At 65.3% G+C, this 55,056-nt stretch carries 53 protein-coding genes (2 of these 53 only partly in view); 24 read left to right on the plus strand and 29 right to left on the minus strand.

What is annotated here, in order from left to right; genetic code table 11:
- The 3 genes from proS to HNQ66_RS17265 form a co-directional block, all read left to right on the plus strand.
- Nucleotides 1-1,141: the 3' portion of a proline--tRNA ligase gene (gene proS / locus HNQ66_RS17255; RefSeq protein WP_184145414.1), read on the plus strand. It extends 188 nt beyond the left edge of the window; only the last 1,141 of its 1,329 coding nucleotides appear in the window; its start codon lies off the left edge, out of view; its stop codon occupies nucleotides 1,139-1,141.
- A gap of 254 nt (nucleotides 1,142-1,395) precedes the next feature.
- Nucleotides 1,396-2,691: a lipoprotein-releasing ABC transporter permease subunit gene (locus HNQ66_RS17260; protein WP_184145415.1), complete on the plus strand. Its 1,296-nt coding sequence runs from the start codon at nucleotides 1,396-1,398 to the stop codon at nucleotides 2,689-2,691.
- A gap of 13 nt (nucleotides 2,692-2,704) precedes the next feature.
- Nucleotides 2,705-3,391: an ABC transporter ATP-binding protein gene (locus HNQ66_RS17265; protein ID WP_184145416.1), complete on the plus strand. Its 687-nt coding sequence runs from the start codon at nucleotides 2,705-2,707 to the stop codon at nucleotides 3,389-3,391.
- A gap of 9 nt (nucleotides 3,392-3,400) precedes the next feature.
- On the opposite strand, the gene HNQ66_RS17270 is transcribed toward HNQ66_RS17265, so the two are convergent.
- Complete coding sequence (locus HNQ66_RS17270) at nucleotides 3,401-3,973, minus strand: hypothetical protein (RefSeq protein ID WP_184145417.1); 573 nt, start codon at nucleotides 3,971-3,973, stop codon at nucleotides 3,401-3,403.
- 355 nt (nucleotides 3,974-4,328) lie between these two features.
- Here HNQ66_RS17270 and dnaE point away from each other — a divergent pair, with 355 nt between their 5' ends.
- Nucleotides 4,329-7,823 (plus strand): DNA polymerase III subunit alpha, encoded by a 3,495-nt coding sequence (gene dnaE / locus HNQ66_RS17275; RefSeq protein WP_184145418.1) that lies wholly within the window; start codon nucleotides 4,329-4,331, stop codon nucleotides 7,821-7,823.
- 3 nt (nucleotides 7,824-7,826) lie between these two features.
- On the opposite strand, the gene HNQ66_RS17280 is transcribed toward dnaE, so the two are convergent.
- Nucleotides 7,827-8,225, minus strand: coding sequence for a RidA family protein (locus HNQ66_RS17280; protein WP_184145419.1), 399 nt, complete (start codon nucleotides 8,223-8,225; stop codon nucleotides 7,827-7,829).
- Between the two features lie 178 nt (nucleotides 8,226-8,403).
- Between HNQ66_RS17280 and HNQ66_RS17285 the strand changes: the two genes are divergently transcribed.
- The gene (locus HNQ66_RS17285; protein ID WP_184145475.1) at nucleotides 8,404-8,973 is read left to right on the plus strand and encodes a TetR/AcrR family transcriptional regulator; all 570 of its coding nucleotides are present in this window, start codon (nucleotides 8,404-8,406) and stop codon (nucleotides 8,971-8,973) included.
- A gap of 106 nt (nucleotides 8,974-9,079) precedes the next feature.
- On the opposite strand, the gene HNQ66_RS17290 is transcribed toward HNQ66_RS17285, so the two are convergent.
- From HNQ66_RS17290 to HNQ66_RS17300, 3 genes are all read right to left on the minus strand, one after another.
- Entirely contained in the window at nucleotides 9,080-10,396 is a 1,317-nt protein-coding gene (locus HNQ66_RS17290; protein ID WP_184145420.1) for a L,D-transpeptidase family protein, read from the minus strand.
- Nucleotides 10,397-10,528: 132 nt separating this feature from the next.
- Complete coding sequence (locus tag HNQ66_RS17295) at nucleotides 10,529-11,875, minus strand: DNA polymerase IV (RefSeq protein WP_184145421.1); 1,347 nt, start codon at nucleotides 11,873-11,875, stop codon at nucleotides 10,529-10,531.
- Between the two features lie 127 nt (nucleotides 11,876-12,002).
- Nucleotides 12,003-12,302, minus strand: a complete 300-nt coding sequence (locus HNQ66_RS17300; protein WP_184145422.1) for a DUF3572 domain-containing protein — start codon at nucleotides 12,300-12,302, stop codon at nucleotides 12,003-12,005.
- 141 nt (nucleotides 12,303-12,443) lie between these two features.
- Between HNQ66_RS17300 and HNQ66_RS17305 the strand changes: the two genes are divergently transcribed.
- On the plus strand, nucleotides 12,444-12,815 hold the full coding sequence (locus HNQ66_RS17305) for a response regulator (RefSeq protein ID WP_184145423.1): 372 nt from the start codon (nucleotides 12,444-12,446) through the stop codon (nucleotides 12,813-12,815).
- Nucleotides 12,816-12,830: 15 nt separating this feature from the next.
- Entirely contained in the window at nucleotides 12,831-14,198 is a 1,368-nt protein-coding gene (locus HNQ66_RS17310; RefSeq protein WP_184145424.1) for a PleD family two-component system response regulator, read from the plus strand.
- Nucleotides 14,199-14,887: 689 nt separating this feature from the next.
- On the opposite strand, the gene rpmG is transcribed toward HNQ66_RS17310, so the two are convergent.
- The 6 genes from rpmG to topA all read right to left on the minus strand — a co-directional run bounded on the left by rpmG (nucleotide 14,888) and on the right by topA (nucleotide 22,517).
- Nucleotides 14,888-15,055, minus strand: a complete 168-nt coding sequence (rpmG, locus tag HNQ66_RS17315; protein ID WP_034795357.1) for a 50S ribosomal protein L33 — start codon at nucleotides 15,053-15,055, stop codon at nucleotides 14,888-14,890.
- Between the two features lie 87 nt (nucleotides 15,056-15,142).
- Nucleotides 15,143-16,327 (minus strand): MFS transporter, encoded by a 1,185-nt coding sequence (locus HNQ66_RS17320; RefSeq protein WP_184145425.1) that lies wholly within the window; start codon nucleotides 16,325-16,327, stop codon nucleotides 15,143-15,145.
- Between the two features lie 13 nt (nucleotides 16,328-16,340).
- Nucleotides 16,341-17,003 (minus strand): NUDIX hydrolase, encoded by a 663-nt coding sequence (locus tag HNQ66_RS17325; RefSeq protein ID WP_210308804.1) that lies wholly within the window; start codon nucleotides 17,001-17,003, stop codon nucleotides 16,341-16,343.
- Nucleotides 17,000-17,479, minus strand: coding sequence for a DUF983 domain-containing protein (locus HNQ66_RS17330; protein ID WP_184145426.1), 480 nt, complete (start codon nucleotides 17,477-17,479; stop codon nucleotides 17,000-17,002). The genes HNQ66_RS17325 and HNQ66_RS17330 overlap by 4 nt, the downstream gene beginning before the upstream one ends.
- A gap of 31 nt (nucleotides 17,480-17,510) precedes the next feature.
- Nucleotides 17,511-19,865: a ribonuclease R gene (gene rnr / locus HNQ66_RS17335; protein ID WP_184145427.1), complete on the minus strand. Its 2,355-nt coding sequence runs from the start codon at nucleotides 19,863-19,865 to the stop codon at nucleotides 17,511-17,513.
- A 3-nt stretch (nucleotides 19,866-19,868) separates the two neighbouring features.
- Nucleotides 19,869-22,517, minus strand: coding sequence for a type I DNA topoisomerase (topA, locus tag HNQ66_RS17340; protein WP_184145428.1), 2,649 nt, complete (start codon nucleotides 22,515-22,517; stop codon nucleotides 19,869-19,871).
- 258 nt (nucleotides 22,518-22,775) lie between these two features.
- Between topA and HNQ66_RS17345 the strand changes: the two genes are divergently transcribed.
- The gene (locus HNQ66_RS17345; RefSeq protein WP_184145429.1) at nucleotides 22,776-23,027 is read left to right on the plus strand and encodes a hypothetical protein; all 252 of its coding nucleotides are present in this window, start codon (nucleotides 22,776-22,778) and stop codon (nucleotides 23,025-23,027) included.
- On the opposite strand, the gene dprA is transcribed toward HNQ66_RS17345, so the two are convergent.
- The 4 genes from dprA to HNQ66_RS17365 all read right to left on the minus strand — a co-directional run bounded on the left by dprA (nucleotide 22,959) and on the right by HNQ66_RS17365 (nucleotide 27,126).
- A complete protein-coding gene (dprA, locus tag HNQ66_RS17350) occupies nucleotides 22,959-24,113 on the minus strand; it encodes a DNA-processing protein DprA (protein ID WP_184145430.1) in 1,155 nt (384 codons plus the stop codon). The genes HNQ66_RS17345 and dprA overlap by 69 nt on opposite strands.
- 2 nt (nucleotides 24,114-24,115) lie before the next feature.
- Entirely contained in the window at nucleotides 24,116-24,730 is a 615-nt protein-coding gene (gene plsY, locus HNQ66_RS17355) for a glycerol-3-phosphate 1-O-acyltransferase PlsY (RefSeq protein WP_184145431.1), read from the minus strand.
- A 165-nt stretch (nucleotides 24,731-24,895) separates the two neighbouring features.
- Entirely contained in the window at nucleotides 24,896-26,188 is a 1,293-nt protein-coding gene (locus HNQ66_RS17360) for a dihydroorotase (RefSeq protein ID WP_184145432.1), read from the minus strand.
- Nucleotides 26,185-27,126, minus strand: a complete 942-nt coding sequence (locus HNQ66_RS17365; RefSeq protein ID WP_184145433.1) for an aspartate carbamoyltransferase catalytic subunit — start codon at nucleotides 27,124-27,126, stop codon at nucleotides 26,185-26,187. The genes HNQ66_RS17360 and HNQ66_RS17365 overlap by 4 nt, the downstream gene beginning before the upstream one ends.
- 171 nt (nucleotides 27,127-27,297) lie before the next feature.
- Between HNQ66_RS17365 and HNQ66_RS17370 the strand changes: the two genes are divergently transcribed.
- Complete coding sequence (locus HNQ66_RS17370) at nucleotides 27,298-28,944, plus strand: acyl-CoA dehydrogenase family protein (RefSeq protein WP_184145434.1); 1,647 nt, start codon at nucleotides 27,298-27,300, stop codon at nucleotides 28,942-28,944.
- Here the strand turns inward: HNQ66_RS17370 and HNQ66_RS17375 are convergent.
- Nucleotides 28,926-29,861 (minus strand): AEC family transporter, encoded by a 936-nt coding sequence (locus HNQ66_RS17375; RefSeq protein ID WP_184145435.1) that lies wholly within the window; start codon nucleotides 29,859-29,861, stop codon nucleotides 28,926-28,928. The two genes, HNQ66_RS17370 and HNQ66_RS17375, sit on opposite strands and share 19 nt — an antisense overlap.
- A gap of 208 nt (nucleotides 29,862-30,069) precedes the next feature.
- Here HNQ66_RS17375 and HNQ66_RS23725 point away from each other — a divergent pair, with 208 nt between their 5' ends.
- The gene (locus HNQ66_RS23725; protein ID WP_281396990.1) at nucleotides 30,070-30,201 is read left to right on the plus strand and encodes a hypothetical protein; all 132 of its coding nucleotides are present in this window, start codon (nucleotides 30,070-30,072) and stop codon (nucleotides 30,199-30,201) included.
- A complete protein-coding gene (locus HNQ66_RS17380) occupies nucleotides 30,198-30,524 on the plus strand; it encodes a DUF6105 family protein (RefSeq protein WP_184145436.1) in 327 nt (108 codons plus the stop codon). The genes HNQ66_RS23725 and HNQ66_RS17380 overlap by 4 nt, the downstream gene beginning before the upstream one ends.
- On the opposite strand, the gene ruvX is transcribed toward HNQ66_RS17380, so the two are convergent.
- Nucleotides 30,470-30,955 carry a Holliday junction resolvase RuvX gene (ruvX, locus tag HNQ66_RS17385; protein ID WP_184145437.1) on the minus strand — a complete coding sequence of 162 codons (486 nt, stop codon included), beginning with the start codon at nucleotides 30,953-30,955 and terminating at the stop codon, nucleotides 30,470-30,472. The two genes, HNQ66_RS17380 and ruvX, sit on opposite strands and share 55 nt — an antisense overlap.
- A 10-nt stretch (nucleotides 30,956-30,965) precedes the next feature.
- Nucleotides 30,966-31,262, minus strand: a complete 297-nt coding sequence (locus HNQ66_RS17390; protein ID WP_184145438.1) for an alkylphosphonate utilization protein — start codon at nucleotides 31,260-31,262, stop codon at nucleotides 30,966-30,968.
- A 111-nt stretch (nucleotides 31,263-31,373) separates the two neighbouring features.
- Here HNQ66_RS17390 and HNQ66_RS17395 point away from each other — a divergent pair, with 111 nt between their 5' ends.
- The 6 genes from HNQ66_RS17395 to HNQ66_RS17420 all read left to right on the plus strand — a co-directional run bounded on the left by HNQ66_RS17395 (nucleotide 31,374) and on the right by HNQ66_RS17420 (nucleotide 37,399).
- On the plus strand, nucleotides 31,374-32,078 hold the full coding sequence (locus HNQ66_RS17395; RefSeq protein WP_184145439.1) for a metal-dependent hydrolase: 705 nt from the start codon (nucleotides 31,374-31,376) through the stop codon (nucleotides 32,076-32,078).
- 226 nt (nucleotides 32,079-32,304) lie between these two features.
- Complete coding sequence (gatC, locus tag HNQ66_RS17400; protein WP_184145440.1) at nucleotides 32,305-32,592, plus strand: Asp-tRNA(Asn)/Glu-tRNA(Gln) amidotransferase subunit GatC; 288 nt, start codon at nucleotides 32,305-32,307, stop codon at nucleotides 32,590-32,592.
- Between the two features lie 45 nt (nucleotides 32,593-32,637).
- Entirely contained in the window at nucleotides 32,638-34,119 is a 1,482-nt protein-coding gene (gatA, locus tag HNQ66_RS17405) for an Asp-tRNA(Asn)/Glu-tRNA(Gln) amidotransferase subunit GatA (RefSeq protein WP_184145441.1), read from the plus strand.
- A gap of 124 nt (nucleotides 34,120-34,243) precedes the next feature.
- Nucleotides 34,244-35,311: a glycosyltransferase gene (locus tag HNQ66_RS17410; protein WP_246434336.1), complete on the plus strand. Its 1,068-nt coding sequence runs from the start codon at nucleotides 34,244-34,246 to the stop codon at nucleotides 35,309-35,311.
- Nucleotides 35,272-36,801 carry an ArnT family glycosyltransferase gene (locus HNQ66_RS17415; RefSeq protein ID WP_184145443.1) on the plus strand — a complete coding sequence of 510 codons (1,530 nt, stop codon included), beginning with the start codon at nucleotides 35,272-35,274 and terminating at the stop codon, nucleotides 36,799-36,801. The genes HNQ66_RS17410 and HNQ66_RS17415 overlap by 40 nt, the downstream gene beginning before the upstream one ends.
- Nucleotides 36,802-36,886: 85 nt before the next feature.
- Nucleotides 36,887-37,399: a GNAT family N-acetyltransferase gene (locus HNQ66_RS17420; protein WP_184145444.1), complete on the plus strand. Its 513-nt coding sequence runs from the start codon at nucleotides 36,887-36,889 to the stop codon at nucleotides 37,397-37,399.
- A 33-nt stretch (nucleotides 37,400-37,432) separates the two neighbouring features.
- Here the strand turns inward: HNQ66_RS17420 and HNQ66_RS17425 are convergent, their stop codons facing one another.
- The 4 genes from HNQ66_RS17425 to HNQ66_RS17440 form a co-directional block, all read right to left on the minus strand.
- Nucleotides 37,433-37,690 carry a YjhX family toxin gene (locus HNQ66_RS17425; RefSeq protein WP_184145445.1) on the minus strand — a complete coding sequence of 86 codons (258 nt, stop codon included), beginning with the start codon at nucleotides 37,688-37,690 and terminating at the stop codon, nucleotides 37,433-37,435.
- 191 nt (nucleotides 37,691-37,881) lie between these two features.
- Nucleotides 37,882-38,784: an NAD(P)/FAD-dependent oxidoreductase gene (locus tag HNQ66_RS17430; protein WP_184145446.1), complete on the minus strand. Its 903-nt coding sequence runs from the start codon at nucleotides 38,782-38,784 to the stop codon at nucleotides 37,882-37,884.
- Nucleotides 38,785-38,868: 84 nt separating this feature from the next.
- On the minus strand, nucleotides 38,869-39,312 hold the full coding sequence (locus tag HNQ66_RS17435) for an Rrf2 family transcriptional regulator (protein WP_184145447.1): 444 nt from the start codon (nucleotides 39,310-39,312) through the stop codon (nucleotides 38,869-38,871).
- 57 nt (nucleotides 39,313-39,369) lie between these two features.
- Nucleotides 39,370-39,675, minus strand: a complete 306-nt coding sequence (locus tag HNQ66_RS17440) for a DUF1294 domain-containing protein (protein WP_184145448.1) — start codon at nucleotides 39,673-39,675, stop codon at nucleotides 39,370-39,372.
- 130 nt (nucleotides 39,676-39,805) lie between these two features.
- On the opposite strand from HNQ66_RS17440, the gene gatB reads away from it, so the two are divergent.
- The 4 genes from gatB (at nucleotide 39,806) to HNQ66_RS17460 (ending at nucleotide 42,871) form a co-directional block, all read left to right on the plus strand.
- Nucleotides 39,806-41,308: an Asp-tRNA(Asn)/Glu-tRNA(Gln) amidotransferase subunit GatB gene (gene gatB / locus HNQ66_RS17445; RefSeq protein WP_184145449.1), complete on the plus strand. Its 1,503-nt coding sequence runs from the start codon at nucleotides 39,806-39,808 to the stop codon at nucleotides 41,306-41,308.
- A gap of 4 nt (nucleotides 41,309-41,312) precedes the next feature.
- Complete coding sequence (locus HNQ66_RS17450) at nucleotides 41,313-41,813, plus strand: GNAT family N-acetyltransferase (protein WP_184145450.1); 501 nt, start codon at nucleotides 41,313-41,315, stop codon at nucleotides 41,811-41,813.
- Nucleotides 41,814-41,942: 129 nt separating this feature from the next.
- Nucleotides 41,943-42,338: an NADH:ubiquinone oxidoreductase subunit NDUFA12 gene (locus tag HNQ66_RS17455; RefSeq protein WP_184145451.1), complete on the plus strand. Its 396-nt coding sequence runs from the start codon at nucleotides 41,943-41,945 to the stop codon at nucleotides 42,336-42,338.
- Nucleotides 42,339-42,475: 137 nt separating this feature from the next.
- On the plus strand, nucleotides 42,476-42,871 hold the full coding sequence (locus HNQ66_RS17460; protein WP_246434339.1) for a DUF2155 domain-containing protein: 396 nt from the start codon (nucleotides 42,476-42,478) through the stop codon (nucleotides 42,869-42,871).
- A 159-nt stretch (nucleotides 42,872-43,030) separates the two neighbouring features.
- On the opposite strand, the gene aat is transcribed toward HNQ66_RS17460, so the two are convergent.
- The 5 genes from aat to HNQ66_RS17485 form a co-directional block, all read right to left on the minus strand.
- Entirely contained in the window at nucleotides 43,031-43,645 is a 615-nt protein-coding gene (aat, locus tag HNQ66_RS17465; RefSeq protein WP_184145453.1) for a leucyl/phenylalanyl-tRNA--protein transferase, read from the minus strand.
- 13 nt (nucleotides 43,646-43,658) lie between these two features.
- Nucleotides 43,659-45,005: an acetyl-CoA carboxylase biotin carboxylase subunit gene (accC, locus tag HNQ66_RS17470; RefSeq protein WP_184145454.1), complete on the minus strand. Its 1,347-nt coding sequence runs from the start codon at nucleotides 45,003-45,005 to the stop codon at nucleotides 43,659-43,661.
- Between the two features lie 10 nt (nucleotides 45,006-45,015).
- Nucleotides 45,016-45,480 carry an acetyl-CoA carboxylase biotin carboxyl carrier protein gene (accB, locus tag HNQ66_RS17475; RefSeq protein WP_184145455.1) on the minus strand — a complete coding sequence of 155 codons (465 nt, stop codon included), beginning with the start codon at nucleotides 45,478-45,480 and terminating at the stop codon, nucleotides 45,016-45,018.
- Nucleotides 45,481-45,502: 22 nt separating this feature from the next.
- Nucleotides 45,503-45,940, minus strand: coding sequence for a type II 3-dehydroquinate dehydratase (gene aroQ, locus HNQ66_RS17480; RefSeq protein ID WP_184145456.1), 438 nt, complete (start codon nucleotides 45,938-45,940; stop codon nucleotides 45,503-45,505).
- A 149-nt stretch (nucleotides 45,941-46,089) separates the two neighbouring features.
- Nucleotides 46,090-46,848 (minus strand): DsbA family protein, encoded by a 759-nt coding sequence (locus HNQ66_RS17485; RefSeq protein WP_184145457.1) that lies wholly within the window; start codon nucleotides 46,846-46,848, stop codon nucleotides 46,090-46,092.
- Nucleotides 46,849-47,055: 207 nt separating this feature from the next.
- Between HNQ66_RS17485 and HNQ66_RS17490 the strand changes: the two genes are divergently transcribed.
- Entirely contained in the window at nucleotides 47,056-48,195 is a 1,140-nt protein-coding gene (locus HNQ66_RS17490) for a pyridoxal phosphate-dependent aminotransferase (protein ID WP_184145458.1), read from the plus strand.
- 68 nt (nucleotides 48,196-48,263) lie between these two features.
- Here the strand turns inward: HNQ66_RS17490 and HNQ66_RS17495 are convergent, their stop codons facing one another.
- Together HNQ66_RS17495 and HNQ66_RS17500 are read right to left on the minus strand one after the other, a co-directional pair.
- Complete coding sequence (locus HNQ66_RS17495; protein WP_184145459.1) at nucleotides 48,264-49,028, minus strand: SDR family oxidoreductase; 765 nt, start codon at nucleotides 49,026-49,028, stop codon at nucleotides 48,264-48,266.
- A 134-nt stretch (nucleotides 49,029-49,162) separates the two neighbouring features.
- The gene (locus HNQ66_RS17500) at nucleotides 49,163-51,994 is read right to left on the minus strand and encodes an Rne/Rng family ribonuclease (protein WP_184145460.1); all 2,832 of its coding nucleotides are present in this window, start codon (nucleotides 51,992-51,994) and stop codon (nucleotides 49,163-49,165) included.
- 626 nt (nucleotides 51,995-52,620) lie between these two features.
- Between HNQ66_RS17500 and HNQ66_RS17505 the strand changes: the two genes are divergently transcribed.
- Together HNQ66_RS17505 and HNQ66_RS17510 are read left to right on the plus strand one after the other, a co-directional pair.
- On the plus strand, nucleotides 52,621-53,856 hold the full coding sequence (locus tag HNQ66_RS17505; RefSeq protein WP_184145461.1) for an N-acetylmuramoyl-L-alanine amidase: 1,236 nt from the start codon (nucleotides 52,621-52,623) through the stop codon (nucleotides 53,854-53,856).
- 239 nt (nucleotides 53,857-54,095) lie between these two features.
- A protein-coding gene (locus tag HNQ66_RS17510; protein ID WP_184145462.1) for a penicillin-binding protein 1A crosses the window boundary here: on the plus strand, nucleotides 54,096-55,056 show its 5' end (the start). Its footprint extends 1,490 nt past the window's final position; the window shows 961 of its 2,451 coding nt (coding positions 1-961); the start codon lies at nucleotides 54,096-54,098; its stop codon lies beyond the right edge, outside the window.

Below are 55,056 nucleotides of genomic sequence, written 5' to 3' on the forward strand. Positions count from 1 at the left end.
CTCCGGCGCCGTCGAGCTCCTGATGCCGACGCTGCAGTCGGCCGAGCTCTGGCAGGAAAGCGGGCGCTACGACGCCTACGGCAAGGAGATGCTGCGCATCAAGGACCGGCAGGAGCGCCCCATGCTCTACGGCCCCACGAACGAGGAGATGATCACCGACGTCTTCCGCTCGTATGTGAAGTCCTACAAGGACCTGCCGCTCAACCTCTACCATATCCAGCTCAAGTTCCGCGACGAGATCCGCCCGCGCTTCGGCACCATGCGCTCGCGCGAGTTCCTGATGAAGGACGCCTATTCGTTCGACCTCAGCCGCGAGGGCGCCGAGCATGCCTATAACCGCATGTTCGCGGCCTATCTTCGCACCTTCGCGCGCATGGGCCTTCGCGCCATTCCGATGCGCGCCGATACCGGCCCGATCGGCGGCAATCTCAGCCACGAATTCATCATCCTTGCCGACACGGGCGAGTCGGAGGTCTTCTGCCACAAGGACTTCCTGGGCTTCGACGTGCCCGCCGAGGACACGGATTTCGAGGACGTCGCCGGCCTGAAGGCGATCTTCGACAAGTGGACCTCGCGCTATGCCGCGACCTCGGAGATGCACGACGCACCCGCCTTCGAGGCGATCCCGGAAGGCGAGCGCCTTTCGGCCCGCGGCATCGAGGTCGGCCACATCTTCTATTTCGGCACAAAGTATTCCGAGGTCATGGGCGCCAGGGTGCAGGGCCCGGACGGCAAGGAACATGCCGTGCACATGGGCTCCTACGGCATCGGCCCGACGCGCCTCGTGCCGGCGATCATCGAGGCCTCGCACGACGAGAACGGCATTATCTGGCCGAAGGCCATCGCGCCCTTCGAGGCGATCGTCATCAACATGAAGTCGGGCGACGCCGCCTGCGATGCGGCCTGCGAGAAAATCTACGCCGCGCTGCAGAAGGCCGGCATCGACGTGCTCTATGACGACAAGGACGAGCGCGCGGGCGCCAAGTTCGCCACCGCCGACCTCATCGGCGCGCCGGTGCAGGTCATCGCCGGCCCGCGCGGCGTTGCGAACGGCGAGGTCGAGATCAAGGACCGCAAGACCGGCGAACGCGAGACGCTGACCATCGAGGCGGCCATCAACCGCCTGACGTCCGGCAACTGAAGCGGGTGAAACGATGCCCGTAGCGCCGCCGCACCCCCCTCTGGCCTGCCAGCCATCTCCCCCACAAGGGGGGAGATCGGCAAGGCGTAAGGGCAGTGCTCCGGTGGTGGCGTCGAAGAGGGGCGAAACGGTGCTCCACCCGATCTCCCCCCTTGTGGGGGAGATGCCCGGCAGGGCAGAGGGGGGTATTGCCAGCCGCTACAGCGACTTCTTCTTTTCATATGAGATCGCCCGAGGGGCAACGGGGAGGAAGCATGGCTGACGCAGCAAGCGGAGCGACCGAGGCCTTCAGGAAGAGCCGCCCGTTTTCCGCCTTCGAGCGGATGGTCGCCTGGCGCTACCTGCGCTCCCGGCGCAAGGAAGCCTATATCTCGGTCATCGCCGGCTTTTCCTTCATCGGCATCATGCTGGGCGTCGCCACGCTCATCATCGTCATGGCGGTGATGAACGGCTTCCGCACGGAGCTGATCTCGCGCATCCTCGGCATCAACGGCCACATGATCATCCAGCCGGTCGACAGCCCGCTGAACGACTATGCCGCGCTCGCCGACCGGCTGGCCGCCATTCCGGGCGTCACCATGGCGATCCCGCTCGTCGAGGGCCAGACGCTGGCGCAGGGTACGGCCGGCGGCGGAACGGGCGCGCTGGTGCGCGGCATCCGCGCCGACGACCTCGCCAGGATGAAGGCCGTCTCCGACCATATCAAGGAAGGCGACCTCGTCGGCTTTGCCGCCGGCACGGGGGTCGCCATCGGCTCGCGCATGGCCGAGGCGCTCGGGCTCACCGCCGGCAGCCAGATCACGCTCGTGGCGCCCGAGGGCGACGTGACGCCGCTCGGCGTCAACCCGCGCGTGAAGACCTACACGGTCTCGGCGATCTTCGAGATCGGCATGTCGGAATACGACGCCTCGATCATTTACATGCCGCTGGAAGAGGCGCAGCTCTATTTCAACGCCGAAGGCATCGTGCAGTCGATCGAGCTCTTCGTCTCCAATCCCGATGCGGTCGACGACTTGCGCCAGCCCGTCGAGGCGGCCGCAGGCCGGCAGATCTTCATCACTGACTGGCGCCAGCGCAACCAGACCTTCTTCTCCGCGCTTCAGGTCGAACGCAACGTCATGTTCATGATCCTGACGCTGATCGTGCTCGTCGCCGCGCTCAACATCATCTCCGGCCTCATCATGCTGGTGAAGGACAAGGGCAGCGACATCGCGATCCTGCGCACCATGGGTGCGACCTCGGGCGCCATCATGCGCATCTTCTTCATGACGGGCGCGGCCATCGGCACGGTCGGCACCTTCGCCGGCGTCCTTCTCGGCGTCGTCGTCTGCCTCAACGTCGAATCGATCCGCCAGTTCTTCTCCTGGGTTTCCGGCACGACGCTGTTCAACCCCGAACTCTACTTCCTGAGCCAGTTGCCGGCGGACATGAACGCCGGCGAGACGGTTTCGGTCATCGTCATGGCGCTGGTGCTCTCGTTCCTCGCGACGATCTTCCCCGCCTGGCGCGCCTCCAGGCTGGATCCCGTCCAGGCCCTCCGCTACGAATAGGATAGAGAAACGCATGGCTGCGCGCGTCGCTTTGGAACTCAAGGGCATCGAACGGCACTACGGCCAGGGCGAGACCCTGCTGTCGATCCTCAAGGGGGCCGATTTCACGCTGAGAAGCGGCGAGACCGTCGCGCTCGTCGCCCCGTCCGGCACCGGCAAGTCGACGCTGCTCCACATCGCCGGCCTTCTCGAAAAGCCCGATGCCGGCGAGGTCTTCGTCAACGGCCATTCCTGCGCGGCGCTTTCCGACGACCAGCGCACCGGTATCCGCCGCGGCGAGATCGGCTTCGTCTATCAGTTCCACCACCTGCTGCCGGAATTCACGGCGCTGGAAAACATCATGATGCCGCAGCTCATCGGCGGGCTCTCCAGGGCGGAGGCGCGCGAGCGCGCCGCCCAGCTCCTCGATTACATGCGCATCGGCCACCGCGCCGACCATCGCCCCTCGGAGCTTTCCGGCGGCGAGCAGCAGCGCGTCGCCATCGCAAGGGCCGTCGCCAATGCGCCGCTGGTCCTGCTTGCCGACGAGCCGACCGGCAACCTCGACCCGGAAACCGCGGGCTATGTCTTCGAGGCGCTGGAAGCGCTCGCCCGCCAGTCGGGCCTTGCCGCGCTGATCGCCACGCATAACCACGAGCTTGCCGGCCTCATGGACCGGCGCGTGACCATCGAGGATGGCCTCGTGCGTGAAATGGAGTAGGCCCGGGGCCTACTCCAGCCCGCAGATCGATCGGCCGATCTCGTCCTTCCAGTCTTTCAGCAGAACGAACTGCGCGGTGCCCGCAACGGGCCGGCCGCCGCTTTTGCCCTTGCCGGTCAGTACGTTGAGGTCGCAGTCCCGCGTGCCGTTGTCGATCGTGTCATAGGCCGAATAGGTATAGCCGGCGACGATGAAATCGAAGTTGCGGTAGGCGATGGTGAGCGACTGGCGCCAGCGGTCGCGCCCGACCGCGTCGTTCTTCGTCGTCAGCGTGAAGGAGCCGTTGGCGAGCGCCGAAAGCTCCGGCTCCTGGCCGTAGAGGGTGTAGTTGCCCCAGACGGAATTCGGCAGGGCGAGCGCCAGCGTCAGCCGGTTTTCCCCGGCCTTGGCGAGATAGACGTAGAGCCCGTTGTCCTCGCTGCTGTCGTCGTCCGGCCTTGCCACCAGCACCAGGTCCGCCGCGCCGTCCTTGTCCCAGTCGCCGCTCGCCATGGCGACGACCCGGTCTGCCGCAAAGTCCGCGGCATGGGCGCTCACGGGCAGCGCGGCGGCAAGCAGAAGGGCGGCGGCAAGCGGCTTCATCGTTTTTCCTCCATTGGTCGAGGCGACCTTATTGCGCCGGAAAGCGCCGGTCCAGAGGGGCTGTGGAAAGCTGTTGACATGAGAACAATAATAGAACAAAATAAAAACATAAAAGGAAAGGGAGCCACAATGACCGATTTTCTTCGCGAACTTGCAGCATTCACCTCCATGGCGATTTTCTTCGCCAGCTTCTCCGTCATCCTCTTCGGAATCTGACGGAACCGCATTTCCCCGACGCCAATGCATCGTCTCCACGCCTTCAAGGCGTGGAAAGCGGGCGCAAAGCCAAGAACCGGCTGGACGAGACGGCTGCGAATCCGTTTAAGCTCTTCCTCTCACTGGAAGGACGATGCGGATGGCGGACGAAGCTCTGAAGACGGATGGCGAAAAGATCGCGGAAACGCCGGGCTTCGTGCATCTGCGCGTCCACTCGGCCTTCTCGCTTCTGGAAGGGGCCCTGCCGATCAAGAAGATCATCGGCAAGGCGACGTCCGACCAGCAGCCGGCCATCGCCATCACCGACACGAACAACCTGTTCGCGGCGCTCGAATTCTCGCAGAAGGCGGTCGGCGAGGGCATCCAGCCGCTGATCGGCTGCCAGCTTTCCATCGACATGGAAGACGAGGGCGAGGGGGAACGGCGCGGCGGCCAGTCGCAGCTTGCGAAATTGCCGTCCATCGTGCTCCTGGCCGCCACCGATGCCGGCTATGCGCGGCTCGTCGATCTCGTCAGCCGGGCCTATCTCGGCGGCGAGGGCAGCCAGGCGATCCATATTGCCCTGAGCTGGCTGGAGGAGGGTACGGAGGGGCTGATCGCGCTTTCCGGTGCGCTCGGCGGCCCCGTCGACATGGCCTTCCTCTCCGGTCATCCGGCGGCCGCGACGGCGCGGCTTCATGCGCTGAAGCGGCTCTTCGGCGACCGGCTCTATATCGAATTGCAGCGCCACGGGCGCTACGACAAGCAGCACGAACGGCGCATGGTGGACCTCGCTTATGCAGAGGACCTGCCGCTGGTCGCGACCAACGAGCCGTTCTTCCCGGCGCCCGACGACTACGATGCGCACGACGCGCTGATGGCGGTGGCGCACAATGCCATGGTCTCCGACGACAATCGCTTCCGCCTGTCGCCGGACCACTATCTCAAGAGCCGCAAGGACATGGCGAAGCTCTTCGCCGACCTGCCGGAGGCGCTGGAGAACACGGTGGAGATCGCGCAGCGCTGCTCCTTCGTGCTGAAGACCCGCGCGCCCATCCTGCCGCGCTTCACCGGCGCGACGGGCGACCCGGAGGAGGCCGAGCGCGCCGAGGCGGCGGAACTGCGCCGCCAGGCGATCGAGGGCCTCGACCGGCGCATGGAACTGCTCGGCCTGTCGCCCGGCTATACGGAGAAGGATTACCGCGAGCGGCTGGAATTCGAGCTCAGCGTCATCGAGCGCATGAAGTTCCCCGGCTACTTCCTCATCGTTGCCGACTTCATCAAATGGGCCAAGCAGCACAACATCCCCGTCGGGCCGGGCCGCGGCTCGGGCGCGGGCTCGCTCGTCGCCTATGCGCTGACCATCACCGACGTCGACCCCTTGCGCTTCTCGCTGCTCTTCGAACGCTTCCTCAACCCGGAACGCGTCTCGATGCCCGACTTCGACATCGACTTCTGCCAGGACCGCCGCGAAGAGGTGATCCGCTACGTGCAGGGCAAGTACGGCCGCGAGCAGGTGGCGCAGATCATCACCTTCGGTTCGCTGCAGGCGCGCGCGGCGCTGCGCGACGTCGGCCGCGTGCTGGAAATGCCCTACGGCCAGGTCGACAAGATCTGCAAGCTCGTGCCGAACAACCCGGCCAATCCGACGCCGCTCTACAAGGCCATCGAGGAGGAGCCGAAGCTGCAGGAGGAGGCGGAGAAGGAGCCTGTCGTCGCGCGTCTTCTCGACATCGCCCAGAAGATCGAGGGCCTCTACCGCCACGCTTCCACCCACGCCGCCGGCATCGTCATCGGCGACCGCCCGCTCTCCAAGCTCGTGCCGATGTACCGCGATCCGCGTTCGGACATGCCGGTCACCCAGTTCAACATGAAATGGGTAGAGCAGGCAGGGCTCGTGAAGTTCGACTTCCTCGGCCTCAAGACGCTGACCGTCCTCAAGACGGCCGTCGATTTCATCCGCAAGCGCAAGATCGAGGTGAAGCTGGAGAGCCTGCCGCTCGACGACACGCTCACCTACGACATGCTGTCGCGCGGCGAGACCGTCGGCGTGTTCCAGGTGGAAAGCGCGGGCATGCGCAAGGCGCTGATCGGTATGCGGCCGGACTGCATCGAGGACATCATCGCCCTCGTCGCGCTCTACCGCCCGGGCCCGATGGAGAACATCCCGGTCTACAACGCCCGCAAGCACGGCGAGGAGGAGATCGAGTCGATCCACCCGATGATCGACCATCTCCTGAAAGAGACGCAGGGCGTCATCGTCTACCAGGAACAGGTGATGCAGATCGCCCAGGTCCTTTCCGGCTACTCGCTCGGCGAGGCCGACCTTCTGCGCCGCGCCATGGGCAAGAAGATCAAGGAGGAGATGGACAAGCAGCGCGCCCGCTTCGTCGACGGCGCTGTCAGGAACGGCGTGTCGAAGCCGCAGGCCGACCTCATCTTCGACCTGCTCGCCAAGTTCGCCAACTACGGCTTCAACAAGTCGCACGCTGCCGCCTATGCCATCGTCTCCTACCAGACGGCCTATCTGAAGGCGCATTACCCGGTCGAGTTCCTCGCCGCGTCGATGACCTACGATATGTCGAACACCGACAAGCTGAACGATTTCCGGCAGGATGCCGGCCGTCTCGGCATCGAGGTCATCCCGCCATCGGTGCAGACCTCCTTCGCCCATTTCGAGACGGGCGAGAACCGCATCTACTACGCGCTCGCCGCCATCAAGGGCGTCGGCGAGGCGGCCGTGCAGCATATCGTCGAGGTGCGCGGCGATACGCCGTTCAAGAGTCTGGAAGATTTCTGCGCGCGGATCGACCCGAAATTCGTCAACCGCCGCGTCTTTGAAAGCCTGATCATCGCCGGCGCCTTCGATTGCTTCGGTCATGACCGCGCCGCCATGATCGCCGGCCTCGACCGGCTGCTCGGCGCCGCCCAGCGCGCGCAGGAGAACAAGACGAGCGGGCAGGGCGACATCTTCGGCATGGGTGCGGCGACCGGGCCGGAGGTCATCACGCTGCCGTCCTACACGCCCTGGCTTGCGTCCGAAAAGCTGCACCGCGAGTTCCAGGTGCTCGGCTTTTACCTCTCGGCCCACCCGCTCGATACCTATGCGCCGATCCTCGCCAAAATGCGCGTGCAGACCTTCTCGGACTTTTCCGCGGCGGTGAAGCGCGGCGCGACGGCCGGCCGCCTTGCCGGCACGGTCACCTCCAAGCAGGAGCGCAAGACCCGCACCGGCAACAAGATGGGCATCGTCGCCTTCTCCGATTCCTCCGGGCAGTTCGAGGCGGTGCTGTTTTCCGAGATGCTGAACCAGTACCGCGATCTGCTGGAGCCCGGCAAATCGCTGGTGATGACGGTGCAGGCGGAAGAGCGCCCGGAAGGTATCGGCCTTCGTATCCAGACGCTGCGCTCGCTGGAGGAGGAGTCGCTGCAGACGCAGAAGGCGCTGCGCGTCTACGTGCGCGACAGCGGCCCGTTGCGCTCCATCGCCGCCCATCTCAACACCAAGGGCGACGGCCTCGTCTCCTTCATCGTCATCAAGGACAGCGGCCAGCGCGAGATCGAGGTGGAGCTGAACGAGCGCTTCCGCATCTCCCCCGAAATCGCCGCCGCCATGCGCTCCACGCCGGGTGTTCTCGACGTGGAGCTGGTGTGAGGCTCAAGCGGCGGCCGGCACGCGGGCCACGACCTTGATCTCGAAGTCGAAACCGGCGAGCCAGTTCACGCCGATCGCGGTCCAGTTCGGATAGGGGCGCGTGTCGAAGATCTCCTGTTTGACGGCCAGGATCGTGCCGAACTGGCTTTCAGGATCGGTGTGGAAGGACGTCACGTCGATGATGTCGTCGAAGGTGCAGCCCGCTGCCGCGAGCGTCGCTTCGAGGTTCTGGAAGGCGAGGCGCACCTGCTGCCCGAAATCGGGCTCCGGCGTGCCGTCGAGACGGCTGCCGACCTGGCCTGAGACGAACAGGAGGTCGCCGGATTTGATCGCGGCCGAATAGCCGTGCTCGTCGTAGAGGGCGTGTCTGCCCGCCGGAAAAATCGCTTCGCGCTGGGTCATGGCTGATCTCTCTTTCAAGGGTGGAAGGGGCCGGGGAGGCCACGATGCTTCACAACGATCGTAATTTAATATACGTTGCGTATATGAAATTGGGTGTACGCGGCCGCGATGTCAAGTTCATATACGTTTCGTATATGAAAAGAATGAGGATGAAAGCGTGAATCGACGCATCGCGATGATGGAGGAAAACCGGATCAAGCTGATCGGCGCGGCGCGCAAGGCCTTCGGCAAAAAGGGATACGCGGCCGCCTCCATGGACGACCTGACCGCCGATGTGGGACTGACGCGCGGCGCGCTCTACAATATTTTTGGCGACAAGCGTGGTCTTCTGGCGGCGGTCGTGCATCAGATCGACACGGAGATGGCCACACGCGCCAAGCAGATCGGCGCTTGTGCAGGAGACGATTGGAACGGTCTCCTGGCGGAAGGGGCGGCCTATATCGAAATGTCCCTCGACCCCGAAGTGCAGCGCATCGTCCTGCTCGATGGACCCGCCGTGCTGGGCGACCCCTCGCAATGGCCGAGCCAGAGCAACTGCCTGCAGGTCACGCAGGCGAAGGTCGAGCAGCTCGTTGCCGAAGGAATGCTCAAGCCGGTGGATGCCGAGGCGGCCGCCCGGCTCCTCAGCAGCATGGCGTTCAACGCCGCGCTCTGGATCGCGGCAAGCGACGATCCGAAGGGCGTCTTGCCGAAGGCGATCGAGGTGTTCCGGGCGCTTGCGACGGGCCTCCTCGCCCGGCCTGCCTGACGAGGTGCGCGCAATTCCTGCTGCAGCGTTTCGGCAAGGGACGCAACGAAAAGAGCCGCTGCGCCGGAAGAACGAGCGGCCCTGACGTCATGTCAAACGTTTCCGGTCAATCGATGACGGTGACGGACGATGCCTTCTTCTTTTTCTTCTTCTTGACGCCCTGCACCGCCGTGGCGACTGCCTTCTGCGGCACCTCACGCGTCATGGTGATGAAGTCGGTGCCGTTGCCGGTTTCGGGGCCGAGGCCCGTGTCGGAGATGGAAAGCGAGGCGCCTTCGCCCATCAGGGCGGAAATGCGATTGCGGGTCTCTTCGGGAATGTCGAGCCGGTCGAGCGTGCGGGCGATGGCGTCGGGCGCTTCGGCGTCGGCCTCCGTGGTGATGCCGAGGCGCTTTTCCGTCGCCGGCGAAAGCTGGTTGTCCATGCTCACGCCGTACCATTCGGCCGTGCCCGTGTCGGCATCGACCTCGCGGGCAAGGAGGAAGTGCGTGCCGAGCGCGATCTGAGGATCACGGATGGCGACCGGCTCCTCGAGCAGCGGCTTGAACTTCTGGCGCACGAAGACGACGCCGTTCGGCGGCGTGCCTTTGCCGGCCCTGGCATAGACGGCGGCGATGAGCTCCGGCGTCACCATGCCGTCCTCCTTCAGGCCTTCGGCAAGCTGGAAGGCGCGGATGGCGGCGATAGTCTGCTTGCCGTGGCTGCCGTCCGGCACGCCGGCATCGTAGCCGAGATCGTTCAGCAGCGTCTGCAGGTCGAGCAGCCTTTCGCGCTCGCCGCGGCGGGTGATGAGGATGCGGATCGGGTCTTCTTCCGTCGGGTGCACGGTCGGGGTCTCGATCACCGGCTTGGGGTCGGTCATCGCCACTTCTACGCTCTTGTCGCCGGCCTCGATCAGGGCGGGGCGCAGGCCCGCGTCGGAGAGGAGCGGCGTATCCGGCACGACGATGGAGGGCTTGAAGAGAGCGGAATGCACGATCCGCTGCGGGGTAAGCTCGCGGTCGCTGATCAGCACATGCGCGCCGCGGCGGGTGACGGAGAACAGCGTTTTCGCAAAATCGTTCGGCATGCGCACGCAGCCGTGCGAGGCCGGATAGGAGGGCACGCTGCCCGAGGCGTGCAGGGCGATGCCCGACCAGGTGAGCCGCTGCATGAAGGGCATCGGCGCGCTGTCGTAGATGTTGGAGAAATGCGTGCGCTTCTTTTCCAGGATGGAGAAGATGCCGGTCGGCGTCGCATGGCCTGCCTTGCCTGTGGAGACGCGGGAGGTCGCCACGACCACGCCGCCGTCATAGACCTTCAATTGCTGCTGGTCCTTCGACACCACGATCTGGAGCGGACCTTCGAGCGTGCCGGCAAGCGCGGTGCCGCAACTCAGCATCAGGCCCACGATGCTCATGCCAGTGGCAAGGCGAAACTTCATGTTACCCATCCGTACGCAATACAAACCGGCCGAAAGCCTAGCGCATCCGGTTTAAGGAAGGCTTGATGCGGCCGTGGCGGCGGGCCGGTCTGTGCCATCCCGATGCAGTCGGGAACGCTGGTCCGCCGGGTTTTATTCGGCCGGTTCCTCGTCCCTGCCGCTGGATTTCAGGGTCAACTTTCCGTGAAAGCGCTCCGGGCCCGACTTGCCGAAGGTATAGCCGGTCTCCACGCTCGCCCTGCCGAACTTGTCGCGCAGCGTGTTCATGGCCGCCTCGGCGGCGGCCCGGCGGGCGGCGGCTGGATCGACGAGGTCCGGCGGATCGGCGCGGCCGGGGTCGGTGAGGTCGCTGACGCCGATGCCGATCAGGCGGTATTTCGTGCCGTCCGCCTCCTTGCGCAGGAGCTCCATGCCGGTGCGGAAGATCCTGTCGGCGAGCATGGTCGGGTCTTCGAGCTTGCGGTTGCGGGTGCGGCCCTTGAAGTCGGCGGTCTTCAGCTTGAGGACGACCGTGTGGCCGGCAATGCCGGACTTGCGCAGGCGCGTCGCCACCTTCTCGCTGAGGCGGCGCAGATGCGCGACGAGGTCGTCATAGCGTGAGATGTCGTCGAAGAAAGTGGTTTCCGCCGAAACGCTTTTTGCCGGATCGTTGGGGTGCACCTCGCGGTCGTCCTGCCCGCGCGAGAGATGGAAGAGCCGCTTGCCCATGATGCCGTAGCGGCGCATCAGATCGGTTTCCTCCATGGTCTGGAGCTGGCCGACGGTGCGGATGCCGTCGCGCTCCAGCGTCTCGGCAAAGGCCTTGCCGACGCCCCAGATGAGGCGCACCGGCTTGTCGCGCAGGAAATCCAGCGCCTCGGCGGCACCGATGACGGAAAAGCCGCGCGGCTTGTTGAGGTCCGAGGCGACCTTGGCGAGGAACTTGCAATAGGAAAGGCCGATGGAGATGGTGATGCCGACTTCCCTCTCCACCCGCTGGGCGAAGCGCGCGAGCACGCGGGCAGGGGGATCGTGGTGCAGCCGCTCCGTACCCTTCAATTCGAGGAAGGCCTCGTCGATGGACAAGGGCTGCACGAGCGGCGTCAGGTCCTGCATCATGGTGCGGACCTGACGGCCGACGGCGACATACTTCTCCATGTCCGGCTTGATGACCACGGCGTTCGGGCAGGCTTCCAGCGCCTTGAACATCGGCATGGCCGAGCGAACGCCGTGGATGCGGGCGATATAGCAGGCGGTGGAGACGACGCCGCGCTTTCCCCCGCCGATGATGACGGGCTTGTCGGCAAGCTCCGGATTGTCGCGCTTCTCGATCGCCGCATAGAAGGCGTCGCAGTCGATATGGGCGAGCGTCAGGTTGTTGAGTTCGTCGTGGTAGACGAGGCGCGGGCTGCCGCAGGCCCGGCAGCGCCGCAGGCCGGCAGGCTGCCCGGCAAGGCAGTCGCGGCAAAAGCCCGGAAAGCGCGTGGCGGCAACGGTCATGACCTGGAACAAATATTGAACATCGCGACATTACCGCCTAAATTCATGAGTCTCAATAGTCATGGAAGGCGCAGAGCATGGCGATGCACAGGCAGAAAGCCTGCCGGGATTCGCCCCGGGCGCGGGCTCAGAAATCGGCCCCGCCCGGCGGCCCGGCAAGGCGCGCATGGGCGGCAACGACCGCCTCGGGCGCAATGCCGGTCGCAGCACAGAAGGCGAGCAGCGTCGGCTCGTGTCCCATGAGGAATTCGACGAGGCCGGCAAGGAAGCCCGGATCGTTCACCGCGCCCCGCACCTCCACGGGCGTGACGCCGGTGAGCGAAAGGAAGCGGGAAAGCAGCTCCGGCTCGCCGGCAAGCCAGCCGAGGATGGAGACGGCGACAGCCTCCGCGTCTTCACCCGCGGTTGTATCTTTTTGGCTTTTCATCGTTTTTCCTCGGGAAATTTACCTTTTAATCAACCAAGTGACGCTAACGTGGCTGCGGTCGGGCTGGGTGATTTCGGCTTTGCCGCAACTTATCTATCTCCCGGACGGTTGCAAGGCCGGCGAGAGGAACAGGGACGCACGATGCCCAAACAGGTCATGATTGTCGAGGACAACGAGCTGAACATGAAGCTCTTCCGGGACCTCATCGAGGCATCCGGCTATGCGACCATCCAGACCCGGAACGGTATGGAAGCCCTTGATCTTGCGCGCAAATATCGCCCCGACCTGATCCTGATGGACATTCAGCTCCCCGAGGTCTCGGGCCTTGAGGTCACCAAGTGGCTGAAGGAGGACGACGAGCTCCACGTCATTCCCGTGATCGCCGTCACGGCCTTCGCGATGAAGGGGGACGAGGAGCGCATCCGACAGGGCGGCTGCGAGGCCTATGTCTCCAAGCCCATTTCGGTGCCGAAGTTCATCGAGACCATCAAGACTTATCTCGGGGACGCGTAAGGCGGGGGCAGCAGAATGACGGCACGCATCCTCGTCGTCGACGACATTCCGGCCAATGTGAAGCTGCTCGAAGCGCGGCTGCTGGCGGAATATTTCGACGTGCTGACGGCCGAGAACGGCTACGATGCCCTCTCCATCTGCGAGCGCACGCAGGTCGACCTCATCCTGCTCGACATCATGATGCCGGGCATCGACGGTTTCGAGGTCTGCGAGCGGCTGAAGGCCAATCCGCGCACCGCCCATATCCCCGTCGTCATGGTGACGGCGCTCGACCAGCCGTCCGACCGCGTGCGGGGCCTCAAGGCCGGCGCGGACGATTTCCTCACCAAGCCGGTCAACGACCTCCAGCTCATGTCGCGGGTGAAAAGCCTCGTGCGGCTGAAGACGCTGACGGACGAGTTGCGCATGCGCGCGGCCACCGCCCGCGCCATCTCGCTGGAGGAAGGGCTGGATACCAATCTCGGCGACGAACCGGGCGATATCCTCCTCGTCGACGGCCGCGGCTCCTCGCAGGAGCGCATCGCCCGCGCGCTGAAGCCGATTGCCGACGTCACCTGCATGTCCGATCCGCAGGCCGCGCTGTTCCAGGCGGCCGAGAGCAATTTCGAGCTCGTCATCGTCAACGCCAATTTCGAGGACTACGATCCGCTTCGCCTCTGCTCGCAGCTCCGCTCGCTGGAGCGCACGCGCTTCCTGCCGATCCTCCTCATCGCCGAGCAGGGCGACGACGACATCATCGTGCGCGCGCTCGACCTCGGCGTGACGGACTACCTGATGCGGCCCATCGACCCGAACGAGCTGATCGCCCGCAGCCTCACCCAGATCCGCCGCAAGCGCTGCAACGACCGCCTGCGCAACAGCGTGCGCCAGACGATCGAGCTTGCCGTGACGGACGGGCTGACCGGCCTGCACAACCGCCGCTACCTCGACAACCACATGAAGCTCCTGGTCGACCGCGCCGCCGCGCGGGGGCGGCCGCTCTCCGTCTGCATCACGGATATCGACCGCTTCAAGGCCGTCAACGATACCTATGGCCACGATGCGGGCGATGCGGTGCTGCGCGAGTTCGCAAGCCGCGTCCGCTCCGCCGTGCGCGGGGCCGACCTTGCCTGCCGCTATGGCGGGGAGGAATTCGTGCTGGTGATGCCCGATACGCCCGAGGACATGGCGGCGGGCGTCGCCGAGCGCCTGCGCATGACCGTCGAGGAGGCGCCGTTCCGCATTCCCGGCACGGATGTCTTCCTGTCCATCACCGCCTCGCTCGGCATCGCCTCGCTGGTGCCGGCCGGGGATACGCCGGAAGCCTTGCTCAAGCGCGCCGATACCGCGCTCTACGAGGCCAAGCGCTCCGGCCGCAACCGCGTGGTGGCCGCGGCCGCCTGAAGGGCGAATCGCGTCCGATCAAATAAACTTGTCCACAGCTGCGTCGTCCGCCCAAGCAAATGCGCTGCGGCAAGGACAGTTGCTCATAAGTAGAAACTGCAATCGGAAGATGCGTTTTCGCAATTTCATGACAGTTCGTGTCGTGAAATCTGGCCATAAGTCGTACTGATTATTTTTGGCAAAACTTATCAACGGCTTGTGGTTTTCACAATTTCACCGTGTAGGTGCGTGTCAATTTGTAAGGGTGGTTGCCTTCTCGCGTGGAGGTTGAGTGACGCGGGACGGTGCCGTTTTGATCCATGACGCAATTGGCGCCCGATGGCACATCCGCCCGCTCCGCGGTTAACTATGAGACAAGGACTCCTGCCGGGAATGTTAAGAATTCGTTGATTTTTTTTCTTTTTGGCGCGATGCTCAATCCATGGGCAGCAAACAAGACAGCCCAGCCGGTTACCCCATGATGCTAGGTCCGCCGCATCTCCTGGGTCGTGGGGTCGGTCGGCCAGCTACGGCAAATACGGAATCCTCGTGCCGTCGTCGTATCTGGCCGACCCCCATTCAACGCCGCTCCCGCCATGGGGGCGGCGTTTTTGATTCGGCGGTTGCGAAAGGTTGTGGGGAAGGGCCAAAAGAAAAGGCGCCGGACGTTTCCGTCCAGCGCCTTTGCGAACCTTTTCAGGCCACCAGGATTACTTGATCTTGGTTTCCTTGAACTCGACGTGCTTCTTGACGACCGGGTCATACTTCGTCTTGGTCATCTTTTCCGTCATCGTGCGGCTGTTCTTCGTCGTTACGTAGAAGAAGCCCGTGTCGGCCGTCGACAGCAGCTTGATCTTGATGGTGGTAGCCTTGGCCATGGTCGTCCTGCCTTTATGAAAAACGAAGCCGCGGACAGCTTCCACGGCTTTAAATCTGGCCGGAAACTACAAATCGCGGCCGAAAAGTCAACCCCGCTTCGGCCGGAAAACGATCCGCAGCAGGGAAAGTACGAGGTAAAAGCCGAAGAAGGCGACGATCGCCCAGGCAAAACCGTCGTTGCCGGAAACATCCATCGCCGCGCCGATCGCCTGCGGGCCGACGACGGTGCCGACGGCGTAGCAGAAGATGAAGGCCGCATTGGCGGCGGCAAGGTCCGCGCCGACGAGTCGCGAGCCGAGATGGCCGAGGCCGATCGTGTAGAGGCCGGCCACGCACCCGCCCCAGACCAGGAGAACGCCCGCCATCAGCAGCCAGTCGTGCGATATGACCGGCAGCGAGAGCGAGCCGAGAAGGCCGATGGCGGCCATGATCGTCAGCAGGCTGCGGCGGTCGCGCATGCGGTCCGAGAGCATGCCGAGCGGGATCTGGAAGGCCATGTTGCCGACGCCCATGACGGTGAGCAGGAGGGCGGCCTGCGCCTCCGTGAAGCCCGCCCGCGTGGCGTAGATCGGCAGCAGCGAGAGGCCGCCGACCTGCACCGCGCCGAAGATGAAGACGGCGGCCGTCGCCGTCGGCACGAGAAGGATGTAGCGCATGAAATGCAGCTCCGGCTTCTCGTTTATGATCGGGCTTTCGCGCCGGGCGATGAAGATCGGCGCGGCGGCAAGCAGGATGATCATCGCCCCGACCGCGAAGGGCAGCACACCGTCGCTGCCGATCAGCGAGAAGAGGAGGGGGCCGGTGGCAAAGCCGAGCGAGAGCACCGTCGCATAGATGCCGAGCACCAGCCCGCGCCGGCGCGGCGGGGCGGCGGCGTTGATCCAGAACTCCGAGAGGATGAAGAGCATGGTGGTCGCGCCGTGGAAGACGAGGCGCAGCGGAAACCACAGCCAGAAGTTCTCGATATAGTAGAAGCCGAGGCCGCTGACGGCGGCAAGCAGGATGGCGCCGAGCATGGTCGTCGACGTGCCCCAGGCATGGGCAAGGCGCGTCGTGCAGGGGGCTGCGGCCATGGCGGCGACACCCGCCATCGCGGAGTTGATGCCGATGAGCGTCGAGGAGATGCCGCGCTTCTCCATGATGATGGAGAGCAGCGGAAGGCCGAGGCCCATGGCGATGCCGACGGCGGAAATGGCGGCGATGGCTGCAAGCAGGGACCGCCAGTGAATATGCTCCACCGGGCCGGAGGTGCCGGATTGCGGCTGCGTCATAAGCGGTCGATCCTTAAAGAAGGTCCCGCCGGAATTGCCCGCGCCGGGCATAGTAGAACGGCGCGGCCCTTCCGAAGGGCAGAGACTTGTCTTCCTGAATGCTTTTCTTCAGTTCTTCAAGGATCAAGACGGTTATGTCGGGCATATCGACGCCCTTATGGTCGAAAATATCCACCCAGCGCAGGTCTTCCAGCTCGTGGCTGGCTCTCGCTCCGGCCGGGTCGACGCCGGCCTCGTCGGTGAAGAGCGCGAAGAACCGCGTATCGAAGCGCCGCACCATGCCGGCGGGCGTAATGGCGCGGGCGAGGAACCGCAGATTGGAAAGGTCGGGCCGGAACGGAAGGGCGCCGGTCGCCGGCGATGCATGCGCCGGGCCGACGCCGATGCCGGCCTCCTCGTGAAGCTCGCGAAGGGCGGTGACGGCAAGGGCGCGAAGGCGCGCCTGCGAACATCGCGTCCCGGCCCTTATGGCGAGCCGTTCGCTGGCGAGCGGGTTGAGATGGGCCGCGACGGGAACGAGCCGGTCGCCGGCATCGCGCCGGCCGCCGGGAAAGACATAGACGTCCGGCATGAAGACGTGCTTGCTGCTGCGCCGGCCGACGAGGACGCGCGTACGGCCCCCGGAGCGGTCGAGAAGCAGGATCGAAGCGGCGTCGACGGGCCGGATAGCCGTCATGCGGCCTTGTCGCCGCTATAGGCGTGCGCTGCGTCCGCATCGTCCTCGGCCGGCTTGTCGGAGAAGCCGTGCATGCGCAGCGCCCATTGCAGGCCGATGGTGCCGCCCTTGATGGGCTGCAGCAGGAGAAGCGAGAGGATGAGCGTGATCGGCGTCCAGATGGCGAGGTGCTGCCAGGTGTTGATCTGCCAGGTGAGGTCCGTCATCATGTAGCCGCCGACGACGATGTGGCCGACGATCATGATGACGAGATAGGGCGGCAGGTCGTCGGCGCGCTGGGCCGTATAGTCCTCGCCGCAGGCCGCGCAATTGTCGACCGGCTTGACGAAGGACTTGAAGAGACGGCCGGTGCCGCAGGCCGGGCAGCGGCTCAGCAGGCCACGCTTGATGGAGCGGCCGAGCGGGCGCTCCTGCCTGGAAACCGAAGCGGTATCCCCGAAATGCAGCGTGCTGCCGGTGGTCTCGTTCGCCTGCATGTCATGTCCTTCCTGCCGGACCCTGGCCGGCCTAACGTCTTCCCCGCGGTGGGCGCGTTCCCGGCTGGCGCCGCGGCGCTGCGCCCTTGCGCCGGCCCGACTTGTGGAAGGAGCGCACCGCCGTCGGCATCTTGCGTCCCTCGCTCAGCATGTCGAACCGGAGCGAACCGGCGAGCGGCACCGCTTCCGCGAGCCTGACGCGCACTTCATCGCCGAGCCGGTAGCCGAGCCCGGTCTTCTCACCGGAAAGTGCCTGATGGGCTTCGTCGTAGATATAATAGTCGCGTCCCAGCATAGATATAGGCACGAAGCCGTCCGCGCCATAGGCGGGCAGGGTGACAAAAAGTCCCGCCTTGGTGACGCCCGAGACGCGCCCGTCGAACTCCTCGCCGATGCGGCCGGCGAGGTGATGGGCGATGAGCCTGTCCACCGTGTCGCGCTCGGCGGCCATGGCCCGGCGCTCGAAGGTGGAGATCTCCGCGGCGATGTCGTCGAGCGCCGCTTCCTCGTCCGGCGTGATGGCGCCTTCGCCAAGCCCCAGCGAGCCCACCAGCGCCCGGTGCACGATGAGGTCCGCATAGCGGCGGATAGGCGAGGTGAAGTGGGCATATTTCAAGAGGTTGAGGCCGAAATGGCCGATGTTCTCCGGGCTGTAGATCGCCTGGCTCTGCGAGCGCAGCACCATCTCGTTCACCATCTGCTCGAACGGCTTGTCCTTCGCCTTGGCGAGGACGCCGTTGAAATGGTTGGAGCGCATGTTGCCGCCCTTGACGAGCGAGATGTCGAGCGTCTGCAGGAACTCGCGCAGCACCTCCTGCTTGGCGAGCGAGGGCGCGTCGTGGACGCGGTAGACGAGGGCCTGCTTCTTCTTCTCCAGCGTCTCGGCGGCCGAGACGTTCGCCTGGATCATCATCTCCTCGATGAGCTTGTGCGCGTCGAGCCGCGGCGGCACGACGACCCGGTCGACGGTGCCGTCCTCCTTCAGCAGGATCTTGCGCTCCGGCATGTCGAGCTCGAGCGGCTGGCGGCGGTTCCGGCCGACCGTCATGATGCGGTAGGCTTCCCACAGCGGCTTCAGGATCGTCTCGAGGATCGGTCCGGTCTTGTCGTCCGGCGCGCCGTCGATGGCGGCCTGCGCCTGTTGGTAGGAGAGCTTGGCCGCGCTCTTCATCATGATCCGGTGGAAGGTGTGGCTCGCCTTGCGGCCCTCGTGCGAGAAGACCATGCGCACGGCGAGCGCCGGGCGGTCGACGCCCTCCTTCAGCGAGCAGAGGTCGTTGGAGATGCGCTCCGGCAGCATGGGCACGACGCGGTCGGGGAAATAGACCGAGTTGCCGCGCTTCAGCGCCTCGCGGTCGAGCGCCGATTTCGGGCGCACATAGTAGCTGACGTCGGCGATGGCGACGGTGACGAGCACGCCGCCCGGATTGTCGGGCGAGGGATCGGGCTCGGCGAAGACCGCGTCGTCGTGGTCCTTGGCGTCGGCCGGGTCGATGGTGATGAGGGGAAGGCTGCGCCAGTCCTCGCGGTGCGACATGGTGGCGGGGCCGGCGGCCTCCGCCTCGCGGATCACCGCGTCGGGGAAGATGTAGGGAATGCCATGGGCGTGGATGGCGATCATCGAGATCGCCTTTTCCGAGGCGACCGAGCCGATGACGCCCTTCACCTGCGCGCGCGGCAGGCCGTAGCGGCCCATGCGCACGACGTCGATCTCGACGAGGTCGCCGTCCTTGGCGCCGGCCGTGAAGTCGGCGTCGACCTCCATCTCCTCGCCGCGCCGGTCGATGGGCATGATGCGCCCGCCGCCGCCGGCCATGGCGCGGAAGACGCCCATGCCGGAATTCTTCTTCTTGTCGAGGACCTTGATGACGCGGCCCGTATAGGCCGGCCCGCCGCGTTCCTTCGCCGGGAAGATCTTTGCCAGCACCCGGTCGCCGAGCCCGGCGACGGGCGCCTTGTCCTTGCGCGGCCCGCCCGACTGGCGGATGAGCACGGCGGGCGCGACGCCCGCATCGTCCAGCCATTCCGCCGGCCGGCCGATCAGCTCGCCGTCGACGTCGCGCGTCGTGATGTCGAGAACGGTGACGGGCGGAAGCGCGCCGGGGCGCACCAGCGACTTGCGGCGCTTTTCGAGAAGCCCGTCTTCCTCGAAGGATTTCAGCAGCGCCTTCAGCTCCACCCGCGCCTCGCCCTTGAGGCCGAAGGCCTTGGCGATCTCGCGCTTGGAGGCCTGCTCGGGATTTTCCGAGATGAAGCGCAGGAGCACCTCGCGCGGCGGCACGGCGCCGTGGATGATCGGCGTGTCGTCCGCCGGCGGCGGCACGTCACGGCCCGCGCGGCCGGGCCGCCTCGACTGTCCTGCCCGGCTGCGTGGTTCCTTCGTCATGCGTCAGGCCTTCTTTGCCTTGGATGCCGTCTTGGGCTTGGCGGCCGCCTTCGCCTTCGGCTTGGCGGCCTTGGCTTCGCCGGCTTTCGTCGTCTTCGCCGCCGCCTTGGCCTTGCCCTTGGCGGGCATCTTGCCGGCCTTGTCGGCGATCAGCACGAGCGCTTCTTCCAGCGTCACGCTGTCGGCCGCCTTGCCCTTCGGCAGGGTGGCATTGACCTTGCCCCAGTTGACGTAGGGGCCGTATTTGCCGTCGCGCACCGTGATGGGGCCGCCGTCCGGATGGTCGCCGAGCGTCTTCAGCGCCGCCGGCGTGCCGCGCGAGCGCCCGCCCGGGCCCTTCGACTGCTTTTCGGCGATCACGGTCACGGCGCGGTTGAGGCCGATGGAGAAGACGTCCTCGACAGTCTCCAGGTTCGCATAGCTGCCGTCGTGCAGCAGGAACGGCCCGTAGCGGCCGATGCCGGCGGAGATCATCTTGCCGGTTTCCGGATGCTGGCCGATGTCGCGCGGCAGCGAGAGGAGGGCAAGCGCCTTCTCATGGTCGATGCTCGCCGGCGCCCAGCCCTTCGGCAGGCTGGCGCGCTTGGCCTCCTTGCCGTCGCCGCGCTGGACGTAGGGCCCGAAGCGGCCGGAGCGCAGGGTGATCTCCTCGCCGGTATGCGGGTCCTTGCCGAGGCTCTGCGGCTCGTTGGAGGCGGCCGCCTCCGCGTCCGAGCCGGCGTCGGCGGAAAGCTGGCGGGTATAGTTGCATTCCGGATAGTTCGAGCAGCCGACGAAGGCGCCGAATTTTCCCAGCTTCAGCGAGAGCTTGCCCGTGCCGCAGACCTGGCAGATGCGCGGATCGCTGCCGTCCTCGCGCTTGGGGAAGACGAGCGGTGCCAGCTCCTCGTTGAGCGCATCGAGCACGTTGGTGACGCGCAGCTCCTTCGTATCCTCGATCTGGGCGAAGAAGTCCTTCCAGAAATCGCGGAGAACCTGCTTCCAGTCGAGCTCGCCGGCCGAAATCTTGTCGAGCTTCTCTTCAAGGTCCGCCGTGAAGTCGTATTCGACATAGCGGGTGAAGAAGCTTTCGAGGAAGGCCGTCACCAGCCGGCCCTTGGCCTCGGGGATGAGCTTGCGCTTGTCGATGGTGATGTATTCGCGGTCGCGCAGCGTCGCCAGCGTCGCGGCGTAGGTCGAGGGGCGGCCGATGCCGAGCTCTTCCATCTTCTTGATCAGCGAGGCTTCGGAATAGCGCGGCGGCGGCTCGGTGAAGTGCTGGGTGGCGTTCACCTTCTGCTTGTCGAGCTTCTCCTGCGCGTTGATCTCCGGCAGGCGACCGTCCTCGTCGCCCTCGTCCGGCTGCTCGCCGTCCTCCTTCTGGTCCGTATAGGCGGCGATGAAGCCGTCGAAGCGGATGACGGAGCCGGTGGCGCGAAGGCCGGCCTTGCGCCCGCCGTTGTCCGCCTCGATCTCGACGGTCGTGCGCTCGATCTCGGCGGAGGCCATCTGGCTGGCGATGCCGCGCTTCCAGACGAGGTCGTAGAGGCGGAGCTGGTCGGGGTCGAGGTAGCGGCGCACCTGGTCGGGCGTGCGGTCGAAGGAGGTCGGGCGGATCGCCTCGTGGGCCTCCTGCGCGTTCTTCGCCTTGGTGGAGTAGAAGCGCGGCTTTTCCGGCACGTAGCGCGCGCCGAACTGCTCGCCGACGGCCCGGCGGGCCGCGTCGATCGCTTCCGGCGCCATCTGCACGCCGTCGGTACGCATATAGGTGATGAGGCCGACCGTCTCGCCGCCGATGTCGATGCCTTCATAGAGCCGCTGCGCCACCTGCATGGTGCGCGAGGCGGAGAAGCCGAGCTTGGAGGAGGCGGCCTGCTGCAGGGTCGAAGTGGTGAAGGGCGGGGCGGGATTGCGCTTCGTCGGCTTGGCCTCGACGCTCTCGACGCGATAGGCCGCGCCGTCGAGCAGCGCCTTGAGGCGGTTCGCCTCCTCGCCGTTGCCGATGGACTTCGCCTGCAGGCGCTTGCCTTCGGCCGAGACGAGGCGTGCCTCGAACTCGTCGCCGCGCGGCGTCTTCAGGAGCGCGGAAAGGTTCCAGTATTCTTCCGAGACGAAGCGCTCGATCTCGGCCTCGCGGTCGCAGACGAGGCGCAGCGCCACCGACTGCACGCGGCCGGCCGATCGGGCGCCCGGCAGCTTGCGCCAGAGAACGGGCGACAGGTTGAAGCCGACGAGATAATCGAGCGCGCGGCGGGCGAGATAGGCATCCACCAGCGGCGTATCGATATCGCGCGGGTTCTTCATCGCGTCCAGCACGGCCGACTTGGTGATGGCGTTGAAGACGACGCGCTGGACCGGCTTGTCGCCGATCACCCGCTTCTTCTTCAGGACGTCCAGAACGTGCCAGGAAATCGCCTCGCCCTCGCGATCCGGGTCGGTTGCCAGGATCAGGCCGTCGGAGGACTTCACCGCGTCGGCGATGTCCTTCATGCGCTTGGCGGACGCGCTGTCCACTTCCCAGGACATCTCGAAGTCCTCGTCCGGGCGCACGGAGCCGTCCTTGGCCGGCAGGTCGCGCACATGGCCGAAGGAGGCAAGCACCTTGTAGCCGGGGCCGAGATACTTGTTGATCGTCTTGGCCTTGGCGGGCGATTCCACAACTACAACATTCATCGTCATTTCTCTGATACCGGGTGCCGCGGCTTGAAGGCGCGGCGAAAAGGGCGGTTCTCCGCCGAAGGATAGTGTCTCGACATGAACAGACAAAGCGTTCGGGTCAAGAGGTAGGGCTGAAATTAGTGGGATGCAACGTGATGCAACCATTGCGAGATTAATCATTTGTTGCAATTATAAATAATCGTTGTATCGTTTCCTGGGTGTAGGAATTGCAACCTATCGGTGATTCTGAATCCTTGGCACAACGAGGAAGCCATGAACTCGAAAACCAAGCCCGCCCCACCGCCGCATTCGACGGAAGAGAACATTGCCTATCTTCGCCAGATGCTGGGTGAATTGCGCACCGTCGCCAACAACGAGGGGGCCGACATGCTGCGCTACCTGATCGAGATGGCCTATGTGGAGGCGGGCGATATCCTCACGGGCCTGCGCCCGCTGTCAGTCCGCGGCCATCGCGACCCGGCCGTCGACGTGGCGTTCAAGGCGACCGGCAAGTTCAAGCTCTAGGAGGACGAGGTAGACGGTCGCGGCCGTTATGCCGGTATGGCGGATGATCTCGTCGATCTCGGCGGGCACCTGGCTCAGCGCCTCGGCAATCCGCTCCCGCTCGGTTTCGCTCGGCGGCAGGCGCAGGGCAGGGGGCGTCTCCTCCGCCGGTTCGTCTGCGCCCGTCCCGCGGGCGGAGAAGAGATCAGGCTCGCAGAGCGGCCGCAGGCCCTCCAGCACATCGTCCGCCGTCGTCACGATCGTCGCGCCGTCCTTGAGGAGGCCGTTCGTGCCCTCGCAGCGCGGGTCGAGCGGCGAGCCCGGCACGGCGAAGACGAGCCGGCCGAAATCCGCCGCGTTGCGCGCGGTGATCAGCGAGCCGGAGCGCACCGCCGCCTCCACCACGACGAGGCCGAGCGACATGCCGGCGATCAGCCGGTTGCGGCGGGGAAAATCCCGCGCGCGGGGTTCCCAGCCGAAGGGCATCTCGCTGACGGCAAGGCCCTGTCCTTCGGTGAGCTCGTTCAGGAGGCCGATGTTTTCCGGCGGATAGGGCTTGTCGAGCCCGCCGGCCATGGCGGCGACGGTGCCGGTGTCGAGGCTGGCGCGGTGGGCGGCCGTATCGATGCCGCGGGCAAGGCCGGAGACGATGCAATAGCCCGCCCGGCCGATCTCGCGGGCGAGCTGCCCGGTGAACTTCATGCCGGCGATGGAGGCGTTGCGCGCGCCGACGATGCCGACCGCCGGTGCGGCCGCGGCCCTGCGGTTGCCCTTCACGGCGAGAAGCGGCGGCGCGCCGTCGATCTGGCGCAGGAGCGGCGGATAGTCCGGTTCGCCGATGCCGACGAAGGCGGCGCCGTGCCGCTCGGCGATCTCCAGCTCGCGCTCCGCATCGGCCCGGCCGGCGACGCGGATGCTGCGGGACGCGCCGCCGCGGCGCGAAAGCTCCGGCAGCATCTCCAGCGCCGTCTCGGCGCTGCCGAAATGGTTGATGAGTTCGCGGAAGGTGACCGGCCCGACATTGTCGCTGCGGATGAGGCGCAGCCAGGCGATCCTCTGTCTTTCCGTCAGCGCAATGCCTCTTGTCCCTGCGCTGCGGTCGTCCATGGCTATCCCTTGCTGCCGATCCTGCTTTCGGTGCCGCTGAGGAGGCGGCCGATATTGGCGCGGTGCTTCCACCAGGTGATCACGGTGAGGACGGCAAAGAGCAGCGCGACCTTCTCGTGACCGATGAACCACAATACAACCGGAGATACGATTGTTGCAACCAGGGCGGAGAGGGACGAATAACGCGTGAGATAGGCGAGCCCGATCCACACGACGGCGAAGACGAGGACCATGACGGGCGCAAGGCCGAGCAGCACACCGACATAGGTGGCGACGCCCTTGCCGCCCTTGAAGCCGAGCCAGACGGGAAAGAGATGGCCGAGGAAGGCGGCAAAGCCCGCCGCTATGCCGGCATCGAGCCCCCAGCGCGAAGCGATGGCCGCCGCCGCCGTGCCTTTCAGCGCGTCGAGCAGGAGCGTCGCGGCGGCGAGCTTCTTGTTGCCGGTGCGCAGCACGTTCGTCGCGCCGATATTGCCCGAGCCGATCTTGCGCACGTCGCCGAGCCCGGCCATCCGCGTGAGGAGGAGGCCGAAGGGAATGGAGCCGAGGAGATAGCCGAAGGCGAGGGCGGCAAGGCTCGGCAGCGCGCCGAGCTGCCAGGTGAAGATGTCGGACATGGTCGTTCCCCCGTTCATATAGTGGCATTCGCGGCCGTGGATCCTCGGTCGAGCCCGAGGATGGCGACGGAAACGCGGTGGATGGCGGGAAGGCGAAGCACACCTTAACCTCCGTCATCCTCGGGTTCGACCCGAGGATCCACACGCTTTCCGCCAGCCGTCCCCTCAGTCCAGCGAGTGCACCCGTTCGCCGGCAACATAGGTGCTGACGGCGCGTCCCGTAAAGCGGGCATCTTCGAAGGGCGTGTTCTTCGAGCGCGAGACGAAGCGATCCTTGGTGGCAAGCCACGGCTCGTCGGGGTCGATGAGCACGATGTCGGCTTTTGCGCCCGGCGCCAGCGTGCCGGCGTCGAGGCCGAAGATCCTTGCCGGGCGTGTCGAGAGCGCATCGATGAGCCGCATCAGCGGGACCTCGCCGCTGTGATGCAGCCGGAGCGCTGCGGCCAGCATGGTCTCGAGGCCGATGGCTCCGTCCGCGGCATCGGCGAAGGGCAGGCGCTTGGTGTCGACGTCCTGCGGATCGTGCGAGGAGACGACGATGTCGATCTCGCCCCGTGCCAGCGCGTCGACCATGGCCTTGCGGTCGTCCTCGCCGCGCAGCGGCGGAGAGAGCTTGAAGAAGGTGCGGTATTCGCCGATGTCGTTCTCGTTCAGCGTCAGGTGGTTGATTGAGACGGCGCAGGTGACGTTCGCGCCGCGCTCGCGGGCGATTTTCACGGCCTCGGCCGATTCGGGCACGGAAATCTGCGCGGCGTGGTATTTGGCGCGGGTGAGGGCGGCGATGCGCAGGTCCCGTTCGAGCGGGATGAGCTCGGCTTCGCGCGGCGTGCCGGAAAGCCCGAGCCAGCTTGCCAGCAGCCCCTCGTTCATCACGCCGCCGGCGCCGAGATGCTTGTCGCGGGTTTCGAGCGCGATCACGCTGCCAAATTCGCGCGCATAGGTCATGGCGCGGCGCAGCACCTGCGCATTGTGCATCGGGTTGCGGCCGTTGGTGAAGGCGACGGCGCCGGCATCGCGCAGGAGGCCGAATTCCGTCATCTCCTCGCCCGCAAGGTGCTTGGTGAGCGCCGCTGCCGGATGGATGTTGACGACGGCCTTGTCGCGCGCCGTCTTCAGCACGAATTCGACCAGCGCCACGTCGTCGATCACCGGATCGGTGTCCGGCATCATAACGAAGGTGGTGACGCCGCCAGCCGCCGCCGCGCGCGAGGCCGATTCGATGGTCTCGCGGTGTTCCGCGCCGGGCTCGCCGACGAAGACGCGCGCATCGACGAGGCCGGGGGCGGCGATGAGGCCGCGCCCGTCGACGATTTTCGCGCCTTCCGGCGCGCCCTGGTTCTGGGCGCCGCTGCCGATGGCGGCGATCCGGCCGTTCTCGATGACGATGGAGCCGTTCTCGTCCACGTTGCGGGAGGGATCGAGGATGCGGAGGTTCTTGAGGACTTTCGTGCGGGTCATGCGCGGGGGCCCTGGTTCTGCGAGACGAGAAGCGTTTCCATCACGGCCATGCGCACGGCGACGCCCATCTCGACCTGCTGCTCGATGACGCTCTGCGGGCCGTCGGCGATCTCCGAGGCGATCTCGACGCCGCGGTTCATCGGGCCGGGATGCATGACGAGCGCATCGTCCTTGGCCGCCTTCAGCTTTTCCGCGTCGAGGCCGTAATAGTGGAAATATTCGCGCACCGAGGGCACGAAGGCGCCGGACATGCGCTCGCGCTGGAGGCGCAGCATCATCACGACGTCGGCATCCTTCAGGCCTTCCTCCATGGAATGGTAGACTTCTGCGCCCATCTGCCCGATGCCGGCGGGCAGCAGCGTCGCGGGCGCGACGACCCGCACCCGCGCGCCCATGGCGTTGAGCAGGAGGATGTTCGAGCGGGCGACGCGCGAATGCAGCACGTCGCCGCAGATGGCGACGATGATGCGCGAGAGCTTGCCCTTGGCGCGGCGGATAGTCAGCGCGTCGAGGAGGGCCTGCGTCGGATGCTCGTGCTGGCCGTCGCCGGCGTTCACCACCGCGCAGGAGACCTTTTGCGCCAGAAGCGCGGCGGCCCCGGCGGAGGAATGGCGCACCACCAGCACGTCCGGGTGCATGGCGTTCAGCGTCATCGCCGTGTCGATCAGCGTCTCGCCCTTCTTCACCGAGGAATTGCCGACCGACATGTTCATCACGTCGGCGCCGAGGCGTTTGCCGGCCAGTTCGAAGGAGGATTGCGTGCGGGTGGAGGCCTCGAAGAACAGGTTGATCTGCGTCAGGCCGCGCAGGGTGGAGGTTTTCTTTTCCCGCTGGCGGGAGATCTTGACCGCCTCGTCGGCGCGGTCGAGCAGGACGGTGATGTCCTGCTCGGTCAGACCCTTGATGCCGAGAAGGTGGCGATGCGGAAAGAAGTCCATGGGGCTCCGCCTCAACTGTCGTGGATACGCGCGGTCTATAGAGCCTCGATCCGGTCGCGGCAAGGCGAAGAGGGCGGGCGCTCGCGCATTCCCACGCTTTTGTGCGCGCAACGGTGCATGGCGCCGCAACGCCCCGTTTCGCCGGCCCGCGACTTGGGATAGAACCCGCTCATGACTCGCGACACCGAACAGAAACTCGCCGATCTCAACCAGCCGCCGCTCTGGTCGGGCATCAATGCCTATCGCTCCGACCCGCTCTTGGTCGACGCCACCGACGCCATGCCGAAGGCCTTGCGCGACGAGTTCGACGCGATCGGCCGCTACGTGACCTCGCCGGAGGCGCAGGAGCTTGCCCGCATGGCCAATGTCGGCGTGCCGCAGCTTCGCACGCACGGGGCCCGCGGCGAGCGGCTCGATGTCGTGGACTTCCATCCCGCCTGGCACGCGCTGATGCGCCGCTCCATGGCGAGCGGCCTGCATTCCTCGCTCTGGGAGAACGTGCCGGACGAGCAGGGCAGGGCGCACAAGGCGCGCGCCGTGCGCTTCTATCTCACCGCCCAGCTCGAATGCGGGCATCTGTGTCCGCTGACGATGACGAGCGCCTCCGTCGCCGCGCTTTCCGCCTCGCCGCAGGTGCAGCGCGAATGGGGCCGCAAGATCCTCTCGCGCAAATACGACAGCGCCAACAAGCCCGCCATGCAGAAGAGCGCCGTCACGCTCGGCATGGGGATGACGGAAAAGCAGGGCGGCACGGATGTGCGCGCCAACACCTCGACCGCCGAGCGCGTCGGCGAGGGCATCTATCGCCTCACCGGCCACAAGTGGTTCATGTCCGCGCCGATGAGCGACGGCTTCGTCATGCTGGCGCAGACGCGCGAGGGCCTCGGCTGCTTCCTCGTGCCGCGCCTGCTGGAGGACGGCTCGACCAACGGCCTTCGCTTCCAGCGCCTCAAGGACAAGGTCGGCAACCGCTCGAACGCCTCTTCGGAAGTCGAGTTCTCCGATACGTTCGGCTTCCTGCTCGGCGCGCCGGACGCCGGTATCCGCACCATCCTCGACATGGTGACGCTGACGCGGCTCGACTGCGCGCTCGCCTCCTCGGGCATCATGCGCGCCTCGCTGGCCGAGGCGGTGCACCACACCCGCGGCCGCAGCGTCTTCGGCAAGCCGCTTGTCGCCCAGCCGATCATGACGCGCGTTCTCGCCGACATGGCGCTCGACGTCGCCGGTGCGACGGCGCTTTCCTTCCGCCTTGCCGAGGCCTTCGACAAGGCCCGCGACAGTGCGGAAGACGCCGCCTATGCCCGCATCATGACGCCGGTGACGAAATACTGGTGCTGCAAGATCGCCCCCGCGCTGATCTACGAGGCGATGGAGTGCATCGGCGGCAGCGGCTATGTCGAGGAACGCCCCATCGCCCGGCATTACCGCGAGGCGCCGGTCAACGCGATCTGGGAAGGTTCCGGCAATGTCATGGCGCTCGACCTGATGCGCGTCATCGCCCGGGGCCGGGACCTGTTCGAAATGCTCTTCGCCGGCCTTGCCCGCGACCTCGGCTCGGCCGGCCGCAAGACGGTGGAGGTGCTGCGCGCCTGCCTCTCGCTCTGCGAGCGCGACGAGGGCGCGGCCCGCATGCTGGTCGAGCAGTTGGCTCTTGCCGCCGCCGCCGCCGAGCTCTACCGCGCCGGCGCCGGGCGCGTCGCCGATGCGTTCCTGGAAACGCGCCTCGCCTCCGGCTGGCGCTCGACCTACGGCATGCTCGATTCGCGCTTCGATTCGGCCTATATCGTCGACCTGCTCTATCCGCCGGCCAGATAGGCCGTCGCCGCCAGCACCACCGGAATGGTGAAGAACGACGCGACGGTCTGGAGCGTTGCGACCGCGGCATAGAGCGGCGCATCGCCCCCCATCTGCTTTGCCAGCACATAGCCGTTCATCGCCGTCGGCACGCTCGCGCCCATGGCGATGGTGAGGAGCTGTTCGCCGCGAATGCCGAGAACATAGGCCGAAACGGTCATGATGAGCGGCATGAAGAGGAGCTTCAGGACGACGGGCAGCAGCGCGAGCGGGCGCGGCTTCAGCGCGTCGGCGAGCTTGAGGCCCGCCCCGACCATCAGGAGGCCGAGGCTGAGGGACGTGTGGCCGACGAGCTCCGCCGCTTCCATCAGCGGATGGTAGATCGGGATTTTCAGGAGGTTGACCGCAACGCCCGCCACCGAGCCGATGATCATCGGGTTGGTGGCGATCTTCTTTGCGAAGATGCCAAGGCTGCGCGTGCCGCCGCCGAACCAGACCAGCATGCCGATATTGTAGAGGTTGATCGGAATGATGATCAGCGTCGCGATCAGCGCGACGAGGGCAAGGCTCTGCGCGCCGTAGAGCTTTTCGGCGATGGCGAGCGCGATGAAGGCGTTCCAGCGCGTCGAGGTCTGGAAGACCGAGGTGAAGGCTGGCCCGGAGACGCCTGCGGCGTTGAAGAGCGGCCAGCAAAGCGTGAGGAGGAGGGCGATGAGGCTCAGCGAGCCGATCGATTCGACCGCAAGGCCGCCGACCGCCATGCCGGAGAATTCCGCCTCGGCGAGCGTGACGAAGAGGAGCGCCGGGAACAGCACGTAGAAGCCGAGCTGCTCGAGCCCGCCCCACATGTCGCGGTCGATCGCCCGCCAGCGCTTGAGAAGCGCCCCCAGCACGACGAGCAGGAAGACGGGGAGAATGCTTTCGAAGATGGCGAGCATGGAACCGGATCGGCTGAAAAAGGGTTGTCGCTCATTCCATGCCCGCAAGCGCATGGCAAGGGCATCGGGCGATGCGGCCATGTGGAAATTAACCTTAACGACGGGTTTGCGTTGCGCGAAGAGGGTTAACGGGCAAAGGTGATGTTTACCTGGTGTTAACCATGTGAAGCGAGTGCTGAGTATGGCCAGAACGGCCCGCATATCGGTCATGACGACCCTGTTTTCCTTCGCGGCGGTGGATATCGTCGTGCCGCTCCTCGTGCTTGTCGCGGGCGTCGCGGTGAGCGAGATGATCTTCGCCGCTGCCGACCTCCTCGCGTTGAAGGGGAGGGCGGCATGAAGTGGTTCCTGATCTTCTGGGCGGGGCCCATCGCGCTTCTGGGAAGCTGGTACGGGCTTTCCTACTACGACATGAATTTCGGCATCTTCATGCTGACGCGCGATGCGCACGACCTGGTGTTCCAGATCTACGGCCATATCCTCGGCATTCCGCCGGAGGACCTGCCGCCGCTGGTGATGCGCGCCATCGTCTTCGACAGCTTCCTGGTCTTCGCGCTGCTCGCCTTCCGCCGCCGCAGGCAGATCCGGGCCTGGTGGCAGGCCCGCCGTCAGTCCGCGCCGGCAGCCCTTGCCAGCGACGAGAGCCTGTCCAGCGCCCCCTGAAGGATGAAGGAGGCGGCGGCCGAGTCGATGCGCTCGGCCCGCTTCTTGCGCGAGACGTCCATCTCGATCAGCGTGCGCTCCGCCGCCACCGTCGAAAGCCGCTCGTCCCAGAAGACGAAGGGAATGTCGGTCTTGTCCGCCATGGAGCGCACGAAGGCGCGCGTCGCCTGGACGCGCGGACCTGCGCTGCCGTCCATGTTCATCGGCAGGCCGATGACGAAGGCGGCGACCTTCTCCTTCGCCGCGAAGGCGAGCAGCACTTCGGCGTCCTGCGTGAACTTCACGCGTTTGAGCACCGGGCGCGGCGTTGCCAGCCGCCGGCCGAGATCGGAGACGGAAAGGCCGATCGTCTTGGTGCCGAGGTCGAGGCCGGCGACCGGCTGGCCGGTGGCAAGGGTCTCTGCCAGTTCTTCGAGGGTCAGCGTCGCCATTTGAAGTTCCTCAGCGCTTGCGCACGAATTCCGTCCGCAGCACCAGGCCCTTGATGGCTTCGTGCCGGCAGTCGATCTCTTCCGGATTGTCGGTGAGGCGGATCGACCTGATCACCGTGCCCTGTTTCAGCGTCTGCCCGGCGCCCTTGACCTTGAGGTCCTTGATTAGCACGACCGAATCGCCGTCGGAAAGCACGGTGCCGCTGGCGTCGCGCACGACGTTCTGCGCGGCCTTCTCGGCCGCGATCTCCGAGGCCGGGCGCCATTCGCCGGTCGCTTCGTCATAGATATAGTCATCGTCGCTCATGGCGGGTTCCCTTCGATACGTTCAAGCCCACGCTTATAACGATCCGGCGGCGGATGGAAACGGCCTTCGCCGGGACTATATTGCGTGGCGAATCCAAACGGGAGAACAGACATGAAAATCACCTGGCTCGGCCACTCCGCCTTCCGCATCGAAACGGCGAAGGCGAAAATCCTGATCGACCCGTTCTTCACCGGCAATCCCGCCTTCGACGAGGCGACCCGCAAGGACGCCGTCGCCGGCCTCACCCATATCCTGCTGACGCACGGCCATGGCGACCATGTCGGCGATACGATCGCGATCGCGAAGGAGACCGGCGCGACGGTGCTGGCGAACGCCGACCTTGCCGCCTGGCTCGGTGCGAAGGGTGTGGAGAAGATCGACATGGGCAATACCGGCGGCACGGTGCATTTCGACGGCTTCTCCACCACATTCGTCAACGCGCTGCATTCCTCCGCGCAGATCACCGAGGACGGCGTCTCCCATTCGCTCGGCAACGCCAACGGCCTCGTCCTGCATTTCGAGGACGAGCCGACGCTCTACCACATGGGCGACACGGACATCTTTTCCGACATGGCGCTGATCAACGAGTTGCACCGGCCGGAAATCGGCCTCGTGCCGATCGGCGACCGCTTCACGATGGGCGGGGCCGTCGCCGCGCTCGCCTGCCAGCGCTTCCTCGACTTCGACACCGTCCTTCCCTGCCACTACGGCTCCTTCGGCATCATCGACCAGACGGCCGACCTCTTCGTGCAGGCCATGGACGGCGCCTCCACGAAGATCGAGGTGCCGGAGCCCGGCGGCTCGGTGTCGCGCTGAAGGTGCCGTCCCTCATCCGGCCTGCCGGCCACCTTCTCCCCGCAGGCGGGGCGAAGGGGACCTGTTGCGTCCCTTTCCCCAACCAATACCCGTTAGCAAGGCACGTTCCCTCTCCCCGCTTGCGGGGAGAGGGTTAGGGTGAGGGGCCAGTTTGCCCGCATTCCCCGTTGCGCCCCTTGGGCTTGGTCAGTATAGCGAAGGGGAAATTTCCCATCGGAGACCGTCCATGTCCGTAGATATAGCAACCGTGAAGCGCGTCGCGCGCCTTGCCCGCATCGCCGTCAGCGAGGAAGAGGCAAACCGCATGACGGGCGAGCTGAACGGCATCCTCGGCTTCGTCGAGCAGCTTTCCGAGGTGAATGTCGAAGGCGTCGAGCCGATGACCTCCGTCACGCCCATGGAGATGCGGAAGCGCGAGGACGTCGTCAACGACGGCAACAAGGCCGACGACATCGTCGCCAACGCGCCGGCCTCCGACCGCAACTTCTTCCAGGTTCCGAAGGTCGTCGAGTAACGCCCCTTAGCCGCCAGAGCCTCCGCTTCCGAAAGTAGTTCTTCCATGACCGACCTCACCCGCCTCACCATTGCCGAAGCCCGCGAGAAACTCTCCGCCGGGGAGATCAAGGCCGTCGAGCTGACGGACGCGTATCTTTCCGCGATCGAAGCGGCGAACCCGGCGATCAACGCCTATGTCGCCGTCACGCCGGAAAAGGCGCGGGAGATGGCGAAAGCCTCCGACGACCGCATCGCCGCCGGCAGGGCAGGCAGCCTGGAAGGCATTCCGCTCGGCATCAAGGACCTCTTCGCCACCGAGGGCGTCCACACGCAGGCGGCAAGCCACATCCTCGACGGCTTCAAGCCGCGCTACGAATCGACCGTCACGCAGAATCTGTGGAACGACGGCGCCGTCATGCTCGGCAAGCTGAACATGGACGAGTTCGCCATGGGCTCCTCCAACGAGACCTCCTATTACGGCGCGGTCAAGAACCCGTGGCGCGCCAAGGGCTCCAACGCCGACCTCGTGCCGGGCGGCTCCTCGGGCGGCTCGGCCGCCGCCGTCGCCGCGTTCCTGTGCGCGGGTGCGACCGCAACGGATACCGGCGGCTCGATCCGCCAGCCGGCCGCCTTCACCGGCACCGTCGGCATCAAGCCGACCTATGGCCGCTGCTCGCGCTGGGGCGTCGTCGCCTTCGCCTCCTCGCTGGACCAGGCCGGCCCCATCGCCCGCGACGTGCGCGACGCGGCGATCCTCCTCAAATCCATGGCCAGCGTCGACGCCAAGGACACGACCTCCGTGGACCTGCCGGTGCCGGATTACGAAGCCTCGCTCGGCCAGTCGCTGAAGGGCATGCGCATCGGCATTCCGCGCGAATACCGCGTCGACGGCATGCCGGAGGAGATCGAGGCGCTCTGGCAGCAGGGCATCGCCTGGCTGAAGGATGCCGGCGCCGACGTCATCGACATCTCCCTGCCGCACACGAAATACGCCCTTCCGGCCTATTACATCGTCGCCCCGGCCGAAGCCTCCTCGAACCTTGCCCGCTACGACGGCGTGCGCTACGGCCTGCGCGTCGACGGCAAGGACATCATCGACATGTATGAGAAGACCCGCGCCGCCGGCTTCGGCACCGAGGTCAAGCGCCGCATCATGATCGGCACCTATGTGCTCTCGGCCGGCTACTACGACGCCTATTACCTGCAGGCGCAGAAGGTGCGCACGCTCATCAAGCGCGACTTCGAGCTCGCCTTCAACGCCGGCGTCGACGCCATCCTGACGCCGGCCACGCCGTCGTCGGCCTTCGGCATCGCCGACGAGGACCTCGCCTCCGATCCGGTGAAGATGTACCTCAACGACATCTTCACGGTGACGGTGAACATGGCGGGCCTGCCGGGCCTTTCCGTCCCCGCCGGCCTCGACCACAAGGGCCTGCCGCTCGGCCTCCAGCTCATCGGCAAGCCCTTCGAGGAGGAAACCCTCTTCAAGACGGCCCATGTCATAGAGAAGGCCGCCGGCCGCTTCTCGCCGACCAAGTGGTGGTAGTCTCGACAGGGGGGGGCTGTCAGGGCCGCCCCACATCTTTCGTGCGAATTTTGGTGGATTTTACTTTTCCGCTCTGCTAGGCGCGGGGAAACATCTATCAGGTCCAACTGTGCCACCCAAACGCTTGTCGATCGTCGCCCCGACCTACAATGAATCTGGAAACGTCGTTCCTTTCATCGAGCGCGTGAAATCGACGCTTGAAGCCTTTGATTGGGAAATATTGTTTGTGGACGACAACTCCGCGGACGGAACTGCGCAAAAAGCATTCGATTACGCAAAAGAGGATGCCCGCGTGAGGACGATCATCCGACTGGAGGATCGCGGTCTTGCAAAATCGAGTATCCAGGGAATGCTATCCGCTCGCGGCGATCTGATTTGCGTCATGGATGTCGACGGTCAGCACGATCCGGCAGTTCTTGTCGAAATGGTCACTCGCATGGAGCAGGATAACCTCGAGATCGTAAGCGCTGCACGCCGTCTCGATGCCCAACAGCCGCTTGAAGGGCTCTCGCCGCTTCGCCACAGGCTGTCGACTTTTGGTAACTGGCTGAGCGGCTTCGTTCTTGGGCGTAAGCTTGCGGATCCTCTCACTGGCTTTTTCCTCATACGTCGCCGCAGTTTTCTCGATGTGGCCCCGCATTTGGGAGATCCAGGCTTCAAGTTGCTCTTGGATATATTGTATTCCAACAAGAACTTGCGTCATGGCGAAGTGCCGTTTGACTTCGGCAAGCGGCTTCACGGCGAATCCAAGCTCGATATCTATGTTGTATGGAAGTTCATAACCTTCCTGTTGAGCAAGCTAACGGGGGGCTTCCTGCCCGTTAATCTCATATCATTTCTGTTCGTTGGCGGTTCGGGCGTCTTTGTTCACTTTGCGGTGCTTTACACCGCGTTGGCGATGTCGGCGCCGTTTATGGTTGCGCAATCGATGGCGACCCTGGTGGCCGCCACTAGTAACTTCCTTCTCAACAATCTTCTGACGTTCCAAGATAGAAGGTTGCGGGGAGCGCGAAAATTCTGGGGCTATTTGAAGTTTCTGGCTGTTTCCGCGGTCGGGATTGTCGCCAATGTCTCAGCCGCCACGTTGGCCTATGAGCGGCTGGTCCATGTGGTGTTTTTTGCTACGCTTGCCGGTATCGCCATTGATACGGTTTGGAAATTCGTGATAGCAAATCGGTTTATCTGGAAATGAATGCTTCAGTCTCGGCAACTCCAGACACCATCGCGCCGAAGGGCAAGGTAATTGCGTCGTTGTGGATGCTGCTGGCTGCTTCCGTTTGCGTGCTGTTGCTTCGCAAATTGGTTCATCAGTCTTTTTTCTTTGACGGGGGCATATACGCCTCTTTGGCGAGGAACCTCGCGGAAGGCACCGGCTCTGCTTGGAGACTGCACTTTTCGAACACTCTCTTTGCCGTCTTTTCGGAGCATCCGCCACTTATGATGTGGCTTGAATCTCTGGGGTTCATGGTTTTCGGTGATACGATTGCGGTCGAAAAAAGCTTTTCTCTACTGACGTTCGCAGTTTCGGGAATGCTTCTGTTCAAGATCTGGACCCGATTGCATGATGGCGACCCGCTCATGCAGCGCGCCGCGCCGCTCGCGCTTTTCATGACGCTTGTGGCGGGGCGCGTGAACTGGGGATTTGCCAATGGAATGCTGGAGAATCTGCTCACAGTTTTTACCCTGTGCGCCATCCTTCTCGTCGTCACGGCCTATGATGCACGTCTGAATGCTTCTGCAATAAGGCGGATGGCTCTCGTCTTCGGTGCCGGCGTGGCGATTGTGCTCGCGCTTTTGACGAAGGGGCCTGTCGGCCTGTTTCCGTGGGCGGCGCCGATGCTTTACTGGATGGCGCTTCGCCGACCGGCATTTAGTGCCGTTGTCTTGGATAGCATCATCATTGCTGGCGTTATCGTGCTGTTCTTCCTGCTGCTTTGGTCTTTTGATGAATCCCGGGAAGCTTCGCAGCGCTATCTATCTGCTCAATTGCTGTCCAGCCTGGTTGGAGAACGCGGATACAATGGTGGCGGCTTGGCCGCCTTCCGAAAAATCCTACTTGGCAATGGCTATTCGCTTTTGATTCTGGCATTGGTCTTTGCAGCAGGGAGCCTCTGGCGGAGGGCGAGTATCGATCCAGCTTTGCGCCGTGATCGATTACAGCGGTCGGTGTTCCTGCTGTTGGTAGGATGTTCGGCGTCTCTTCCAATAGCCATCAGTCCGCGCGTCGCGAATTTTTACTTCAACCCCTCCCTTCCGTATTTTTCTGCCGGTTTGTGCGCATTGTGCGCACCCGTTCTGATGGAAGGCCTCGGAAAACTTCGGGAGAAGGGGCAAAGCCGCTTGTGGATGGCGTCGATCGGCGCGCTCGCTTTAGGCGTTGTCGTCGTCGGCGTGAACGTGGGTCGCCTCGGCGTGGATCGGCAGACCATCATGACTGCACGCAAGATTGTTGACGTGGTCTGCAGTGGTGCGATGCCGTGCGATGAAACGATCAGTGCTTGCGGTAAGGTGTTGGAGGACTGGGCTCTGCACACCTATATGCAGCGGTACTACAAGATCAGCATCGCGGATACATCGACCGAGATTGCGAAGTACCTTGTATCGGACGACAGTTGCGGGCCTTATCCCGTTTATACTGACACTGGAACAGACATCTCTCCATACCGTTTGCTTCGACACTGATTGTCACCGGGATCCAACCGGAGGACAATTACAAACGGAGCGGCACCGACCGCTTGGTTAAGGTTCTTGATGCTTTGGTGGCTGCATGATCACCGTTCGCAATGCCCTTGAAGAGGATGTGCCGGGCCTGATCGAGATCGGCGTGCGTGCCTGGGAACAGGCCGTGACGGGCGCCGTCGACCTCCAGATGCGGCGCGAGCATGCGCGCAACGCCTTCCAGCAGTTCCTTGCCAACCATTGGCTGCGCGTCACCCTCGCCGAGGCGGACGGCGTTCCCGCCGGCTGGGCTTCCCGCGAGGCGCTGGACGACGAGATCACCGATCTCTGGGTCGATCCGCCACGGCAGCGCAAGGGGCTCGGCGCCGCGCTCCTTGCCGCGATGGAAGCGGAGATCGTCGCGGCCGGCTTCGAGGCCGCGCGGCTCCAGACCCATGCGCGCAATTCTGCCGCCGTCGGCTTCTTCCAGAAGCACGGCTATTCGGTGAGCTGGCTTTCCGTCGATTATTCCCCGCGCCTCGACCGCGACGTCGAATCGATCGGCCTCCACCGGCAGCTCGTCGCTGACGAGCCGGTCGGCTACGGGCCGGGTGGGTTTTGAGGAGAGGCGGCCTTCGCCGCCCCTCCCGGCTGCCTAGCGGTTGTTCAACTGCGAGCGCACCAGTTCCAGCCCGCGCTGGGTGATGCGATAGGGCCTGCCGCCGGAGGAGGCGATGCACCGCCGGCGTTTCAGCTTGCGGAAGAGCTCGATGTCGAGCCCGCCGGCCCGCCAGCCCTCGCGGGTGACGCAGGTCACGGCCACGATCGTTTTCGTTTCGTCTTTTTCGATGTCGATCCTGCCGCCCTGGGCGAGCAGGTGGAGAATGCGCTGTTCGGCGCGGGAAATGTCCATTGTCTTGAGAATCCGTCCGGCGTTCGGATGAACGCGAAAAAACGTTCCGCCGCCCTGAGGGCGGCAGGCTCATCGTTTTTCCGACCCTGCGCGCAAAGCGTTGCGGGCAGGGTCCTCAGCAGGTCTCGGACGAGTTGGACATCAAAACTCCATTTGCGGATATCCCGGGATAACCGGGAGAGCCGGGAAGGTCAATGCGACGGCCAGATCAGCGAATGGTGCAGGAACACCGCTGTCTTCACGCCATTGGCCGAGGCGAGCGAGATGTTGGCCGCGCCGAGCGCGATGTCGCCGGCGGCATAGAGGCCGGGCAGGGAGGTCTGGCCCGTGTCGTCGGTTGCAAGGATGCTGCCGACCGGCGTTTCCTTCAGCTTCAGGCCGCGCTCGGCGGGAATGTCGCTGCGCACGCGCGCCTCGGGCATCACGAAGAGCGCCTTCACCAGCGTCGGGATGCCGGGGCCCGTCTCGACGGAGAGCATGCCGTCCGGCCCGTCGGCAATGGCGGTGACGCGGCCGGGCCGGAGCCTGACCTTTCGGGCGGCGAGTACGGCAAGCGCCTCCTCGTCCGGCTCCGGCACCATGTTGGTGAAAAGCGTGACGTCGCCCCAGTCGGCGACCACGGCGGCAAAGCGGGCCGCTTCGGCGGTGCGGGCCAGCACCCCGACGGGGCCGCCGCCCACCTCGTAGCCGTGGCAGTAGGGGCAATGCAGCACCGTCCTGCCCCAGCGCTCTGCAAGGCCGGGAATATCGGGCAGCCGGTCCTCGAAGCCGGTGGCGAGCAGCACGCGCCGCCCCTCGATCCGTCCGCCGTCGCCGGTGACGACGGAAAAGCCGTCCCTTTCGCCGTCCAGCCGCTCGGCCGGTGCATCGCGGAAGGTGACGGTATCGTAGGCGTAAAGCTGCCGGCGGGCTTCCGCGAGGATATCGCGTCCCGGCCTGCCGTCCTGCGCGAGGAAGCCGTGCGAACGGGCGGCGAAGCGGTTGCGCGGCTCGCCGGTGTCGAGAACGGTGATGCGCCGGCGGGCGCGGGCAAGCTGCAGGGCGGCGGAAAGGCCGGCAAAGCCCCCGCCGATGATGATGGCATCTTCGGTCATGGTAGATCCTTTCTGTAGAGCGTGCGGCATCGTTCGCCCGGCAGGTGCCGGCCGTTCGATGCAGGTCTTGGGAATTGGTCGCCGCTAGCCGGTATCGGCCCGGCAGTGTTGCGCCGCCATCCGGAAATCGGCGGCAAGGTCGGCAAGCGTCGTGGCGGCGAAGCGCGCCATCAGGATCGCCTCGGCATCCTTCAGGGCATCGCCGATCACCCGGTTGACGGATTGCTCGACCGCGCAGCCCGGCATCTCCGTCGCCGGGCCGATCTGGAAGACGATAGGCTCTCCGAGCGCATTGTAGATGTCGAGCAACGAGATGTCGGCGAGCGGCCGGGCAAAGTGCCAGCCGCCGCCATGCCCGCGGCCGGACTGCACGATGCCGGCATCGCGAAGCCCGGCCATGGTGCGCCGAACGACGACGGCATTGGTGTCGAGGCAGAAGGCGAGGTCTTCCGAGGTCATCGGCGCCTCGCGCTCGGCCATGTGCATGAGTGCATGGAGGACGGCGGAAAGTCGGCTGTTTCTCTTCATGTAACAATAATAGTTACGAATTCGCCCGCATGTCAACACGCGCCGGCAAGAGGCCGCTCAGCCGGCACGCAGCATATCGAGCAGGGTGGGGCCGAAGATCAGCGCCGCCGGCACGAGCGCGGCGTGCAGAACGAGGATCGCCATCAGTTGCGTGCGGAATGGCTCCTTGCGCGTCTTGTGCCGTAGCAGGCGTTGCGCGGCGAAGGCGCCGAGACTGCCGCCGAGGAAGGCGAACTGCAGCAGCCGTGCCTCGGAAACGCGCCAGTGGCCGTCCCGCGCCGCTTCCTTGTCCCACCAGTAGAGGCAGAACGTGACGACGTTGAAGAGGAGGAAGATGACGAAAAGCGTTGCTGTCGTGCCCATGGCGCGCTTTATAGCCGGTCAACCTTGCGGCTTGGCTAACGAGGGTCGGCGGCACCCGCTGAAAACCTTGCGCCGCCTGCCCATATGTTCTACCGAGACAGCACCGAAGACACCACAAAAAGAGCCTGCAATGACCCTCGTCGACGTCCGCACCCCCGATCCGAAACGCTTGATCCCCGGCGCCACCGGCGACTGGGAAGTCATCATCGGCATGGAGGTGCATGCGCAGGTCCTGTCCAATTCCAAGCTCTTCTCCGGCGCCTCCACCGAGTTCGGCAAGGCGCCGAACGCCAATGTCTCGCTTGTCGATGCCGCCATGCCCGGCATGCTGCCGGTCATCAACATCGAGTGCGTCCGGCAGGCGGTGCGCACGGGCCTCGGCCTCAAAGCCCAGATCAACCACCGCTCGATCTTCGACCGCAAGAACTACTTCTATCCGGACCTGCCGCAGGGCTACCAGATCTCGCAGTTCAAGGACCCGATCGTCGGCGAGGGCAAGATCGTCATCTCGCTCGGCCCGGATCGCCAGGGCAATTTCGAGGATATCGAGATCGGCATCGAGCGCCTGCACCTCGAGCAGGACGCCGGCAAGTCGATGCACGACCAGCATCCGACCATGTCCTATGTCGACCTCAACCGCTCGGGCGTGGCGCTGATGGAGATCGTCTCCAAGCCGGACATGCGCTCTTCGGACGAGGCCAAGGCCTATATGACGAAGCTGCGCTCCATCGTGCGCTACCTCGGCACCTGCGACGGCAACATGGACGAGGGCTCCATGCGCGCCGACGTCAACGTCTCGGTACGCCGTCCGGGCGAGCCCTTCGGCACGCGCTGCGAGATCAAGAACGTCAACTCCATCCGCTTCATCGGCCAGGCCATCGAATATGAGGCCCGCCGCCAGATCGGCATTCTGGAAGACGGCGGTTCCATCGACCAGGAAACCCGCCTCTTCGATCCGGGCAAGGGCGAGACGCGCTCCATGCGCTCCAAGGAAGACGCGCACGACTACCGCTATTTCCCCGATCCGGACCTCTTGCCGCTCGAATTCGACAACGCCTTCGTCGCCTCGCTTCTCGCCGACCTGCCGGAACTGCCGGACGACAAGAAGCTGCGCTTCGTCAAGGATCTCGGCCTTTCGGTCTATGACGCCTCGGTGCTCGTCTCGGAAAAGGCGATCGCCGATTATTACGAGGCCGTCGCCGCCGGCCGCGACGGCAAGATTGCCGCCAACTGGGTCATCAACGACCTGCTCGGCGCCTTGAACAAGGACGGCAAAGCCATTGAAGAGACTCCGGTTTCGCCCGACCAGCTCGGCGGCATCATCGATCTCATCAAGGACGGCACCATCTCCGGCAAGATCGCCAAGGACCTCTTCGAGATCGTCTGGAACGAGGGCGGTAACCCGGCGGAGATCGTCGAGGCGCGCGGCATGAAGCAGGTGACCGATACCGGCGCCATCGAGAAGGCCGTGGACGAGATCATCGCCGCGAACCCCGACCAGGTCGAGAAGGTCAAGGCCAAGCCCACGCTTGCCGGCTGGTTCGTCGGCCAGGTGATGAAGGCGACGGGCGGCAAGGCCAACCCGCAGGCCGTGCAGGCCCTCGTCAAGGCCAAGCTCGGCATCGAGGAGTAACCCGGTGTTTTTTGTCCGTACTGCCTCGGAGCGTGATCTGGCGAAGGTCAGCGCGCTTCTGGCCGAGACGTGGCACGCGACCTATGACGGCCTCTACGGCGCGGACAAGGTGAGCGAGATCACGGCGCGCTGGCATTCCGTGCCGGCGCTGAAGGCCCGGCTGGAGCGGAAAGACAGCGAGTTCGTCGTCGCCGACAACGGCAGGGAGTTCGCCGGCATGGGCTATGTCGCCATGGCGAAGGACCGGCCGAAGACGGCGCTGCTGCACCAGCTCTACGTGCTGCCGCGCTACCAGCGGCAGGGCATCGGCCGCGACATGTTCGCCGAGCTCGAGACCTGTTTTCCCGATGCCAATGCCATGCTGCTGGAGGTCGATCCGCGCAACGAAGCGGCGGTCGCCTTCTATCTGGCGCACGGCTTTGCCAAGGTCGGCGAGGCCAGGCACACGGCGGACGACGTTTCCGGCGTGCCGCTGCACGTCTACGAGAAGCCGCTCGGCAGCTGAAAAGCGGCGAAAAGCCCCATGCGAAGGCGCGGGAATCGCTGGACATTCCGGCCCCGCCGCGCCATAAGCGGAAGAAAATATCAGTCTCGGGCCGCGCTTCCGGCATGGCCCTGCCAAGGACGCCAGCCCATGAACCTTCTCAAGCAGATCTTCACCTGGTGGAACGGTCAGACGATCGGCACCCGCTTTCACACCTGGCGCTTCGGCACCCGGGTCGGACAGGATGAGTTCGGCAACGTCTATTATCAGGGCGGCAAGGATTCCGAGGGGCGCACGCGCCGCTGGGTGATCTACAATGGTTACGCCGAAGCCTCGGCCATTCCGGCCGGCTGGCACGGCTGGATGCACCACCGCACCGACGTTTCCCCGGCCGACGAGGATTACAAGGCGCGCGAGTGGGAACAGCCGCACCGCAAGAACCCCACCGGCACCGCCCAGGCCTATCGCCCGCCGGGCTCGATTGCCGCTGCCGGCGAGCGTCCGCGCGTGACGGGCGACTACGATGCCTGGACGCCGGGCAACTGACACCGATTTGGCCACATTTCGCCGGTAGCTCCGAACGGGCCGGCAAAGGCCGGCGCGGAGCGCAGGAGACGGCATCGATGACAATCGGCTTTTCGACGGCAAGGGCAGGGCGGCGGCTTCTTTCGGTCGCGCTCGCAATGGCGGCTGCCGGCATCGCCATGGCGCCCATGCCCTCCAAGGCCGCGCGCATCGAAAATCCCGTCGCCACCTTTTCCGGCATCGACAAGATCACCGGCCGCATCACCAGCTTCGATGTCTATATCGGCGAGACCGTGCAGTTCGGCGCGCTGCAGGTGACGCCGAAGGTCTGCTACAGCCGCGACGATACCGAGGCGCAGAAGATCACCTCCTTCGTCGAGGTTGACGAGATCACGCTCGACCGCAAGATCCGCCGCATCTTCACCGGCTGGATGTTCGCCGACAGCCCCGGCCTCAACGCCGTGGAGCACCCCGTCTACGACGTGTGGCTGACCGAGTGCAAGGCGAAGTCCGACGTCCCGCCGCCGGATGATTCTCAGGCGAAGGCCGAGTAAGGTTCCGTGACGCGTGGATCCTCGGGTCGAGCCCGAGGATGACGGAGGGGAGGAGGTTTCCTTCCGTCGACTGGCGCGGCATAGGCCACGCTGCTTTTATCGCAATTCTCTCTTCTTGCGTCATCCTCGGGCTTGACCCGAGGATCCACGGCACGACCGTCAGAACGGCAAATGCGGCGAGGCCAGCGCGCCCGCCAGCATGTCCTCGTACTCGATCTTCGGCACGTCGATCGCCCCGAACGTCTTCAGGTGCTCGGTGGTGAACTGCGTGTCGAGCAGGCGGAAGCCGCGTTCCTTCAGCCGTTCCACCAGATGGACGAGGCAGATCTTGGAGGCGTCCGTGCGCCGGGAGAACATGCTCTCGCCGAAGAAGGCAGCGCCCAGCGAGACGCCGTAGAGGCCACCGACGAGCGTGTCGCCCTCCCAAGCCTCGACGGAGTGCGCATGGCCCATGCGGTGGAGCGTGCCGTAGAGCGACTTGATCTTCGCGTTGATCCAGGTCGACGGCCGGTCCGGCGCGGCCTCGGCGCAGGCGGCCACCACCGCGTCGAAGGCGGTGTCGAAACGGATGTCGAAAGGTTTCCTGCGGATCGTCCTGGCGAGGCTGCGCGAGACGTGGAAGCCATCGAGCGGGATGACGCCCCGCATGTCCGGCTCGACCCAGAAAAGCTCCGGGTCGTCCGCCGAATCGGCCATCGGGAAGAGGCCGATGGAATAGGCGCGCAGGAGGAGTTCCGGGGTGATCTCCGGGTGCCTGCTGCGCCGCCCTGCCATGACCGGCGCCCTCTCAGGCGTCGGTCTTGCTGGCCAGGTAGTTTTCCAGCCAGTGGATGTCGTAGTCGCCGTTGGCGATGTCCTGGTTGCCGATGAGGTCCTGGAACAGCGGCAGCGTCGTCTTGATGCCGTCGATGACGAACTCGTCGAGCACGCGGCGCAGGCGCATCATGCATTCGACGCGGGTGCGCCCGTGCACGATGAGTTTGCCGATCAGGCTGTCGTAGTAGGGCGGGATGCGATAGCCCTGATAGGCGCCCGAATCGACGCGCACGCCAAGGCCGCCCGGCGCATGGAAATGCGTGATCGTGCCCGGCGAGGGAACGAAGGTGCGCGGGTCCTCGGCGTTGATGCGGCACTCGATGGCATGGCCCGAGAAGACGATGTCCTTCTGCTCCACGGAGAGGCCGGCGCCGGAGGCGACGCGGATCTGCTCGTGCACGAGGTCGATGCCGGTGATGGCCTCGGTGATCGGATGCTCCACCTGCAGGCGCGTGTTCATCTCGATGAAATAGAACTCGCCGTTCTCGTAGAGGAACTCCACCGTGCCGGCGCCGCGGTATTTCAGCTTCTTCATGGCGTCGGCGCAGATCTGGCCGATCTTCATGCGCTGCTCGACATTGAGGGCCGGGGAATTGGCTTCTTCCCAGACCTTCTGGTGGCGGCGCTGCAGCGAGCAGTCGCGCTCGCCGAGGTGCACCGCGTTGCCCATGCCGTCGCCGACGACCTGGATTTCGATGTGGCGCGGCTTGCCGAGGTACTTTTCCATGTAGACGGCGTCGTTGCCGAAGGCGGCGAGCGCTTCGGAACGGGCGGTCGAGACGGCTTCGTCGAGGTCGGCTTCGGTCCTTGCGACCTTCATGCCGCGCCCGCCGCCGCCGGCGGTGGCCTTGATGAGCACGGGGAAGCCGATCTTGCGGGCGACTTCCAGCGCGTTCTCCGGCTTCACCTCGCCGTCGGAGCCCGGAACGACGGGGATGCCGAGTTCCTGCGCCGTCTGCTTGGCGGTGATCTTGTCGCCCATGATGCGGATGTGCTCCGCCGTCGGCCCGATGAAGGTGATGCCGTGCGCGTCGAGAATTTCCGCGAACTTGGCGTTCTCCGACAGGAAGCCGTAGCCCGGATGCACGGCGTCGGCGCCGGTGATCTCGCAGGCGGCGACGATCTGGTGGATGTTGAGGTAGCTTTCGCGCGAGGGCGGCGGGCCGATGCACACGCTCTCGTCGGCAAGGCGCACATGCATGGCATCGGCATCGGCCGTCGAATGCACGGCGACCGTGGCGATGCCCAGCTCCTTGCAGGCCCGAAGGACCCGAAGGGCGATTTCGCCGCGGTTGGCAATGAGGACTTTGGAGATCATGGGACCCGCCTTATTCGATGACGATCAGCGGTTCGCCGTATTCGACCGGGCTTGCATCCGAGACGAGGATTTCGGTGACCTTGCCTGAGCGCGGCGCGGGGATCTGGTTCATCGTCTTCATGGCTTCGATGATGAGGATGGTCTGGCCTTCCTTGACGCTTGCGCCGACTTCGACGAAGGCGCGGGCGCCCGGGGCGGGCGAGAGGTAGGCCGTGCCCACCATCGGCGCCGTCACGGCGTTCTTGTTGTTGCGGGCGTCGGCGGGGGCTGCCGCTGCGGCGGGCGCGGCGGCCGGGGCCGCGCTGAGGGCGGGAGCGGCGATCGGGGCCTGGACATATTGCGGCGTGCCGGCGCGCGAGACGCGGATGCGCAGGTCGTCCTGCTCCACTTCGATCTCGGTCAGGTCCGTCTCGTTGAGGATGTTGGCGAGATCGCGGATCAGAGCCTGATCGATGCCGTGTTTCTTTTCAGCCATGGAAGTGAGCCTCTGGTTCTTCTTATGTCGTGATGGATGAGAGCGCATGGAGCGCGAGGATATAGCTATGCGCGCCGAAGCCGCAGATGACGCCCTTCACGGCGGGCGCGATCATCGACTTGTGGCGAAATTCCTCACGGGCATGCACGTTGGAAAGGTGCAGCTCGACCACCGGGATCTTGATGGCGCGGATGGCGTCATGCAGGGCGAGCGAGGTGTGGGTATAGGCACCGGCGTTGATGGCGATGCCGGCGGCAACGTCGCCGGCCTCATGGATCCAGTCGACCAGATCGCCTTCGTGGTTGGATTGGCGGAAGTCGACGGCAAAGCCCAGCTTCTCGCCCTCCGCCTTGCAGAGCGCCTCGATGTCGGCGAGCGTGTGGCCGCCGTAGATACCGGGCTCGCGCTTGCCGAGTGCGTTGAGGTTGGGGCCGTTGAGCACGAAAAGGGGTAGAGCCATTCGCAATTCCGCATGCTGGATAGAGGACTACCTATAGACCGGCGGTTCCCGCAGGGAAAGCCCCAAGGGCAGGGGCTTTGCCGGTCGAAAGGGCCGATGTCCACAAGCCAAGCGCTCAACACGGCCAGCATGGCAGGAAGATGGCGAAATCAGCAGGTTGCCTTGCCGCAGGCGCGCACGTTGGCGATCTTTTCGCGAAGGTCCTCTTCGCCGACCGCGCCGAACACCATTTCCTGGCCCACGACATAGGACGGCGTGCCGGTGATGCCGAGGTCGTTCGCCAGCGAATAGGCCTGGCGCACGGCGTCGTCATGCGGCTTGTCGGCCATGGTCTTGCGGATGTCCGCCTCGGAAATGCCCATGCCGGAAGCGATCGCGATGGCGCTCTCCTCCGTCGCGCGGCCTTCCCCGCCGAGCAGCGCCCGGTGGAACGCGCCGTATTTTTCCGGCGCGAGGTCGCGCACGGCGGCGCTCACCTTGTGGGCGGCGAGCGAATCGGGGCCGAGGATCGGCAGTTCCTTGAGGACGAAGCGGACGTTCTTGTCGTCCTTCAGGATCGCGTCCATGTCCGGCAGCGCCCGCTTGCAGTAGCCGCAATTGTAGTCGAAGAACTCGACGATGGTGACGTCGCCCTTCGGATTGCCGAGGGCGATATCGTAGGGCGAGGAGAAGATCGTCTTCTCGTTGTCGGTGATGACGGCCTCGGCCTTGGCCTGCTGCTGCGCCGCCTGCTTCTTCTGCAGGGCTTCCTGCACGTCGATGAGGATTTCCGGGTTCTCGACGAGGTATTCCTTGATGAAGTCGCCGAACTCCTTCTTCTGCGCGTCGTCGAGCGCGAGGGCGGGAAGGGGGGCTGCGACCGTGATGGCAAGGGCAACGGTGGCCGCGAGCTTCGTCTTGAAAATCATCTTTGTCCTGTCCTCGTCGTGATGCGCCGCAGAAGTGCCATTGCCCGCGCCGCCGCGTCAATGCCGGGGGCGGGCTTTCAACGACCTTATGACGCAAGCCTTGCAAACGACAGGGCAAAAGCGGCGGATTTTCGGCCCTCGCGGGATTGTGAAGAGCGGCGTCTTGCGGCAGGAAGGCGGCGGACCGGAAGCGCAGAAAGGCAAGCCATGAAACTCTCCCGCCGCGGGGCCGTCGAACCCTTCCACGCCATGGACGTGCTCGCCGAGGCGACGAAGCGGCGCGCGAGCGGCCGGCCGGTCATCTCCATGGCCGTCGGCCAGCCCGTGCATCCGGCGCCCGGGGCGGCCCGTCAGGCAGCGCGCAGGGCGCTGGAGATCGGCCGTATCGGCTATACGGATGCGCTCGGCCTGCTTTCGCTGCGCCGCTCCATTTCGGATTTCTACCGGGAACGCCACGGCGTTTCGGTCGATCCCGGCCGTATCGCCATCACGACGGGCTCGTCGGCCGGCTTCAACCTCGCCTTCCTCGCCCTCTTCGATGCCGGCGACCGTGTCGCCATCGCGCGTCCCGGCTATCCGGCGTATCGCAACATCCTCGCCGCGCTCGGCATCGAGACGGTGGAGATCGAGGTGAGCGCCGAAAACGGCTTCACGCTGACGCCGGAGGCGCTTGAGGCCGCGGGCCGCATCGACGGCGTGCTGCTGGCAAGCCCCGCCAATCCCACCGGCACGGTGACGGGGCGGGCGAACCTCGCCGCGCTCTCGGCCTATTGCCGGGAGAACGGTATCGCCTTCATCTCGGACGAGATCTATCACGGCCTCACCTTCGTCGGCGAGGAGGCGACGGCGCTGGAGTTCGGCGAGGATGCCGTCATCATCAACTCGTTCTCGAAATACTATTGCATGACCGGCTGGCGGATCGGCTGGATGGTGCTGCCGGAAACGCTGGTGCGCCCCGTCGAGCGCATTGCCCAGAGCCTCTATATCTCCGCGCCCGAACTCTCGCAGATCGCGGCGGAAGCGGCGCTCGGCGCGGAGGCGGAGCTGAACGTCTATCGCGACGCTTACCGCGCGAACCGCGATTTCCTCGTCAAGCGCCTGCCGGAGCTCGGCTTCTCCGTCGCCTCGCCGATGGACGGGGCCTTCTACGCCTATGTCGATGTCAGCCGCTTCACTAATGACAGCATGGCCTTCGCCCGCCGCATGCTGGCCGAGACCGACGTGGCGGCGACGCCCGGCATCGACTTCGATCCGAAGGACGGCCATCACACGATGCGCTTTTCCTATGCCGGTTCCTTCGAGGAGATGAGCGAGGCGGTCGACCGCCTCGCGCGCTGGCTCGGCTGAAAAGGATTCCGCTTCAAGGCGTTGCGGCGCAAAGCGGAATCGATCTTTCAGGAAGGTGAATCACTTTCTCACACGCGGTTGATCGAGACGCCGCCGTCCACCAGCATGGCCGTGCCGGTCATGAAGCTGGAGGCCGGCGCGGCGAGGAAAAGCGCCGCCTCGGCGATCTCCTCCGGCTCGGCCATGCGCTTGAAGGCGTTGAGGCCCGCCACGAAGGCGCGTGCCTCGGGCGTCGCCGCCACTTCCCGCCCCATCGGCGTGTCCGTGGCGCCCGGCAACAGCGCGTTCACGCGGATGCCCTTCGGCCCGTATTCCGAGGCGAGCACCTGCACGAGGCCGATGAGGCCCGATTTCGAGGCGGCATAGGCCGCAAGCCCCGGAAAGCCCGCCGTATGGCCGACGAAGGTGGAGGTGAAGACCAGCGAGCCGCCGCCGCGTGCCTCCAGCGCCGGCAACTGATGCTTGGCGGCAAGGAAGCCGCTCGTGAGATTGGCGCCGAGGACGCCCTGCCAGTCCTCCATGGAAAGGTCGGGCAGCGGGCCGACGGGTCCCGTCGTGCCGGCATTGTTGAAGGCGATGTCGAGGCCGCCGAATTCCGCCTTCGCGGCATCGACAAGGTCCCGGTGATGCGCTTCGTCGGCGACGTCGCCGGCAAGGGCGATGGCGCTGCCGCCGGCCGCGCGGACCTCGCCGGCCACCGCCTCCAGCCGGTCGCGCCCGCGCGATGAGAGCACGAGTTTTGCACCCTTGCGGGAAAAGAGGAGGGCGGCGGCGCGGCCGATGCCGGAGCTTGCGCCGGTGATGATGGCGACCTTGTCGTCGAGGCGGGTCACGGATGTCTCCCTGCTGGTTTCTGACGACCGCGGGTGTCGCAGAAGGGCAGGCAGGCAGCCACCCGATTTCCGCATGAAAGCAAAAGGCCCGGTCGAAACCGGGCCTTTCAAATTCATCGGCTAAGACAGGCGTCTCAGAAGAAGCCGCGGCGCTGCCACCAGCCGCCCTTCTTGGGCTTATCCGGTTCGTCTTCCGGCGTGGCTTCCTTCGTCGTGGACGACTTCACCACCGGCTCGGAAGCGATCTTGTTGATGTCGCGGTTGGCGCGGACGGGCTTGGCCGGCTCTTCGAGGTCGGCGGAGGCCTCCTCGACTTCCGGCTCGGCCGGAGCGGCTTCTTCCACGACGGCGACGGGCTGCGCCTCGACTTCGCTGCGGGCGGCTTCGTCCGGCGCGACGTCCTCGGCAGTAGCCTTGGCGCGGCTGCGGCGGGCCCGCTTCGGCTTGGCCGGCGCCTCTTCGGCGACGACTTCTGCCGGCGCTTCCTCGGGAGCGGCCGCTACCTCGATGGTTTCGGCTTCGACGGCGGCGATCTCTTCGCCCTCGTCGTCGCCTTCATCCTCGCCATCGGCGCCTTCGGCATCGGCGGAACCCTCGTCCTCGGGACGATTGCGGCGGCCACCGCGCTTGCCGCGGCGGCGGCGCTTGCGGCGGGGCTCGGAATCGGAGGCCTGTGCGCCGTCCTGACCTTCCTCGCCGTCGCCATCCTCGTCGTCGCCGTCGAGCGTGTCTTCATCGCCCGCCTGCTCGCCGCCGAAGGAGGCCGTGTCGGTGCCTTCGCCGTTCTCGCGGCCCTTGCCGCGACGGCGGCGGCGGCGCTTGCGCTTGCGGCCGTTCTCGTCGGAGGCGGCCGACTGCGCGGCCTGGGCTGCCGCGGCGGGACGGGCCTCGTCCTCTTCCTCGTCGATCTCCTCCTCGATCACGACGTCGTCTTCTTCCGGCTCGGGCTCGAAATGCATGAGCTGTTCGATCTTGACCGGGTTCTCGACGGGCTCGCCGCGGTCGACAGCGAAGTGCTGCGCGCCGACATGGGCATCCGCCTCGATGATGATGGCGACGCCGAAGCGGGCCTCATAGTCGATGATCGTGCCGCGCTTGTGGTTGAGGAGGTAGAGCGCGATGTCCGGCGTGGTGCGGACGGTGATGTTGTGCGTCGTGTTCTTGAGGAGATATTCCTCGATGCCGCGCAGGACATGCAGCGCGACGGACGACTGCGAGCGGATGTGCCCCGTGCCGTTGCAGTGCGGGCAGGTCTGCATGGTCGATTCGAGAACGGAGGCGCGGATGCGCTGGCGCGACATTTCGAGCAGGCCGAAATGCGAGATGCGGCCGACCTGGATGCGCGCGCGGTCGTTCTTGAGATGGTCCTTCAGGCGCTTCTCGACGGCCCGGTTGTTGCGCTTCTCCTCCATGTCGATGAAGTCGATGACGACGAGGCCGGCAAGGTCGCGCAGGCGAAGCTGGCGCGCGACTTCTTCCGCCGCTTCCAGGTTCGTCTGCAGCGCGGTCTCCTCGATGGAGTGCTCGCGCGTCGAGCGGCCGGAGTTGACGTCGATCGAGACGAGCGCCTCGGTCTGGTTGATGATGATGTAGCCGCCGGACTTCAGCGTCACCTGCGGCTGCAGCATGCGGTCGAGCTGGGCTTCGATGCCCGAGCGCGAGAAGATCGGATGCACGTCGCGATAGGGCTGGACGACCTTCGCGTGGCTCGGCATCAGCATCTTCATGAAGGCTTTCGCCTCCTTGTAGCCTTCCTCGCCGGCAACGACGATCTCGCTGATGTCCTTGTTGTAGAGGTCGCGGATCGAGCGCTTGATGAGCGAGCCTTCCTCGTAGACGAGGCAGGGCGCCGTGGAGGCGAGGGTGAGCGTGCGGACGTTCTCCCAAAGGCGCATCAGGTATTCGAAGTCGCGCTTGACCTCGACGCGGGTGCGGTTGGCGCCGGCGGTGCGCAGAATGACGCCCATGCCCTGGGGAACTTCCAGATCGCGGGCGATCTCCTTCAGGCGCTTGCGGTCCTGCAGGTTGGTGATCTTGCGGGAAATGCCGCCGCCGCGCGCCGTGTTCGGCATCAGGACGGAGTAGCGGCCGGCGAGCGACAGGTACGTGGTCAGCGCCGCGCCCTTGTTGCCGCGCTCTTCCTTGGCGACCTGCACGAGCAGGATCTGGCGGCGCTTGATGACTTCCTGGATGCGGTACTGCTTGCGCGGCTTGCGCTGGACGCGGTCCGGAACCTCTTCCATGGCGTCTTCGGCGCCGACGGATTCGATGACTTCCTTTTCCTCGCCGTTGTGGTCGTCGTCATCCTCGTCTTCGTCGCGCCGGCGGCGGCCGCGCTTGCGTTCGGCGGGCTCGGAGACCTCATCGGTGTCGACGGCCATGGCCATCGCGCCGCCGGGCGTCTCGTCGTCGCTGCCTTCGGAGGGGGCGGCGGCCTCTTCGGCGGCCGGGGCGTCCTCGGTCTTCGCCTTGGCCTTGCGGGTGCGGCGCGGCTTCTTCGGCTTTTCGGCCGGGGCTTCCTCGGCCAGATCGGCGGAGGCCTCGACGACCTCGGGTTCGGCTACGGCCTCGACCGGCGTCTCCTCGACGGCGGCGGCTTCGGCCTCGGCCGGTGCCTCGCTCTCCTCGGAACGGTCGCCGGCGGTCTCGACATGCTCGATGTCGTCGTCGCGTCGATGCTCCTCGGCCTCGGCCCTCAGGAGGGCCTGACGGTCGGCAAGCGGGATCTGGTAGTAATCCGGGTGGATTTCGGCGAAGGCCAGGAAGCCGTGGCGGTTGCCGCCGTAGTCGACGAAGGCCGCCTGGAGCGACGGTTCGACGCGCGTGACCTTGGCAAGGTAGATATTGCCGCGGATCTGTTTCTTGTATTGGGACTCGAAGTCGAATTCTTCTATGCGGTTCCCGCGTACGACGACAACCCGCGTCTCCTCAGCGTGAGACGCATCGATAAGCATTTTCTCTGCCATGTAGATTGAGCTCCTCGGCGCAGCCGCAATCCGTGCGGCAAGCTGTTCCCTAGGAGGGATGAGCCGGGGGAGGAGTGGGATGCGCCGGATAAGTAAGTTCCCGTCAGGCCCCGGTGAGGGGTGAGCGGCCGGAGGGCGGCGGGCACGCGAGCGTCCCGATACCTGTTACCCTCTGATAAAAGCCGCCGTGACAACATCAACGTCCAACGAGAATGCCAGTGCCATAGACCCTGAAGGTCCGATGAAATTGCCCTTCGTGAAGGGCGAGCGGTGGAAATCCACCTTGACTGTTCCGGCCACCGCCGGTTTACGCGATCTAATCGGCCGGGAAAAAACGGTGCGACGGCGGATGAAGGCCCGGTTTGGCGCCAAGTCCCGGGAAGGGGGGCTGCCTGCTCCAGACGATTCTATCCCGTCTATTCTTTTTCCCTGATTTTGCTTTTATGGCGGATATGTCACAATGGCAAGGGAAAAGCCGAAAGCGTCATAATCCTGATGGATTTGCCCTTATGGCTGCCGGAACGCGGGCGGTGGCAAGTTTCGGTTAACCATATGGGGGCATCTATGGGGCTTGTCCAGCGCCGCACCGCGCGCAATTCACGCGTTTGAACGGACCGCCACTGGTGATGCCAAGTCTTCCGATTCCATATCCGCTCCGCCTTGCCGCCGGCGCGCTCCTTTTCCTTCTCTGCATGGCGCTTGCCGTGCCGGCCTTCGCCGCCGCGCCCGCATCCGCCCCGCTGCTCGCCTTTTCCGCCCGCGTCGCCGGCGACGATGCGCGCACGCGCCTCGTCATCGATTTCGACCGCAAGCCGGAATTCGAGGTGCACTATGTCGCCAATCCCTACCGCGTGCTGATCGACCTGCCGGAGACCGATTTCGGCATCAAGGCGGAGGAGATGGAGGCGCGCGGCATCATTTCCGATATCCGCTACGGCACCATGGCCGCGGGCCGCTCGCGCATCGTGCTGACGGCGGCGCGTCCCATCGGCGTGGTGCTGGCCGAAGTGCAGGAAGAGAAGGGGGCGACGACCTACCGCCTCGTCATCGATACGGCGATCGTCACCGACCAGGCCTTCCAGGAGAAGATGAAGACGCAGAGCTGGCAGGAGGCCTCGGCCTCTGCCGGCCAGTCCGCCATGCTGCTGCCCGGCGGCAAGGCCGGCGGTCCCTTCGTCATCGCCGTCGATGCGGGCCACGGGGGCATCGACAACGGCGCGAGCGGCGGCGTCACAAAGACGGAGGAGAAGGTCGTCACGCTGGCCTTCGCGCGGCAGCTTGCCGAGGCGCTGAACAAGCTGCCGGACACGCGCGCCTTCCTGACGCGCGACAAGGACGAATTCCTCTCGCTTTCGCAGCGCGTGCAGCTTGCCCGCAACGAGGGCGCCAATCTTCTCATCTCCATCCATGCCGACACGGTCAGGCAGAAGGACATCCGCGGCGCGACGGTCTACACGATCTCCGACAAGGCCTCCGACAGCCTTGCCGCAAGCCTTGCCGAGCGCGAGAATCTTTCCGACCAGATCGCCGGCATCGCCCTTTCCGAGGAGCCGGCCGAGGTCGCCGACATCCTCCTCGACCTGACGCGCCGGGAGACGCAGGCCTTCTCCGTCAACCTTGCCCGCAGCGTCGTCGGCGCCTTCAAGGACCAGGTGCTGCTGATCAACAATCCCCACCGCCATGCCGGCTTCCGCGTGCTGACGGCGCCGGACGTGCCCTCCGTCCTCGTCGAGCTCGGCTTCCTGTCGAACAAGGACGACGAGAAGCTGCTGGTCGATCCGGCCTGGCAGAAGAAGGTGGCCGGCCTGCTCGCAAGGGCCGTGGGCGAATACCGCACGACGGTGGTGGCGAACGGCGGCTGACGCGGGGCCTTCGCGTTGTGCTGGAAAAGTGACATTGGCCGCCATTGTGCGGTGGCGAAGCCGGGATGCATGCTGTAAGCCCTATTTTCCTCACATTCCGATCGCTAGACGGGATCGGCAGAATGGGGTGACTCGTCTTCGCACGCGAAGGCGCGACGGTCGTCTGCGGCCGTGGCGAAGAGGCCGGGCGGCAGGGCCGCCCGAGAGAACGACAAGATACAGGCATCGGTAGCTGGCTCATGATCAGACTGATTGGATATTTCTTCGGGATTGGCGCCGTGGCGTTCCTCGGCGTGGCGGCTGCGGTCGCGCTCTATCTCGGAAGTGTCACGAAGGATCTTCCCGACTATGAGGTCCTCAACAGCTACGCGCCGCCGGTGACGACCCGCATGCATGCCGGCAACGGCGCGCTGATGGCCGAATATGCCCGCGAGCGCCGCCTCTTCCTGCCGATCCAGGCGATCCCCGACCGGGTGAAGGCCGCCTTCCTGTCGGCGGAAGACAAGAACTTCTACCAGCATCCCGGCGTCGACGTGACGGGCCTCTTCCGCGCCGTCCTCGTCAACATCCAGAACATGGGCTCGGGCCGCCGTCCGGTCGGCGCTTCGACCATCACCCAGCAGGTCGCCAAGAACTTCCTGCTCTCTTCCGACCAGACGATCGACCGCAAGGTGAAGGAAGCGATCCTCTCCTTCCGCATCGAGCAGGCCTATTCCAAGGACCGCATTCTCGAGCTCTACCTCAACGAGATCTTCTTCGGCCTCAATTCCTACGGCATCGCCAGCGCCGCGCTCACCTATTTCGACAAGTCGGTGACGGAACTGACGATCGCCGAGACCGCCTACCTCGCCTCCCTGCCGAAGGGCCCGTCGAACTACCATCCCTTCCGCCATCCGGACGCCGCGCTCGAGCGCCGCAACTGGGTGATCGACCGCATGGTCGAGAACGGCTATGTCAGCCAGGCCGACGGCGCGGAAGCCAAGGCGCAGCCGCTCGGCGTGACGCCGCGTCAACGCGGTTCCCATCTCTTCGCCTCGGAATATTTCTCCGAGGAGGTCCGCCGCCAGATCATCGAGCGCTACGGCGACAACGCCCTTTATGAGGGCGGCCTTTCGGTGCGCACCTCGCTCGACCCGCGCGTCCAGGTCGCGGCCCGCAAGGCGCTCCAGCACGGCCTCGTCACCTACGACGAGCGCCGCG

It is taken from the genome of Shinella fusca, assembly GCF_014203155.1.
Classification (GTDB): Bacteria; Pseudomonadota; Alphaproteobacteria; order Rhizobiales; family Rhizobiaceae; genus Shinella; species Shinella fusca.

Excerpts from the sequence above, each read along its gene's own strand:
- HNQ66_RS17260 (WP_184145415.1), top strand. The coding sequence starts at position 1,396 with ATGGCTGACGCAGCAAGCGGAGCGACCGAGGCCTTCAGGAAGAGCCGC.
- HNQ66_RS17265 (WP_184145416.1), top strand. The coding sequence starts at position 2,705 with ATGGCTGCGCGCGTCGCTTTGGAACTCAAGGGCATCGAACGGCACTAC.
- HNQ66_RS17270 (WP_184145417.1), bottom strand. The coding sequence starts at position 3,973 with ATGAAGCCGCTTGCCGCCGCCCTTCTGCTTGCCGCCGCGCTGCCCGTG.
- dnaE (WP_184145418.1), top strand. The coding sequence starts at position 4,329 with ATGGCGGACGAAGCTCTGAAGACGGATGGCGAAAAGATCGCGGAAACG.
- HNQ66_RS17280 (WP_184145419.1), bottom strand. The coding sequence starts at position 8,225 with ATGACCCAGCGCGAAGCGATTTTTCCGGCGGGCAGACACGCCCTCTAC.
- HNQ66_RS17285 (WP_184145475.1), top strand. The coding sequence starts at position 8,404 with ATGGAGGAAAACCGGATCAAGCTGATCGGCGCGGCGCGCAAGGCCTTC.
- HNQ66_RS17290 (WP_184145420.1), bottom strand. The coding sequence starts at position 10,396 with ATGAAGTTTCGCCTTGCCACTGGCATGAGCATCGTGGGCCTGATGCTG.
- HNQ66_RS17295 (WP_184145421.1), bottom strand. The coding sequence starts at position 11,875 with ATGACCGTTGCCGCCACGCGCTTTCCGGGCTTTTGCCGCGACTGCCTT.
- HNQ66_RS17300 (WP_184145422.1), bottom strand. The coding sequence starts at position 12,302 with ATGAAAAGCCAAAAAGATACAACCGCGGGTGAAGACGCGGAGGCTGTC.
- HNQ66_RS17305 (WP_184145423.1), top strand. The coding sequence starts at position 12,444 with ATGCCCAAACAGGTCATGATTGTCGAGGACAACGAGCTGAACATGAAG.
- HNQ66_RS17310 (WP_184145424.1), top strand. The coding sequence starts at position 12,831 with ATGACGGCACGCATCCTCGTCGTCGACGACATTCCGGCCAATGTGAAG.
- rpmG (WP_034795357.1), bottom strand. The coding sequence starts at position 15,055 with ATGGCCAAGGCTACCACCATCAAGATCAAGCTGCTGTCGACGGCCGAC.
- HNQ66_RS17320 (WP_184145425.1), bottom strand. The coding sequence starts at position 16,327 with ATGACGCAGCCGCAATCCGGCACCTCCGGCCCGGTGGAGCATATTCAC.
- HNQ66_RS17325 (WP_210308804.1), bottom strand. The coding sequence starts at position 17,003 with ATGACGGCTATCCGGCCCGTCGACGCCGCTTCGATCCTGCTTCTCGAC.
- HNQ66_RS17330 (WP_184145426.1), bottom strand. The coding sequence starts at position 17,479 with ATGCAGGCGAACGAGACCACCGGCAGCACGCTGCATTTCGGGGATACC.
- rnr (WP_184145427.1), bottom strand. The coding sequence starts at position 19,865 with ATGACGAAGGAACCACGCAGCCGGGCAGGACAGTCGAGGCGGCCCGGC.
- topA (WP_184145428.1), bottom strand. The coding sequence starts at position 22,517 with ATGAATGTTGTAGTTGTGGAATCGCCCGCCAAGGCCAAGACGATCAAC.
- HNQ66_RS17345 (WP_184145429.1), top strand. The coding sequence starts at position 22,776 with ATGAACTCGAAAACCAAGCCCGCCCCACCGCCGCATTCGACGGAAGAG.
- dprA (WP_184145430.1), bottom strand. The coding sequence starts at position 24,113 with ATGGACGACCGCAGCGCAGGGACAAGAGGCATTGCGCTGACGGAAAGA.
- plsY (WP_184145431.1), bottom strand. The coding sequence starts at position 24,730 with ATGTCCGACATCTTCACCTGGCAGCTCGGCGCGCTGCCGAGCCTTGCC.
- HNQ66_RS17360 (WP_184145432.1), bottom strand. The coding sequence starts at position 26,188 with ATGACCCGCACGAAAGTCCTCAAGAACCTCCGCATCCTCGATCCCTCC.
- HNQ66_RS17365 (WP_184145433.1), bottom strand. The coding sequence starts at position 27,126 with ATGGACTTCTTTCCGCATCGCCACCTTCTCGGCATCAAGGGTCTGACC.
- HNQ66_RS17370 (WP_184145434.1), top strand. The coding sequence starts at position 27,298 with ATGACTCGCGACACCGAACAGAAACTCGCCGATCTCAACCAGCCGCCG.
- HNQ66_RS17375 (WP_184145435.1), bottom strand. The coding sequence starts at position 29,861 with ATGCTCGCCATCTTCGAAAGCATTCTCCCCGTCTTCCTGCTCGTCGTG.
- HNQ66_RS23725 (WP_281396990.1), top strand. The coding sequence starts at position 30,070 with ATGACGACCCTGTTTTCCTTCGCGGCGGTGGATATCGTCGTGCCGCTC.
- HNQ66_RS17380 (WP_184145436.1), top strand. The coding sequence starts at position 30,198 with ATGAAGTGGTTCCTGATCTTCTGGGCGGGGCCCATCGCGCTTCTGGGA.
- ruvX (WP_184145437.1), bottom strand. The coding sequence starts at position 30,955 with ATGGCGACGCTGACCCTCGAAGAACTGGCAGAGACCCTTGCCACCGGC.
- HNQ66_RS17390 (WP_184145438.1), bottom strand. The coding sequence starts at position 31,262 with ATGAGCGACGATGACTATATCTATGACGAAGCGACCGGCGAATGGCGC.
- HNQ66_RS17395 (WP_184145439.1), top strand. The coding sequence starts at position 31,374 with ATGAAAATCACCTGGCTCGGCCACTCCGCCTTCCGCATCGAAACGGCG.
- gatC (WP_184145440.1), top strand. The coding sequence starts at position 32,305 with ATGTCCGTAGATATAGCAACCGTGAAGCGCGTCGCGCGCCTTGCCCGC.
- gatA (WP_184145441.1), top strand. The coding sequence starts at position 32,638 with ATGACCGACCTCACCCGCCTCACCATTGCCGAAGCCCGCGAGAAACTC.
- HNQ66_RS17420 (WP_184145444.1), top strand. The coding sequence starts at position 36,887 with ATGATCACCGTTCGCAATGCCCTTGAAGAGGATGTGCCGGGCCTGATC.
- HNQ66_RS17425 (WP_184145445.1), bottom strand. The coding sequence starts at position 37,690 with ATGGACATTTCCCGCGCCGAACAGCGCATTCTCCACCTGCTCGCCCAG.
- HNQ66_RS17430 (WP_184145446.1), bottom strand. The coding sequence starts at position 38,784 with ATGACCGAAGATGCCATCATCATCGGCGGGGGCTTTGCCGGCCTTTCC.
- HNQ66_RS17435 (WP_184145447.1), bottom strand. The coding sequence starts at position 39,312 with ATGAAGAGAAACAGCCGACTTTCCGCCGTCCTCCATGCACTCATGCAC.
- HNQ66_RS17440 (WP_184145448.1), bottom strand. The coding sequence starts at position 39,675 with ATGGGCACGACAGCAACGCTTTTCGTCATCTTCCTCCTCTTCAACGTC.
- gatB (WP_184145449.1), top strand. The coding sequence starts at position 39,806 with ATGACCCTCGTCGACGTCCGCACCCCCGATCCGAAACGCTTGATCCCC.
- HNQ66_RS17455 (WP_184145451.1), top strand. The coding sequence starts at position 41,943 with ATGAACCTTCTCAAGCAGATCTTCACCTGGTGGAACGGTCAGACGATC.
- HNQ66_RS17460 (WP_246434339.1), top strand. The coding sequence starts at position 42,476 with ATGGCGGCTGCCGGCATCGCCATGGCGCCCATGCCCTCCAAGGCCGCG.
- aat (WP_184145453.1), bottom strand. The coding sequence starts at position 43,645 with ATGGCAGGGCGGCGCAGCAGGCACCCGGAGATCACCCCGGAACTCCTC.
- accC (WP_184145454.1), bottom strand. The coding sequence starts at position 45,005 with ATGATCTCCAAAGTCCTCATTGCCAACCGCGGCGAAATCGCCCTTCGG.
- accB (WP_184145455.1), bottom strand. The coding sequence starts at position 45,480 with ATGGCTGAAAAGAAACACGGCATCGATCAGGCTCTGATCCGCGATCTC.
- aroQ (WP_184145456.1), bottom strand. The coding sequence starts at position 45,940 with ATGGCTCTACCCCTTTTCGTGCTCAACGGCCCCAACCTCAACGCACTC.
- HNQ66_RS17485 (WP_184145457.1), bottom strand. The coding sequence starts at position 46,848 with ATGATTTTCAAGACGAAGCTCGCGGCCACCGTTGCCCTTGCCATCACG.
- HNQ66_RS17490 (WP_184145458.1), top strand. The coding sequence starts at position 47,056 with ATGAAACTCTCCCGCCGCGGGGCCGTCGAACCCTTCCACGCCATGGAC.
- HNQ66_RS17500 (WP_184145460.1), bottom strand. The coding sequence starts at position 51,994 with ATGGCAGAGAAAATGCTTATCGATGCGTCTCACGCTGAGGAGACGCGG.
- HNQ66_RS17505 (WP_184145461.1), top strand. The coding sequence starts at position 52,621 with ATGCCAAGTCTTCCGATTCCATATCCGCTCCGCCTTGCCGCCGGCGCG.